This is a genomic window from Streptomyces sp. NPDC041784, assembly GCF_055591025.1.
The window spans coordinates 92,626-148,403 of sequence record NZ_JBVJAB010000005.1; the positions used below are offsets into that span (position 1 = coordinate 92,626).

Annotated in this window: 51 protein-coding genes, 1 tRNA gene and 1 riboswitch (1 of these 53 running past the window's edge); of the genes, 21 read left to right on the forward strand and 31 right to left on the reverse strand. The window is 70.8% G+C overall.

The features are described 5' to 3' along the window. Positions 1-204 precede the first annotated feature (204 nt). The 10 genes from ACZ6D7_RS12665 to ACZ6D7_RS12710 form a co-directional block, all read right to left on the reverse strand. Entirely contained in the window at positions 205-1,146 is a 942-nt protein-coding gene (locus ACZ6D7_RS12665; RefSeq protein ID WP_469488274.1) for a Ppx/GppA phosphatase family protein, read from the reverse strand. Further along, entirely contained in the window at positions 1,143-1,682 is a 540-nt protein-coding gene (locus tag ACZ6D7_RS12670) for a DUF501 domain-containing protein (protein ID WP_469488277.1), read from the reverse strand. Before ACZ6D7_RS12670 ends, ACZ6D7_RS12665 begins: the two co-directional genes overlap by 4 nt. 26 nt (positions 1,683-1,708) lie before the next feature. Then, positions 1,709-2,185, reverse strand: a complete 477-nt coding sequence (locus tag ACZ6D7_RS12675) for an FtsB family cell division protein (protein WP_469488280.1) — start codon at positions 2,183-2,185, stop codon at positions 1,709-1,711. 110 nt (positions 2,186-2,295) lie between these two features. Continuing rightward, positions 2,296-3,582, reverse strand: a complete 1,287-nt coding sequence (gene eno, locus ACZ6D7_RS12680) for a phosphopyruvate hydratase (protein ID WP_469488285.1) — start codon at positions 3,580-3,582, stop codon at positions 2,296-2,298. A gap of 340 nt (positions 3,583-3,922) precedes the next feature. Then, positions 3,923-4,636, reverse strand: a complete 714-nt coding sequence (locus ACZ6D7_RS12685; RefSeq protein ID WP_469488290.1) for a transglycosylase family protein — start codon at positions 4,634-4,636, stop codon at positions 3,923-3,925. Between the two features lie 3 nt (positions 4,637-4,639). Next, positions 4,640-4,808: riboswitch (cyclic di-AMP (ydaO/yuaA leader) on the reverse strand. Between the two features lie 205 nt (positions 4,809-5,013). Next, positions 5,014-6,021, reverse strand: a complete 1,008-nt coding sequence (locus tag ACZ6D7_RS12690; RefSeq protein WP_469488294.1) for a transglycosylase family protein — start codon at positions 6,019-6,021, stop codon at positions 5,014-5,016. Between the two features lie 202 nt (positions 6,022-6,223). Further along, on the reverse strand, positions 6,224-7,516 hold the full coding sequence (locus tag ACZ6D7_RS12695; protein ID WP_469488297.1) for a cytochrome P450 family protein: 1,293 nt from the start codon (positions 7,514-7,516) through the stop codon (positions 6,224-6,226). A gap of 239 nt (positions 7,517-7,755) precedes the next feature. Then, complete coding sequence (locus tag ACZ6D7_RS12700) at positions 7,756-8,739, reverse strand: nucleoside triphosphate pyrophosphohydrolase (protein ID WP_469488300.1); 984 nt, start codon at positions 8,737-8,739, stop codon at positions 7,756-7,758. A gap of 145 nt (positions 8,740-8,884) precedes the next feature. Next, positions 8,885-9,532, reverse strand: coding sequence for a SurA N-terminal domain-containing protein (locus ACZ6D7_RS12705; protein WP_469488303.1), 648 nt, complete (start codon positions 9,530-9,532; stop codon positions 8,885-8,887). A 199-nt stretch (positions 9,533-9,731) separates the two neighbouring features. Further along, entirely contained in the window at positions 9,732-10,562 is an 831-nt protein-coding gene (locus ACZ6D7_RS12710; protein ID WP_469488306.1) for a glycoside hydrolase domain-containing protein, read from the reverse strand. A 202-nt stretch (positions 10,563-10,764) separates the two neighbouring features. Between ACZ6D7_RS12710 and ACZ6D7_RS12715 the strand changes: the two genes are divergently transcribed. Next, positions 10,765-11,148, forward strand: coding sequence for a hypothetical protein (locus tag ACZ6D7_RS12715; protein WP_469488309.1), 384 nt, complete (start codon positions 10,765-10,767; stop codon positions 11,146-11,148). 45 nt (positions 11,149-11,193) lie between these two features. Here ACZ6D7_RS12715 and ACZ6D7_RS12720 read toward each other — a convergent pair whose 3' ends face one another. Both ACZ6D7_RS12720 and ACZ6D7_RS12725 read right to left on the reverse strand, forming a co-directional pair. Beyond that, complete coding sequence (locus tag ACZ6D7_RS12720) at positions 11,194-11,622, reverse strand: DUF6086 family protein (protein ID WP_469488312.1); 429 nt, start codon at positions 11,620-11,622, stop codon at positions 11,194-11,196. A 76-nt stretch (positions 11,623-11,698) separates the two neighbouring features. Next, positions 11,699-12,439, reverse strand: coding sequence for an HNH endonuclease family protein (locus tag ACZ6D7_RS12725; RefSeq protein WP_469488316.1), 741 nt, complete (start codon positions 12,437-12,439; stop codon positions 11,699-11,701). Positions 12,440-12,630: 191 nt separating this feature from the next. Between ACZ6D7_RS12725 and ACZ6D7_RS12730 the strand changes: the two genes are divergently transcribed. Beyond that, entirely contained in the window at positions 12,631-12,819 is a 189-nt protein-coding gene (locus tag ACZ6D7_RS12730) for an antitoxin (protein ID WP_469488322.1), read from the forward strand. Positions 12,820-13,027: 208 nt separating this feature from the next. On the opposite strand, the gene ACZ6D7_RS12735 is transcribed toward ACZ6D7_RS12730, so the two are convergent. After that, positions 13,028-13,942: an SCO6745 family protein gene (locus ACZ6D7_RS12735; protein ID WP_469488330.1), complete on the reverse strand. Its 915-nt coding sequence runs from the start codon at positions 13,940-13,942 to the stop codon at positions 13,028-13,030. Between the two features lie 115 nt (positions 13,943-14,057). Here ACZ6D7_RS12735 and ACZ6D7_RS12740 point away from each other — a divergent pair, with 115 nt between their 5' ends. After that, entirely contained in the window at positions 14,058-14,666 is a 609-nt protein-coding gene (locus ACZ6D7_RS12740; protein WP_469488333.1) for a TetR/AcrR family transcriptional regulator, read from the forward strand. A 102-nt stretch (positions 14,667-14,768) separates the two neighbouring features. On the opposite strand, the gene mfd is transcribed toward ACZ6D7_RS12740, so the two are convergent. The 3 genes from mfd to ACZ6D7_RS12755 form a co-directional block, all read right to left on the reverse strand. After that, complete coding sequence (gene mfd, locus ACZ6D7_RS12745) at positions 14,769-18,320, reverse strand: transcription-repair coupling factor (RefSeq protein WP_469488336.1); 3,552 nt, start codon at positions 18,318-18,320, stop codon at positions 14,769-14,771. Between the two features lie 270 nt (positions 18,321-18,590). After that, positions 18,591-21,170, reverse strand: a complete 2,580-nt coding sequence (locus tag ACZ6D7_RS12750) for an ABC transporter permease (protein WP_469488341.1) — start codon at positions 21,168-21,170, stop codon at positions 18,591-18,593. Then, the gene (locus tag ACZ6D7_RS12755; protein ID WP_469488344.1) at positions 21,167-21,955 is read right to left on the reverse strand and encodes an ABC transporter ATP-binding protein; all 789 of its coding nucleotides are present in this window, start codon (positions 21,953-21,955) and stop codon (positions 21,167-21,169) included. The genes ACZ6D7_RS12750 and ACZ6D7_RS12755 overlap by 4 nt, the downstream gene beginning before the upstream one ends. Before the next feature lie 442 nt (positions 21,956-22,397). On the opposite strand from ACZ6D7_RS12755, the gene ACZ6D7_RS12760 reads away from it, so the two are divergent. The 3 genes from ACZ6D7_RS12760 (at position 22,398) to ACZ6D7_RS12770 (ending at position 26,228) form a co-directional block, all read left to right on the forward strand. Continuing rightward, positions 22,398-23,975, forward strand: coding sequence for an MFS transporter (locus ACZ6D7_RS12760; protein ID WP_469488347.1), 1,578 nt, complete (start codon positions 22,398-22,400; stop codon positions 23,973-23,975). A 196-nt stretch (positions 23,976-24,171) separates the two neighbouring features. Continuing rightward, positions 24,172-24,576, forward strand: coding sequence for a DUF485 domain-containing protein (locus ACZ6D7_RS12765; RefSeq protein WP_469488350.1), 405 nt, complete (start codon positions 24,172-24,174; stop codon positions 24,574-24,576). Next, complete coding sequence (locus tag ACZ6D7_RS12770; RefSeq protein ID WP_469488353.1) at positions 24,573-26,228, forward strand: sodium/solute symporter; 1,656 nt, start codon at positions 24,573-24,575, stop codon at positions 26,226-26,228. Before ACZ6D7_RS12765 ends, ACZ6D7_RS12770 begins: the two co-directional genes overlap by 4 nt. A 243-nt stretch (positions 26,229-26,471) precedes the next feature. Here the strand turns inward: ACZ6D7_RS12770 and ACZ6D7_RS12775 are convergent, their stop codons facing one another. The 3 genes from ACZ6D7_RS12775 to ACZ6D7_RS12785 all read right to left on the reverse strand — a co-directional run bounded on the left by ACZ6D7_RS12775 (position 26,472) and on the right by ACZ6D7_RS12785 (position 31,582). Then, positions 26,472-27,356 carry a cellulose-binding protein gene (locus ACZ6D7_RS12775; protein ID WP_469488358.1) on the reverse strand — a complete coding sequence of 295 codons (885 nt, stop codon included), beginning with the start codon at positions 27,354-27,356 and terminating at the stop codon, positions 26,472-26,474. A 189-nt stretch (positions 27,357-27,545) separates the two neighbouring features. Continuing rightward, positions 27,546-30,578 (reverse strand): SUKH-4 family immunity protein, encoded by a 3,033-nt coding sequence (locus ACZ6D7_RS12780; protein WP_469488364.1) that lies wholly within the window; start codon positions 30,576-30,578, stop codon positions 27,546-27,548. A gap of 8 nt (positions 30,579-30,586) precedes the next feature. Further along, positions 30,587-31,582, reverse strand: a complete 996-nt coding sequence (locus ACZ6D7_RS12785) for an SMI1/KNR4 family protein (protein ID WP_469488369.1) — start codon at positions 31,580-31,582, stop codon at positions 30,587-30,589. A gap of 301 nt (positions 31,583-31,883) precedes the next feature. On the opposite strand from ACZ6D7_RS12785, the gene ACZ6D7_RS12790 reads away from it, so the two are divergent. Continuing rightward, positions 31,884-32,429: a YwqJ-related putative deaminase gene (locus ACZ6D7_RS12790; RefSeq protein WP_469488374.1), complete on the forward strand. Its 546-nt coding sequence runs from the start codon at positions 31,884-31,886 to the stop codon at positions 32,427-32,429. 53 nt (positions 32,430-32,482) lie between these two features. Next, positions 32,483-32,980: an SUKH-3 domain-containing protein gene (locus tag ACZ6D7_RS12795; protein WP_469488379.1), complete on the forward strand. Its 498-nt coding sequence runs from the start codon at positions 32,483-32,485 to the stop codon at positions 32,978-32,980. Between the two features lie 60 nt (positions 32,981-33,040). Here the strand turns inward: ACZ6D7_RS12795 and ACZ6D7_RS12800 are convergent, their stop codons facing one another. Then, positions 33,041-34,339, reverse strand: coding sequence for a sensor histidine kinase (locus tag ACZ6D7_RS12800; RefSeq protein WP_469488386.1), 1,299 nt, complete (start codon positions 34,337-34,339; stop codon positions 33,041-33,043). A gap of 166 nt (positions 34,340-34,505) precedes the next feature. Here ACZ6D7_RS12800 and ACZ6D7_RS12805 point away from each other — a divergent pair, with 166 nt between their 5' ends. The 7 genes from ACZ6D7_RS12805 to ACZ6D7_RS12835 all read left to right on the forward strand — a co-directional run bounded on the left by ACZ6D7_RS12805 (position 34,506) and on the right by ACZ6D7_RS12835 (position 40,270). After that, positions 34,506-35,366: a hypothetical protein gene (locus tag ACZ6D7_RS12805; protein WP_469488389.1), complete on the forward strand. Its 861-nt coding sequence runs from the start codon at positions 34,506-34,508 to the stop codon at positions 35,364-35,366. Positions 35,367-35,380: 14 nt separating this feature from the next. Beyond that, positions 35,381-35,455, forward strand: a tRNA-Gln gene (locus tag ACZ6D7_RS12810). Positions 35,456-35,566: 111 nt separating this feature from the next. Then, entirely contained in the window at positions 35,567-37,015 is a 1,449-nt protein-coding gene (gene glmU, locus ACZ6D7_RS12815; protein WP_469488392.1) for a bifunctional UDP-N-acetylglucosamine diphosphorylase/glucosamine-1-phosphate N-acetyltransferase GlmU, read from the forward strand. 134 nt (positions 37,016-37,149) lie between these two features. Beyond that, positions 37,150-38,124, forward strand: a complete 975-nt coding sequence (locus tag ACZ6D7_RS12820) for a ribose-phosphate diphosphokinase (RefSeq protein ID WP_469488395.1) — start codon at positions 37,150-37,152, stop codon at positions 38,122-38,124. A gap of 206 nt (positions 38,125-38,330) precedes the next feature. Next, positions 38,331-38,930: a 50S ribosomal protein L25/general stress protein Ctc gene (locus ACZ6D7_RS12825; protein WP_469488400.1), complete on the forward strand. Its 600-nt coding sequence runs from the start codon at positions 38,331-38,333 to the stop codon at positions 38,928-38,930. A gap of 99 nt (positions 38,931-39,029) precedes the next feature. Further along, positions 39,030-39,632: an aminoacyl-tRNA hydrolase gene (pth, locus tag ACZ6D7_RS12830; protein ID WP_469488403.1), complete on the forward strand. Its 603-nt coding sequence runs from the start codon at positions 39,030-39,032 to the stop codon at positions 39,630-39,632. Between the two features lie 53 nt (positions 39,633-39,685). Then, on the forward strand, positions 39,686-40,270 hold the full coding sequence (locus tag ACZ6D7_RS12835; RefSeq protein ID WP_469488406.1) for a hypothetical protein: 585 nt from the start codon (positions 39,686-39,688) through the stop codon (positions 40,268-40,270). Between the two features lie 134 nt (positions 40,271-40,404). Here ACZ6D7_RS12835 and ppc read toward each other — a convergent pair whose 3' ends face one another. Next, on the reverse strand, positions 40,405-43,134 hold the full coding sequence (gene ppc, locus ACZ6D7_RS12840; RefSeq protein WP_469488409.1) for a phosphoenolpyruvate carboxylase: 2,730 nt from the start codon (positions 43,132-43,134) through the stop codon (positions 40,405-40,407). Positions 43,135-43,436: 302 nt separating this feature from the next. Here ppc and ACZ6D7_RS12845 point away from each other — a divergent pair, with 302 nt between their 5' ends. Both ACZ6D7_RS12845 and ACZ6D7_RS12850 read left to right on the forward strand, forming a co-directional pair. Beyond that, complete coding sequence (locus ACZ6D7_RS12845; protein ID WP_469488412.1) at positions 43,437-44,444, forward strand: acyl-CoA desaturase; 1,008 nt, start codon at positions 43,437-43,439, stop codon at positions 44,442-44,444. Continuing rightward, positions 44,441-45,121: a TetR family transcriptional regulator gene (locus ACZ6D7_RS12850; protein ID WP_469488416.1), complete on the forward strand. Its 681-nt coding sequence runs from the start codon at positions 44,441-44,443 to the stop codon at positions 45,119-45,121. Before ACZ6D7_RS12845 ends, ACZ6D7_RS12850 begins: the two co-directional genes overlap by 4 nt. A 113-nt stretch (positions 45,122-45,234) precedes the next feature. Here the strand turns inward: ACZ6D7_RS12850 and ACZ6D7_RS12855 are convergent, their stop codons facing one another. From ACZ6D7_RS12855 to ACZ6D7_RS12865, 3 genes are all read right to left on the reverse strand, one after another. Next, positions 45,235-45,408, reverse strand: coding sequence for a CsbD family protein (locus ACZ6D7_RS12855; RefSeq protein WP_469488418.1), 174 nt, complete (start codon positions 45,406-45,408; stop codon positions 45,235-45,237). 68 nt (positions 45,409-45,476) lie between these two features. Further along, the gene (locus ACZ6D7_RS12860) at positions 45,477-45,839 is read right to left on the reverse strand and encodes a VOC family protein (protein WP_469488421.1); all 363 of its coding nucleotides are present in this window, start codon (positions 45,837-45,839) and stop codon (positions 45,477-45,479) included. Then, a complete protein-coding gene (locus ACZ6D7_RS12865) occupies positions 45,836-46,639 on the reverse strand; it encodes a trans-aconitate 2-methyltransferase (protein WP_469488424.1) in 804 nt (267 codons plus the stop codon). Before ACZ6D7_RS12865 ends, ACZ6D7_RS12860 begins: the two co-directional genes overlap by 4 nt. A gap of 134 nt (positions 46,640-46,773) precedes the next feature. On the opposite strand from ACZ6D7_RS12865, the gene tamR reads away from it, so the two are divergent. Beyond that, positions 46,774-47,271 carry a MarR family transcriptional regulator TamR gene (tamR, locus tag ACZ6D7_RS12870; RefSeq protein ID WP_469488427.1) on the forward strand — a complete coding sequence of 166 codons (498 nt, stop codon included), beginning with the start codon at positions 46,774-46,776 and terminating at the stop codon, positions 47,269-47,271. 39 nt (positions 47,272-47,310) lie between these two features. On the opposite strand, the gene ACZ6D7_RS12875 is transcribed toward tamR, so the two are convergent. Beyond that, positions 47,311-48,081 carry a LuxR C-terminal-related transcriptional regulator gene (locus tag ACZ6D7_RS12875; protein WP_469488429.1) on the reverse strand — a complete coding sequence of 257 codons (771 nt, stop codon included), beginning with the start codon at positions 48,079-48,081 and terminating at the stop codon, positions 47,311-47,313. Between the two features lie 269 nt (positions 48,082-48,350). Between ACZ6D7_RS12875 and ACZ6D7_RS12880 the strand changes: the two genes are divergently transcribed. Next, entirely contained in the window at positions 48,351-48,806 is a 456-nt protein-coding gene (locus ACZ6D7_RS12880) for a GNAT family N-acetyltransferase (protein ID WP_469489396.1), read from the forward strand. A 10-nt stretch (positions 48,807-48,816) separates the two neighbouring features. On the opposite strand, the gene ACZ6D7_RS12885 is transcribed toward ACZ6D7_RS12880, so the two are convergent. The 5 genes from ACZ6D7_RS12885 to galT all read right to left on the reverse strand — a co-directional run bounded on the left by ACZ6D7_RS12885 (position 48,817) and on the right by galT (position 53,266). Continuing rightward, complete coding sequence (locus ACZ6D7_RS12885; RefSeq protein WP_469488432.1) at positions 48,817-49,437, reverse strand: hypothetical protein; 621 nt, start codon at positions 49,435-49,437, stop codon at positions 48,817-48,819. A gap of 60 nt (positions 49,438-49,497) precedes the next feature. Further along, complete coding sequence (locus tag ACZ6D7_RS12890; RefSeq protein WP_469488437.1) at positions 49,498-49,950, reverse strand: hypothetical protein; 453 nt, start codon at positions 49,948-49,950, stop codon at positions 49,498-49,500. Between the two features lie 123 nt (positions 49,951-50,073). After that, positions 50,074-51,237: a galactokinase gene (gene galK, locus ACZ6D7_RS12895; protein ID WP_469488440.1), complete on the reverse strand. Its 1,164-nt coding sequence runs from the start codon at positions 51,235-51,237 to the stop codon at positions 50,074-50,076. After that, positions 51,237-52,208, reverse strand: a complete 972-nt coding sequence (galE, locus tag ACZ6D7_RS12900) for a UDP-glucose 4-epimerase GalE (RefSeq protein WP_469488443.1) — start codon at positions 52,206-52,208, stop codon at positions 51,237-51,239. Before galE ends, galK begins: the two co-directional genes overlap by 1 nt. Next, the gene (gene galT, locus ACZ6D7_RS12905; protein ID WP_469488446.1) at positions 52,208-53,266 is read right to left on the reverse strand and encodes a galactose-1-phosphate uridylyltransferase; all 1,059 of its coding nucleotides are present in this window, start codon (positions 53,264-53,266) and stop codon (positions 52,208-52,210) included. Before galT ends, galE begins: the two co-directional genes overlap by 1 nt. Before the next feature lie 139 nt (positions 53,267-53,405). Here galT and ACZ6D7_RS12910 point away from each other — a divergent pair, with 139 nt between their 5' ends. Continuing rightward, positions 53,406-55,106 carry a sodium:solute symporter family protein gene (locus ACZ6D7_RS12910; protein ID WP_469488449.1) on the forward strand — a complete coding sequence of 567 codons (1,701 nt, stop codon included), beginning with the start codon at positions 53,406-53,408 and terminating at the stop codon, positions 55,104-55,106. A 36-nt stretch (positions 55,107-55,142) separates the two neighbouring features. Then, entirely contained in the window at positions 55,143-55,529 is a 387-nt protein-coding gene (locus ACZ6D7_RS12915; protein ID WP_469488451.1) for a hypothetical protein, read from the forward strand. A 70-nt stretch (positions 55,530-55,599) separates the two neighbouring features. Here the strand turns inward: ACZ6D7_RS12915 and ACZ6D7_RS12920 are convergent, their stop codons facing one another. Further along, positions 55,600-55,778, reverse strand: the 3' portion of a protein-coding gene (locus ACZ6D7_RS12920) for a hypothetical protein (RefSeq protein ID WP_469488454.1). 136 nt of this gene lie beyond the right edge of the window; only the last 179 of its 315 coding nucleotides appear in the window; the start codon falls outside the window, past its right edge; its stop codon occupies positions 55,600-55,602.

The following is a 55,778-nucleotide window of genomic DNA, read 5'->3' on the forward strand; positions in this document are numbered from 1 at the left end:
TGCAGGGGGGGGGGGGTGCCAGGAAGGGCCCACCCTCCCCCCCTTCTCCCCCAGACGGAATCGGTTTCTTTGGGGGGACTCTCGGGGGGGTTTTGGGGGGGGGGGGGGGGGGCCCCCCCCCCCCCCCCCTCCACCGTGCTCAAACGCGCTTCCTGCCTGCTCAGCAGAGTGCAGGCAAGGACCCGCGGGCCTCTGCGCGGGCCCCTACGCGACCGACCAGGCGATGCCGTCGAGGATGTCGTGCTCGCTCACGACGACCTCCCGGGCGCCGATCCGTTCCATGATCGAGAGAAGGACGAGCGCGCCCGCCGCGATCACGTCGACGCGCCCCGGGTGCATCGAGCCGACCGCCGCGCGCTCGGCGTGCGTGGAGCGCAGCAGCCAGTCGGTGATCTCGCGGACCCGGTCGTAGGAGACGCGCGAGTGGTGGATGGCCGCCGAGTCGTACGCGGGGAGGTCCTGCGCGATCGCCGAGACGGTGGTGACCGAGCCGGCCAGGCCGACCAGGGTGTGCGCCTCGCGCAGCGGGACCGTCTTCTCGGCGAGGTCCAGGGCCGCCTCGATGTCGGCCCGTATCGCCGCGACCTGCTCCGGCGTCGGCGGGTCGGTCACGACGCCCTCGTGCGCCAGGTGACGCTCGGTCATCCGGACACAGCCGATGTCCACGGAACGGGCGGCGCGTACGTGGTCGTCGCCGACGACGAACTCCGTGGAGCCGCCGCCGATGTCCACCACCAGGTAGGGCCGGCCCAGGTCCTGGCGGCCGGTCAGTTCCCGGGTGGCGCCGGTGAAGGAGAACTCGGCCTCCTGGTCGCCGCTGATGACCTCGGGCTCGACGCCCAGGATGTCCAGCACCCCGCGCGCGAACTCGTCCCGGTTCTCGGCGTCCCGGGAGGCGGAGGTGGCGACGAAGCGCAGCCGCTGCGCGCCGTGCTCCTTGATGACGGCCGCGTACTCCCGGCAGGCGGCGAAGGTCCGCTCCAGGGCCTCGGGGGCCAGCCGGCCGGTGCGGTCGACACCCTGGCCGAGCCGGACGATCGTCATCCGGCGGTCCAGGTCGACCAGTTCGCCGGTCTGCGGATCGCAGTCGGCGACGAGGAGCCGGATGGAGTTCGTACCGCAGTCGATGGCGGCGACCCGGGTCACGGGGTGTCGTCCTTCGCGTCCTGGCCGAGCGTGACGCAGGCGCCCTTGCGCCACCACTCGGGGAGCATCGCGAGGGCCTCGTCGCCGAGCGGGTTCACACCCGGCCCCGCGGCCAGCGAGTGGGCGACCAGGACGTGCAGGCACTTCACCCGGTCCGGCATGCCGCCCGCGCTCGGGAAGCCCTTCAGCTCCTCGATCTCGTCCCGGCGCCGGATGTAGTCCTCGTGCGCGGCGCGGTAGGCGGCAGCCAGCTCCGGGTCGGTGCCCAGCCGGTCGGTCATCTCCTTCATCACGCCGTTCGCCTCGAGCGTGCCGATCGCCGAGTTGGCCTTCGGGCACGTCAGGTAGTACAGCGTCGGGAAGGGCGTGCCGTCGGGGAGGCGGGGGGCCGTCTCGACGACGTCCGGCTGTCCGCACGGGCACCGGTGCGCGATCGCGCGCAGTCCGCGCGGCGGCCGGCCGAGCTGCTGCTTGAAGGCCTCGACGTCGGCGTCGGTGGGCTCGGTGCGCGGAGTGGTCGGCGGGGCAGTTTCCATGCCTGTACGAAAATCTCTCTGTCGGTTCACTGGTCGGAGGCGTCGGACTTGTCGACCCCGTCCCAGACGTTCGAGTACCAGGGGCGGTCGGCCGCCCCGAGGTCGGCGCGGGACTGCTTGGCCGCGTCCGGGTCGATCACGATGTAACCGGTCTCCCCCGGCATCACATAGTGCAGCCGCTGCCGGATCTGCTGCTCGGCGTACGCGTCGTCCTGCCAGCGTGCCTTGAGGTCGCGCAGCTGTTCCACCCGCTCGCTGGCCTGCCGCTTCTCCCGCTCCAGATCGGCGATCTCGGCGCGCTGGGAGACGTACTGCCGCATCGGGTAGGCCAGGGCCACGATCAGGGTGCACAGCACCAGCGCCAGCAGGGCCGCGCGGCCGGTGAGGCGGGAGCGGCGGGCCTGGCGCTTGGTCTGGGAGCGGTAGACCCGGGCCGCGGTCTGCTCGCCGAGCAGCCGGATCCTGGTCGTGGTGGAGAAACGGTCCCGGTCCTTGACGGCCATCGGCTCTCCGCCTCCCCATTCACGTGCGTACGTCCCCGCACACGGTACGGGACCGGGTACGGGGACGTACGTACGACTGGCTAAGCCTTGACCCGGTTCGGGTCAGCCGGTCAGCCCTTGAAGCGGGGGAAGGCGCTGCGGCCGGCGTACACCGCGGCGTCGTCGAGGATCTCCTCGATGCGCAGCAGCTGGTTGTACTTGGCGACGCGCTCGGAGCGGGCCGGGGCGCCGGTCTTGATCTGGCCGCAGTTGGTGGCGACGGCCAGGTCGGCGATGGTGACGTCCTCGGTCTCGCCGGAGCGGTGGGACATCATGCACTTGAAGCCGTTGCGCTGGGCCAGCTCGACGGCGTCCAGGGTCTCGGTCAGCGAGCCGATCTGGTTGACCTTGACGAGCAGGGCGTTGGCGGCGCCGTCCTCGATGCCGCGGGCCAGGCGCTCCGGGTTGGTGACGAACAGGTCGTCGCCGACGATCTGCACCTTGTCGCCGAGCTTGTCCGTGAGGACCTTCCAGCCGGCCCAGTCGTCCTCGAACAGCGGGTCCTCGATGGAGACGAGCGGGTAGGCCGCGACGAGCTCCTCGTAGTACTCCGTCATCTCGGCGGCCGAGCGGTCCTTGCCCTCGAACTGGTACTTGCCGTCCTTGTAGAACTCGGACGCGGCGACGTCGAGCGCGAGGGCGATCTGCTCGCCCGGCGCGTAACCGGCTTCCTTGATGGCCTCGAGGATGAGGTCGAGGGCCTCACGGTTGGAGCCGAGGTTCGGGGCGAAGCCGCCCTCGTCGCCGAGGCCGGTGGACAGGCCCTTCGACTTCAGGACCTTCTTGAGGGTGTGGTAGACCTCGGTGCCCCAGCGCAGGGCCTCGGAGAAGGACTCCGCGCCGATCGGGGCGATCATGAACTCCTGGATGTCCACGTTGGAGTCGGCGTGCGAGCCGCCGTTCAGGATGTTCATCATCGGCACCGGCAGCAGGTGCGCGTTGGGGCCGCCCAGGTAGCGGAAGAGCGGGAGGTCGCTGGCCTCGGAGGCGGCGTGGGCGACGGCGAGGGAGACGCCGAGGATGGCGTTGGCGCCGAGCGAGCCCTTGTTGTCGGTGGCGTCCAGGTCGAACATGGCCTGGTCGATCAGGCGCTGCTCGGTGGCGTCGTAGCCGACCAGCTCCGGGCCGATCTGCTCGATGACGGCGAGGACGGCCTTCTCGACACCCTTGCCCTGGTAGCGGTTCGGGTCACCGTCGCGGAGCTCGATGGCCTCGAAGGCGCCCGTCGAGGCACCGGAGGGAACGGCGGCACGACCCGTGCTGCCGTCGTCGAGGCCGACCTCGACCTCGACGGTGGGGTTGCCTCGCGAGTCGAGGATTTCCCGGGCTACGACGACGTCGATGGACGGCACGAGCATCTCCTTCTTGGGATGTGACGCTGGTTGTGCGGGGCCGCGTGGGCCTTGCGACTAGAGCCTAACCGTCTTCGGGGCCTCGGCAGCCGACCGACCGCCCCGTGGACAGAGAGACCGTACCTATTGTTTCCGTCCGGAACAAAGGGCGGGTGGCGCGGAGGCGAAGTTACGGGGCAGAAAAAACCCCGCCCCGGTGCGTACGGGGGAACACGCACCGGAGCGGGGGCCCGTGGGGACGGGGGTGACCCTCACGAGGTCTTCAGTGTGCGGGACCCGCTTGTGGGGAAGCTGTGGTCCCGCTGGGGGCCGGGTGTCACTGGGGGACGACGACCCGGCCGGGGGGTCACTTCAGGTGCAGCTGCTGGCCCGGGTAGATCAGGTCGGCGTCCTGGACGACGTCCTTGTTCAGCTCGAACAGCTTCTGCCAGCCGCCCTTGACCTTGCGCTTCTCGGCGATGGTGCTGAGGGTGTCACCCTTGACGACCTTGTACTCGCCGTCGCCCTTCTTGACCTTCTTGCCGGTCGGGGTGGTGACGGTCTTGGTGCTCTGCTCGCTCTTGGTGGCGGCCGGGCGCTCGGCGGAGCGGGAGGCGGTCTGCTGCTCGGTGGAGCGGGAGGCGGCGCTGTCCGAGGAGGACGAGGAGGGGCTGCCGGAGCCGGTCGAGGCGCTGCCACCGCTGTACGGCGTGCTCGACAGGCTTACGCCGCAGACCGGCCAGGCACCCTTGCCCTGGCCCGCGAGGACCTTCTCGGCGACGGTGATCTGCTGCGCCTTGGAGGCCAGGTCGGCGCGGGAGGCGTAGGCGGTGCCGCCGTACGCGGCCCAGGTGGAGGCGGAGAACTGAAGGCCGCCGTAGTAGCCGTTGCCGGTGTTGATGGACCAGTTGCCGCCGGACTCGCACTGGGCGACCGCGTCCCACTCGGAGGCGGTGGCGGCGGAGGCGTTGCCGGCCGCCATCAGCGGGGCGGCGATGGCGACACCGGTGACGCCCGCCAGAGCGGCGACGCGGGTGGTCCTGGACGGACGGCGGTGCTTGCCCTTACCGGAAAACAGCATGGTGGATCCCCTCACCGACGCCTGCGAGGTGAGCTGTCGGGTTCGGGCCGGTTGAGTTGCCCGGCCGCGCACCTTGCGGCGCACGGCTTCACCCCAAGCCGGATCCAGCGTCAACCGCTGCGCCCGGCACTTACCTTGGGTCCCCCGCTCCTGCCTACGGCGCTTGACGCGACGACTGTTCCCGGACTGCCACTGGCAGGATTCGGCGTTGCGACGGCCGGGGCTCGGATTGCCGAGCGGTCCCGACCGTAGACACGCGATCGGCGGAATTCCAAAGACGATCAGGGCTTCTGAGACTCATCCCACACTTTCACCAAACCGGACATTCGGCGCGAAGTGTGACGTGAACTCCCGGTGTTTTTCTGGGCGTTCCCGCCCTATTGAACCCCTGTGTCCAGCGTCTGACCGGGGGTGATGTCGCTCGGGTCGGCACCGATGAGGTCCCGGTTCTCGGCGTAGAGGGCGCGCCATCCGCCGTCGAGGCCAAGGGAGTCGGCGATGGAGACGAGGGAGTCGCCCTCCAGGACCGTGTAGACGGAGGCGGCATGCCGGCCGGAGGACGCGGTCGTGGTGTTGTCGATCAGGGCCTCGTCGGCGGTGGTGCCGCGGTGGCGGCCGGAGCCGAGGGAGCCGGTGTCGACGAGGTCCCAAGAACCGACGTCCTGCACCGACTTGTCCGACTCGTCCGCTTCGGGGGTTGCCGTGGGCGAGCTGTCGTCCGCCTGTGCGTCCCCCGGCTTCGCGGAGCCGTCGGAGGCCGCCGAGTCGCCCTCGGCAGCGGAGGAGGAAGAGGACGAAGGGGACGAACTCGGCGAATCCTTCGAGGAATCAGCGGACGAGTCCGCATCGGAGTCACCGGTGTCACCGGTGTCACCGGACGTACCGGAGCTGTCGGACTTACCGGACTTGTCGGAGTTCGAGGAGTTGGACGACCCCTTGGACAGGTCGGACAAACCGGAGGAACCGGATGAGTCGTCAGCCACGCCGGTGTCCACGTCGAGCGCGCCCGACTCCTCGGTCAGCCCGGACGTCAGCCCGCAGGTGCCCCACGCGCCGACCCCCTCGGCCGCGAGGAGCTCCTGCGCGACGGCGATCTGCTGGTTACGGCTGGCCAGGTCGGGGCTGTCGGCGTAGTCGAGTCCGCCGTACGTCTCCCAGTCGTCCTGGGTGAGGCTCAGGCCGCCGTACTCGCCGTCGCCCTTGTCGGCGCTCCAGGAGCCGCCGGTCTCGCACTGCGCCACCTTGTCCCACACCGTGCCGTCGGCCGCGCTCGCTCCGGAGGCGCCGAGCAGCGGGATGGCGATGGCGGAGCCGGTCACGCCCGCGGCCACGAGGAGGGCCGGAGCCTGACGGGGGCGACGGTGACGACCGTTCCCGGAGAGCATGCGGGGGCCTTTCTCTGGACAGCACTGACCGGCGCGGCGGCGGTGCGGATGCAATCGCATGGGCCGCGCTGACGAGTGAACGTATCGGCAGACGATCACTTGTCACAAGTTAATGCCGCGCAGATCACGTGAAGATCACAGACGTGAGAGTCGGTCACCTTCGCTTCGCCGGACCGTCACACTCCGGTTGACGTGCGGTCAGTCACCGAGCGGACATCGCTCCGTCACGCACCGGCGTGAACTCGACCGGCAGGGTGCGCAGTCCGCGCATGATGAGCCCGCCGCGCCACCTCAAGTCGGACGGATCCACAGCGAGTCGGAGGTCCGGAAGCCGGGTGAGGAGGGTGGCCAGGGCGGTCTGGCCCTCCAGCCGGGCCAGCGGGGCGCCGAGGCAGTAGTGGATGCCGTGGCCGTAGCCGAGGTGCTGGTTGTCGCGGCGGGAGAGATCGAGTGTGTCGGGGTCGGTGAACCGGGCCGGATCGCGATCGGCGGCGGCGAGGACGACGAGGACGGGGTCGCCGGCGGCGATGTCCTCGCCGCCGAGGGTGAGGGGCTCGGTGGCGAAGCGCCAGGTGGCCAGTTCGACGGGGCCGTCGTAGCGCAGGAGTTCCTCGACGCCGGTCTCCAGAAGGGTGCGGTCGGGTGTGGCCAGGGAGTCCTGGAGGCGGCGGCGCTGCTCGGGGTGGGTGAGGAGGGCGTAGGTGCCGTTGCCGATGAGGTTGACGGTGGTCTCGAAGCCGGCGAACAGCAGGATGAAGGCCATCGCCGCGGCCTCGTTCTCGGTGAGGTGCTCGCCGTGGTCGGAGGCGCGGATGAGACCGGAGATGAGGTCCTCGCCGGTGCCCGGCTCGGCGGGCAGGGCCTCGCGCTTGCGGTGGATCAGCTCGGCGAGATAGCCGCGCATCTTCTTCACGGACCGTGCGACCCCGCCCCGGGGCCCGCCCCCGTGCCGGATCATCATGCCCGCCCAGTCCCGGAAGTCGTCCTGGTCCTCGCGGGGGACACCGAGCAGGTCGCAGATGGCGTAGATGGGGAGCGGGAAGGCGAAGTCGTGGATGAGGTCGGCGCCGCCCTCCCGGGCGAACCGGTCGATGAGCTGGTCGGTCAGCTCCTGCACCCGGGGCGCGAACTCGGCGACCCGGCGGGGTGTGAACGCCTTGCTGACCAGCCGCCGCAGCCGGGTGTGGTCCGGCGGGTCGATGTTCAGCAGATGCGTCATCAGCTCCGCCTTGCGCTCCCCGGGGATGCCGGTCTTCCCCTTGGCGTGCGCGGGCTCGTCGTGATGCGCCGGGTTCTTGGAGAGCCGCTGGTCCGCGAGGGCCTGCTTGGCGTCCGTGTACCGGGTGACCAGCCAGGCCTCCACCCCGCTCGGCAGCCGCGTCCGGTGCACGGGGGCGTGCTCGCGCAGCCAGGCGTAGGCCGGGTAGGGGTCGGTGGCGAACTCCCAGGTGAAGAGTTCCGGGGCGGGGGTGGCGGGGGTGGGCTTGCTGGTCACTCCTCGACGGTAGCGGGGTTCCTGGCGAGGGCCTTGCGGAGGGCGGTGGGGAGGACTGGGAGGGTGAGGGCTGGGGGGCTGGGGGGAGGGCTGGGGGGAGGGCGGTGCGCCGGGTGGCGGCGGCCGGGGAACGGCATTCGGCCGCCCTCGCGAGCCGAGCCGCGGTTCAGTCACCTCGGCCGCCAACTCCCGTTCGTACAGGCCTCCGCGCCTCGACGCCCGCTCAGAGGCCCGCCGTATTAACCCACCACCCCTTCGGTGGTCCGGATCGCGTCCCGGTAGGCCCGGGCCGCCGCGCGCAGGGCCGCCTCGGGGTCGACGCCCTCCGACTCGGCGCGGGCGGCCAGGGCCAGGAGGTCGTAGCCGATGCCCTCGACGGCCGGGAGGGGGACGTCCAGGTCGGCCGAGCGGACTCGCGAGGCCAGTTTGGAGGCCAGGGCCAGGGCCGGCTGGTGGAGGGGGACGCCGTCCGTCACCGACGCACGGCGCTTCTCGACCGCCTTGGTGCGGAGCCAGTGCTCCTTGACCTCCTCCGGGGTCGTGGCCGTGGCGTCGCCGAAGACATGGGGGTGGCGGTGGATGAGCTTGGTGACGATCGTGGCCGCCACGTCGTCGACGGAGAAGGGCGACTCCTCGTCCTCCTCGGCGATGCGGGCGTGGAAGACGACCTGGAGCAGGACATCGCCCAGTTCCTCGCGGAGTTCGTCGTGGTCGCCGTCCTCGATCGCCTCGACCAGTTCGTACGACTCCTCGACCGCGTACTTCGCCAGGCCCTTGTGGGTCTGCTGGGAGGACCAGGGGCACTCGGCGCGGATACGGTCCATGACCTGGACGAGGTCGAGGAGGCGGGCGCCGGGGAGGTCGTAGGAGGCGGGCAGGAGTTCCAGTTCGGGCATCGACACCCGGCCGGAGCCGGCCAGGCGGGCCAGGCCGTCGGTGAGGGCCGGTTCGCCCTCGCCCGTCGCGACGACCACGACCGTGCGGCCGTCCGCGCAGGCCGCGACCAGGGCCTCGGCAGTCGGGGAGGTCTCCTCGACCGCTATGCCCGCCTCCCTCAGATACGGCAGCTGCGGATGCGCGCCGTCCGCGCACAGCACGCGGTCCGCCGTGCGCAGGGCCTGCCAGGCGGGCCAGGAGAGCAGGCCGGGGGCGACGCGGTGGCTGGTGGTGAGCAGGACGACGCGGCCCGTCGAGGAGCCGGTGGGTGCGGTCACATCGTTCACACCTCGAACGTAACCCACGCCCGCCGGCCGCCTCGCCCGTTGTCCACAGACCGATCGGCCGGTCATATCGTCAGACGGGCCGGTCGGTCATATCGTCAGGCAGACCGGCTGGTCACGTCGTCAGGCAGACCCGCCGGTGATGTCGTCAGGTCGGCTGCTGGGTTCCCGCGGACGTGATCTCCCGTACCCACGGCGTCTGGGCGTCCACCCGGCTGACCTTCTTCGGGTCCCAGCTGCCGTAGCGCGGGTTGAGGTCGACGCCGAGTTCCTTGGACGCCTTGGAGAGGGTGTCCCAGAAGACCTGCTGGCTGGTGTCCGTGCCGAGCTTCGTGGCGAGCTTCTGGGCCTCCAGCTGGAGGCCCAGGTTGTCGTCGAGGCGCTGGGGCGGGATGCCGTACTGCTGGAGCCATGTCGTCTCCAGGCCCTTCGCGCCGCCCGCCTGCTGCTCCAGGCCGGCCCTCATCTGCTGGACCTCGTTGCGGCTGACGGTGATCCCCGCGTCCTCGGCGGCCCGGTGCAGCACCCGGTCGAGGACCATGCCGTGCAGGGTGTCGCGGGTGAGACTGCCGGTCTGGGCGACGACCTGTGCGTACTGGGTGTCGTCGGGGACCGCCGCGCGCTGGGCCGCGCGGACCTCGTTCACCCGGTTCTCCAGCTGGGAGACGGTGATCCGCTGGTCGCCCACGACGGCCGCCGCGCCGGGATGCGCGTCGTTCCCGCAGGCGGTGAGGAGGGGGGCGGCCGCGATCGCGGCGGACAGCAGAAGCGCGGTGCGACGGCGACGGCGGGGCAAGGAAACCTCCCGAGGAGATTGTGCGACGGTGCACAAAGTCTTGCGGTGATCGATGGTAGGCAGTGGGGCGCCTGGGGCCAACCCATTCGACCAACGATTCACCAGGACTTCGGGCACCGCCGCGCCCGCGGGCCGCCCGCTCGTCGGTACGAGGGGTCAGCCGCGTACCCGGGTCAGCCCCGCACCCGCGCGGTCCGGGTCAGCCGATCAGGGCGACCGGGGCGTCCCACGCGTCGCGGTCCACGGTGATGGTGTAACCGCCCCGCGTCTCCTTGCTGTTGACCATGTACTGGTGACCCCGGCTGTGGTTGGTGAACTGGGTCGCGCCCCACGGCCAGTCGGCGGTCGTGGTGTTCTGCTTGTCCCACAGCGCGTACCAGAGATTGCCCGGCAGGTCCGTCTTGTCCGTCGCGGTGGCGATCGCCTTGGCGCTGGAACTGCTGAAGCCGTAGTACCCGGCGCGGTACGTCTTGGCGCGCAGCGTCTTGGTGAACGAACGCACGTACGTCAGCACGGCGTCGTTGCACGACTTGTTCGTGATGTCGTACGGCTCCATGTCGAGGTAGATCGGGCTGCCTGCCTTCATTCCGAGCGCCGAGGCCTTGGCGACCGCGTCCGCCGCGTCCGTGGCGCCGAGGGAGGCGGCCGTGGCGGCGGTGAGCTTCTCGGGGTTGGCGCTGGTCTGGCAGGGCGGCTGGGCGCCGACGTAGAGCGGGATGAGCTTCCAGCCGGCGGTGTTGACCGACTTCACCCAGGACGCGGTGAGGTTGGGCTGGGCACAGCCGCGGTTCTTGCCGCCGATGTAGACGGCCGCGGCACCGTAGAAGCCGTCGGTCTTCCATGCCTTCATCGCGGACAGCGAGGGCGCGGTGCACGTGTCGAACGCCCGGCCGGTGTACGTCTTCTGCGCGGGCCAGGTGGTCGCGGCCATCGACGTCTGCGCCGCGATGCCGGCGCCCGCGAGCACGGCGGCGCCCGCCACGCCCCACGTGATGTATCTGCGCTTCCTGGACTGCCGGTGCTCGGCCATTCCCACCCCAATGTTCGTTCACGCGTTCGCATGTCATGTACGTACGAAGCGTTCGCACCGTAACCGGTGCCGTCCCCGCGATCGGGAAACACGGGTTCCCCATCGCCACAAGATTCGCTCATGTCACGGTAAAGGAGGGGCGGCCTGCCGCGGCACGTTCGTGGCCTACCCTGGCCCCCTGCCGACTTGGGGGGCGATGAGGATGACGACGACAGCCATGACGACGGGCGCGGAGAGACGGCTGCCGGGCGGCTGGATACAACGGGTGGCCTGGACGGCCCTGGCGTGGTGCTCGCTGGGCCTGCTGGTCTGGGTGCCCTTCCTCTACGTGGGGATCCGCCGCGGTCTCCCCTCGGACTGGGGCGCCTTCGCCGCGTTCGCCCTGTACGAGTGCGTGACCCTGCCGTGGGCCGTGACCACCGCCGAGGATGACGGCGACGCGTTCATGGGCATCGCGGTCATCGTGACCCTGCTGGTGGCGACCTGGCTGATCCTGTTCGCCGTGTTCGACAAGAAGGTCAACCCGATGCCGGCGGTGGCGTACGGGCAGCCCCCGTACCAGCAGGGGTATCCGTACGGACGCTAGGACCTGGCCCTGGACCTGGACCTGGCCCTGGGCCGCCCGTCCGCCTCATGGATGGATCACGCCGGTCTTCCATACCGTGACGGAGCCGTCATGGTTCTCCCACACGTGCCCGTGCAGCACGCGGTCCTCCTCCCTGGCCCACTCCAGATAGACGCGCTCGGCGTGGGTCGTCGGCGTGACGACCGCGCCGGCCTTGTCCGCAAGCATGATCATCACGGGCATCAGGCCGTCCAGCATGGTGATGAACTCGGAGTGGGTCGTACGGCCCCGTCTCTTCAGCGCCGCGTCGACGAACGCCGCGTAGGCCTCGGGGTCGACCATGACCCAGTCGCCCGAGATGTCGTCGAGCCCGCTCGGCACCTTGAGGATCCGCCTGCTGAGGGCCTCGACCCCGCCCATGAACAACTGACCCACGGCGAGCGCCGGTTCCCAGACGTCCTCGTCGGCCTCTCTGACGGTGAAGATGTAGCTCATGGGTGCCTCACAGAGGGTCTCTGTCTCACAAGGGGTGCCTCATCGGTGAACCCATTCGGTCAACCGTTCGTTTCACTCAGTCCGCGTGGAAGCGGTCCGGTGCATTCGTCGGGTTGCCGCCGGTGGGGAGCTTCTGGTCGGGGCAGGTCGAGAGGACCTTCTCCATCGCGGACTTCTCCGCCGCGCTGACCCACAGGCCGTACTTCTTCTTCACGGCGACCTGTGCCGCGACGTACGGGCAGCGGTAGGACTTGTTCGGCGGCAGCCAGGTCGCCGTGTCACCGTCACCCTTGGAACGGTTGGTGCTCGCGTCGACCGCCAGGAGGTTGAGCGGGTCGTTGGCGAGCGCTATCCGCTTCCCGGCGTCCCAGTACTTCGCGCCCTTCTGCCAGGCGTCGGACAGCGCGACGACATGGTCGATGTCGACCTTGCTCGCACCGCGCCGGTAGGTCACGTCCTTGCCGGAGTACGGGTCCGACTCCAGCACGCCGTAGGACACCTTGCAGTCGCCGCCGGTGAACCTCACCTCCTCCAGGTCGCGTTTGAGTATGTCGTCCCGGGTGCCACAGCCGTTGGAGTCCGTGTCCGCCCAGGGGCTGCCGAACTTCCCCCGGTCGTAGCCGGTCTTCGGGGCACGCCCCTTCACCGTCAGCGACTCGGCGGCCGCGAGGGCCGCTCCCCCGCCGGCCGTCGACCCGGCTCCCCCGGAGCCGGAATCAGATCCGGTGGTCAGGTCGGTGCAGCCGGCCACGGCCACCGAGGCCATGGCGCACATCAGTGCGACGGCCGTCGCCGTCCCACCCCTCAGACGCCTCACGTGGGCCCCTCCCCTTGCCTGCCCCGCCGCCGCCCCGCACAGGGCGGTTTCCCTGGCGGACGCTGGTCCACACCGTAGCGAGGGGGCGTGCGAGGGCGGCCGGGAGGTCCAGACCACCACCATCTCAAGTGGGCATCTCTCGCATCTCGGGAATATCGTCGGTGGTGAGTCACCTCCGGAAGGAGCTCTGGATGGGCATCTTCGACAAGTTCCGCCACCACGGGCAGGGCAAGGCCAAGAACATGTCCGACACCGCGGAACAGAAGGTCAACGAGAAGACGGGCGGCACGTACGAGTCCCAGGTCGACGACGCGCAGCAGAAGGCAGAGGGTGCGCTCGACATGGACCGCGAACGGCCCGACCGGCCCGACCGGCCGTAGTCGCCGTCAAAGCCGTAGCCGCAGTCACAGCCGCAGTCACAGCCGTCGGAGACTCACGGAGGAACGCCGGGCCCGGGACAGCGGGCCCCTCGTACCGCCACGTGCCACCTCGAAGAGAAGCCGTCCGCGCAGCCCACCTCCCGCGGGCGGCTTCCCCATGTCCACCGCCGCCCCCGCCGCCGCCCTCCACCGTCGCCCCTCACGCGTCTCAGACCTTTCCGATGCCCAGCGTCGACTCCGACGGCAGCAGGCCGGAGCCGAGCACCGCGACCCAGTAGTCGCCGAGCAGCGCGGCGAGGCGCTCGGTGTCCTGCGCGCCGAGTGCCTGCCAGGGGCCGAGGGCGAGGCGGTCGGTGTCCTGTTCGACGCGGCGGCGCAGGTCACGGCCGGCCTCCGTCGCCGTACCGTCCGCCTCGACCAGTCCTCTGGCGACCAGGCGGTCACGTGCCGCCGCCCATTCCCCGGGGGTCCAGCCGCGGCTCTCGAAGCGCTCGACGGAGGCGGCGCCTATCGCGGCGAAGGACACCAGCGCCTCGGTCGGGTCGAGGCCGGCGGTGAGCAGGGCGGCGAGATGGCCGTCGCCGCGGTGCTCACGCAGGATCGTCGCCGCCTGCCAGAGTTGGAGGTGGGGAGCGCTCGGCCACTCCAGCGCGGCATTGGCCGCGGCGAGCGGGCGGCCGGCGGTCTCCGCCGCCTCGGCGGCCCGCCGGGCGAGGGCGGCCGCCTCCGCCAGCTCGGGACTGTCGACGCGGTCCCCGAACAGGGTGCGACAGGCCCGGTCCATGCCCCGCAGTCTCGCCTCCAGGGCGGCTTGCGGGGTGGTGGTCCCGCGGCCCGCGTCGACGTACCGGGCGACCATGGCGGGCGCGAAGCTGTAGAAGGCGGAGGTCACCGCCTTGGCGCCCACCGGACCCAACGGCGCGGCCCGGAACGGGAAGTAGCCCGACCAGCGGTCCTCGGCATCGAGGCCGAGCGCGCCGGCCTCCTCGAAGACCTCCGGCGCGTAGTACAGCACCGCGTGCAGCGGTTCCAGCAGGTGCCAGAGGCGTCGGGCCTGTGTGGGCTCGACCCGCGCGGGCCGGACCTGCTGTTGTTCGGTCCTGCTGACCTCGTTCTCCGACATGACGTCTCCCCCGGTCGCGTCCTCGCGCCGTTCGGCGCACAGCACAACTTGACACTGACAAGATGCCCGACGCCCGCAAACTTGTCAATGCCTAGATTCGACGTAGGCTGCTGCCATGAGCCCGTACCACCACGGCGATCTGCGCCGCGCCATCCTCACCGCCGCGCTGGACGTCATCGCCACCGACGGCCCCTCCGCGCTGAGCCTGCGCGACCTTGCCCGCCGCGCCGGCGTCTCGCACGCGGCACCGGCGCACCACTTCCGGGACCGCACCGGTCTGCTCACGGCCATCGCGGCGGAGGGTTTCGGCCTGCTCGCGGCTGCCACGAAGGAGGCGGCCAGCCTCAAGGAAGCGGGCGTGCGCTATGTCCGCTTCGCCCGCGAGCACCCCGCCCACTTCCAGGTGATGTTCACCCCCGGGCTGCTGCGGGCCGACGACCTCGAGCTGACCACGGCCCGCGCCCTGGCCACCGACGCCCTGCGCACCGTCGTCTCACAGGCCCGCCACGACGCCACAGATACCGATACCGAGAGCGAGAGCGAGAGCGGCGCCACCACCGCCGACGACGCCATCAACACCCGCCTCGCCGGCATCGCCGCCTGGTCCGTGGCCCACGGCTTCGCGACGCTCCTGCTCAGCCACAACCTGGACGACGTGGTGGGCGAGCGCGACCCCGAGGACGTGTTCGAGACGATGACAGGCCTGCTGTTCCGGCCGCTCTGACCCCGACCGGAACAGCCACCTCCGCCTCCGCCTCAACCACCGCCACCGGCCCGCCCCCGCCCCCGAATTCGTCCCCGGCGGGGCCGGTCCGTGGTCCCGTTCCTACGACCCCAGCACCGACGCCAGGAACTCCCCCACCCAGCCCAGCAGTTCGCGCCCGACCAGCGGCTTGCCGCCGACCTTCGCGGTCTTCGGGCGGGGTACGAGGACCTGGTGGACCGCCGGCTTGATGACGGTCCCGGGGTAGAGCCGCTTGAGGCGCAGCTCCTGCGACTCGCGCAACTCCACCGGTGCGAAGCGGATGTTGGTGCCCTGAAGGACGATCTCACCGACGCCGCACGCGCGTGCCAGCATGCGCAGGCCCGCCACGAGGAGCAGGTTCTCCACCGGCTCGGGCAGCTTGCCGTAGCGGTCGACGAGTTCCTCGCGTACGGCCTTGATGTCCTTCTCCGAGTTGGCGGAGGCGATCGCCCGGTACGCCTGGAGTCGCAGCCGCTCGCCGGGGGCGTAGTCGTGCGGGACGTGCGCGTCGACGGGCAGCTCGATCTTGACCTCGAGCGGCGGCTCCTCCTCGATCTCGCCGGTCTCCAGCTGGCGCCGGTAGTCCGCGACGGCCTCGCCGACCATCCGGATGTACAGGTCGAAGCCGACGCCCGCGATATGGCCGGACTGTTCGCCGCCGAGGAGGTTGCCCGCGCCGCGGATCTCCAGGTCCTTCATCGCCACGTACATGCCCGCGCCCATCTCGGTGTGCTGGGCGATGGTCGCGAGGCGCTCGTGGGCGGTCTCCGTCAGCGGCTTCTCCGGCGGGTAGAGGAAGTACGCGTAGCCCCGTTCCCGGCCACGGCCCACGCGGCCGCGCAGCTGGTGCAGCTGGGACAGACCGAAGGTGTCGCCGCGCTCCACGATCAGCGTGTTGGCGTTGGAGATGTCGATGCCGGACTCGACGATCGTCGTCGAGACGAGCACGTCGAACTTCTTCTCCCAGAAGTCGACGACGACCTGCTCCAGCGCCTGCTCCGACATCTGGCCGTGGGCGGTGGCGATCCGCGCCTCGGGCACGATGTCGCGCAGCCGGGCGGCCGCGCGGTCGATGGACTCGACCCGGTTGTGGATGTAGAAGACCTGGCCCTCGCGCAGCAGTTCGCGCCGGATGGCGGCGCCGATCTGCTTCTCCTCGTACGGCCCGACGAAGGTGAGCACCGGGTGGCGCTCCTCCGGGGGCGTGGTGATCGTGGACATCTCGCGGATGCCCGTCACCGCCATCTCCAGGGTGCGCGGGATGGGGGTCGCGGACATCGTGAGCACGTCGACGTTCGCGCGGAGCTTCTTCAGCTGCTCCTTGTGCTCGACGCCGAAGCGCTGCTCCTCGTCGACGATGACCAGGCCGAGGTCCTTGAACTTCGTCTCCGAGGAGAACAGGCGGTGGGTGCCGATGACGACGTCCACGCCACCCTCGCGCAGGCCCTCCAGGGTGCCCTTCGCCTCCGTGTCGGTCTGGAAGCGGGACAGCGCCCGCACGTTCACCGGGAACTGCGCGTACCGCTCGCTGAACGTGCCGAAGTGCTGCTGCACGAGCAGGGTCGTGGGGACCAGGACAGCCACCTGCTTGCCGTCCTGGACGGCCTTGAAGGCGGCGCGGACGGCGATCTCCGTCTTGCCGTAGCCGACGTCGCCGCAGATCAGGCGGTCCATCGGGACCGTCTTCTCCATGTCGTCCTTGACCTCGGCGATCGTGGTCAGCTGGTCCGGGGTCTCCGCGTACGGGAACGCGTCCTCCAGCTCGCGCTGCCAGGGCGTGTCCGTGCCGAACGCGTGACCGGGGGCGGCCATGCGGGCGCTGTAGAGCTTGATGAGGTCGGCGGCGATCTCCTTGACGGCCTTCTTCGCGCGGGCCTTCGTCTTCGTCCAGTCGGCGCCGCCCAGCCGGTGCAGCGTGGGCGCCTCGCCGCCGACGTACTTGGTGATCTGCTCCAGCTGGTCGGTGGGGATGTAGAGGCGGTCGCCGGGCTGGCCGCGCTTGGCGGGGGCGTACTCGACGACCAGGTACTCGCGGGTGGCGCCCTGGACGGTGCGCTGCACCATCTCGATGTAGCGGCCCACGCCGTGCTGTTCGTGGACGATGTAGTCGCCCGTCTCCAGGGTGAGCGGGTCGATGGTCTTGCGGCGGCGCGCGGGCATACGGGCGCCGTCCTTGCCGGCCGCCTTCTGGCCCGACAGGTCGGTCTCGGTGAGGACGGCGAGGCGCAGCGCCGGGTCGACGAAGCCGTGGTCGATCGAGCCGCACGCCACGTGCACGATCGAGGGGGAGATCTCCGCGAGCTCGCCCGTCCGCGCGTCGGACGAGGTCAGGCGGGCGGCGATGCCCTCGCCGCCGAGCACCTCGACCGTGCGGGCGGCCGGGCCGTGGGCCTCGGTGACGAACACGACCCGCCAGCCGTCGGCGAGCCAACCCTTGGTGTCGGCGAGGGCCTTCGCGCTGTCGCCGCGGTAGGCCTCGGGGGCGTGCATGCCGAGCTGGAGGGTGTCCGCCTCCAGCTCCAGGTCGGCCGCGAACGGCGACACCGACCACCACATCATGTCCAGCTCGCGCGCGCGGTCGCGGACGTCCGCGATGGACCACAGCGAGGCCGCGCCGACGTCGATGGGTGCCTCGCCGCCGCCCGCGGTGGCCGCCCAGGACGCCTGGAGGAACTCCTGGGAGGTCGCCACGAGGTCGGCGGCACGCGTGCGTACCCGCTCCGGGTCGCAGACGACGGCCATCGCACCCTTCGGGAGGACGTCGATCAGCAGCTCCATGTCGTCGACCAGGACGGGCGCGAGGGACTCCATGCCCTCGACGGCGATCCCCTCGGCGATCCTGCCGAGCAGCTCGCCCAGCTCGGGGTGGAGCTCGGCGAGGGCACGCGCACGCGTGCGGACGTCTTCCGTCAACAGAAGTTCACGGCAGGGCGGCGCCCACAGGCCGTGGTCGGCGACCTCCAGGGAGCGCTGGTCGGCGACCTTGAAGTAGCGGATCTCCTCGACGTCGTCGCCCCAGAACTCGACGCGCAGGGGGTGTTCCTCGGTGGGCGGGAACACGTCCAGGATGCCGCCGCGGACGGCGAACTCGCCGCGCTTCTCCACCAGCTCCACGCGCGCGTACGCCGCCGCCGCGAGCGCCTCGACCGTCGCGTTCAGGTCGGCCCGGTCGCCGGTGCGCAGCGCGACCGGCTCCAGGTCGCCCAGGCCCTTGACCTGTGGCTGGAGCACGGACCGTACCGGCACCACGACGACCGAGACCGGGCCCGTCTCGGGGTCGTCGGGGCGGGGGTGGGCGAGCCGGCGGAGCACGGCGAGGCGGCGGCCGACGGTGTCGCTGCGGGGGCTCAGGCGCTCGTGCGGGAGCGTCTCCCAGGACGGGTACTCGACGACGCCGTCCGCCGGGAGGAGGGAGCGCAGGGCGGCGGCCAGGTCCTCCGCCTCACGGCCGGTCGCCGTCACCGCGAGGACCGTGCGGCCGGTCTCCCGCGCCAGGGCGGCGATCGCGAAGGGGCGGGCCGCCGGGGGGCCGACGAGGTCGACGTGCATGCGGTTGCCGTCCGCGGCCGCGGGGATCGCTTCCGCGAGGGCGGTGTCCTTGACGACGGCGTCGAGCAGACCGTGCAGGCTCATGAAGGGCTTTCCGTCCGAGGGCCCGGGGTACGTCCGTCCGCCAGGGGGCGGGCGTACCGGGGGCCGGGGTGGGCAACGCGAAGGGCCCGACGCGTGTCACGGGCCGGGGGGTGTCCAGCGTACGACGGGGCGGTCCGGTTCGCCGGGGGCTGTGGACAACGCCGGGGCGGGTGAGGTGGCCGAAGGGGGAAACAGAACCGGCCCGGCGCCGAGAAGTCCCCCGTGACTTCTCGGTGCCGGGCCGGTTCCCCGTATCCCCTCGCCGCGCGGCTAGTCCGTCGCGATGGCGTTGAGGACGTTCATGCGGCCCGCGCGGAACGCCGGGATCAGGGCCGCGAACAGGCCCACGAAGGCCGAGGCGACGAAGACGCCGGTGATCGTCGGCCAGGGGATCTCGAGGACGTTGAGACCCTCCAGGGCGAGGAGCTGCTGGGCGGTGGCGCCCCAGCCGATGCCCAGGCCGAGGCCGAGGAGGGCGCCGAAGAGGGCGATGACGACCGACTCCATGCGGATCATGCGGCGCAGCTGGCGGCGGGAGAGACCGATGGCCCGCATCAGGCCGATCTCACGGGTGCGCTCCACCACCGACAGGGCCAGGGTGTTCACCACACCGAGGACCGCGACGACGATCGCCAGGGCCAGGAGGCCGTAGATCAGGTTCAGCAGCTGGCCGATCTGGTCCTTCAGGGCTTCCTTGTAGTCGGTCTGGTCGCGCACGGTGTACTGCGGGTAGTCGTGCAGCGCCGACTTCAGGGACGTGTACGCGGCGTCCTGCTGCCCGTCCTTGGCCGAGGCGAAGACCAGCTGGTCGAGCGGCATCTTGTCGGCGGGCACGTACTTGGCGGCCGTGGAGATGGCGGCGTACATCGCCCCCTTGTCGATGACGACGTCGTCGCTGGTGATCGCGCGGACGGTGAGCGAGGCGGTGGTGCCGTCCTTGAAGGCGACGTCGACCTTCGAGCCGAGGCGGATGCCGTGCTCCTTGGCGAAGCCCTCGAAGACGGACATCGAGTCGGGGCGGTAGGCGTCCGCGAGCTTGCCGGCCACCGTCTCGGTGCGCAGATCCGTCGCGTACGTCGGGTCGGCCGCGTTGATGGTCTCCCCCTTCGACGTCTTGCCGTCGGGGGTGGTCAGGTCGGCGTCCAGGATCTTGTACTCGGTGACCCGCTCCAGCCCCGGCGAGGCCTTCACGGCCTGCACGGCCTCCGGGGTGATCAGGTCGCCCTTGTCGCTCTGGATGATGAAGTCGGTGCCGACGGATTTGTCGAGCTGCTCGGTCGCGGAGGCGACCATGGAGGAGCCGACCACGGAGAGGCAGGCGACGAGCGCGAGGCCGATCATCAGGGCGGCGCCGGTGGCGCCGGTGCGACGCGGGTTGCGCAGGGCGTTGCGTTCGGCCATGCGGCCGACGGGGCCGAAGGCCCGCAGGAGGACCGCGCCCAGGACCCGGACCACGCCGCCCGCGAGCAGCGGGCCGATGACGACGAAGCCGATCAGGCTCAGCACCACGCCCAGGCCCAGCCACAGCGAGCCCTCGCTCGCCTTGTCCGCGGCGGAGGCGAGGTAGAGGCCGTAGCCGCCGGCGCCGGTGAGGAGCAGGCCGAGCACGGCCCGTACGACGCTCGCCTTGGCGTCGGCCGGGGCTCCGGCGTCGCGCAGGGCGGCCATCGGGGAGACCTTGCCGGCGCGGCGGGCGGGCAGGTAGGCGGCGAGGACGGTGACGACGACGCCCAGGACCAGTCCGATCACCGGGGTCGTCCAGGCCACTGTCAGGTCGTCGGTGGACAGGTTCATGCCGGTCATGCCCATGAGCTTCATCAGGCCGACCGCGAGGCCGATGCCCGCGCCGACGCCGAGGACCGAGCCGACGACGCCCAGGAGCAGCGCCTCGACCAGGACCGAGCGGTTGACCTGCCGTCGGCTGGAGCCGATGGCGCGCATCAGGCCGATCTCCCGCGTGCGCTGGGCGACCAGCATCGAGAAGGTGTTGATGATCAGGAAGATGCCGACGAGGAAGGCGATCCCGGCGAAGCCGAGCATCGCGTACTTCATGACGTTGAGGAAGTCGCCCACGTCCTGGCGGTTGGCGTCGGCGGTCTCCTTGGCGGTCTGCACCTTGTAGTCGGCGCCGATCGCGGTCGCGACGTTCTTCTTCAGCTGGGCGTCGCTGACCCCGGCCGCGGCGGTGACGTTGACGTTCGTGTAGACGTCCTTCTCGCCGACCAGTGTCTGCTGGGCGGTCGGGGTGTCCAGGTAGAAGATCGCGGCGCCGGGGTTGGTGACGGTGAAGGTGGCGATGCCGGAGATCTTCGCGGTGTGCGTGCCGACCGCGGAGATCACGCCGATCTCGTCGCCGAGCTTCAGGTGGTGCTTGTCGGCGGTGTCCGCGTCGACCATGACCTGGTCGGAGCCCTTGGGCGCCGTACCGGAGGTGACCTTCATGGTGCGGGCTTCGTTGGCGTTCCAGCTGCCGACGATGGTGGGCGCGCCGCTGGACGGCGACAGGTTGTCCTTGTCGGCGTCGACGACGGTCACCGCGCTGGAGAAGACGGTGCCCTCCGCCGACTTCACGCCCTGCGCCCCGCGGACCTCGCCGAGGACGGAGGCCGGCATGACCGGCGGCTTGCCGTTGCCGGAGGTCGTCTCACCGGTGTCGGAGGCGCCCTTGGCGCTGACCGTGACGTCGGAGGAGGTGGCGGCGAACAGCTTGTCGAAGGTGGTGTTCATCGTGTCGGTGAACACCAGCGTCCCGCACACGAAGCCCACCGACAGCAGGACGGCGACGGCCGAGAGGGCCATGCGTCCCTTGTGCGCGACGAAGTTGCGCATCGAGGTCTTCATGACGGTCATGACGTACGCCCCCGGGCGTCGAAGTCCTTCATGCGGTCCAGGACGGTGTCCGCGGTGGGCTTGAACATCTCGTCGACGATCCGGCCGTCGGCGAGGTACAGCACCCGGTCCGCGTACGAGGCCGCCACCGGGTCGTGCGTGACCATGACGATGGTCTGGCCCAGCTCGTCGACGGAGCGGCGCAGGAAGCCCAGCACCTCGGCGCCCGCGCGCGAGTCGAGGTTTCCGGTGGGCTCGTCGCCGAAGATGATCTCGGGGCGGGCCGCCAGGGCGCGGGCCACGGCCACGCGCTGCTGCTGGCCGCCGGAGAGCTGGGTGGGGCGGTGCTTGAGCCGGCCGGCGAGCCCGACGGTCTCCACGACCTGGTCCAGCCACGCCTTGTCGGGCTTGCGGCCGGCGATGTCCATGGGCAGCGTGATGTTCTCGAGCGCGTTCAGCGTCGGCAGCAGGTTGAACGCCTGGAAGATGAACCCGATCCGGTCCCGGCGCAGTTGTGTGAGCTTCTTGTCCTTCAGCCCGGTGATCTCGGTCTCGTCGAGATAGATCTCCCCGGACGTGACGGTGTCGAGTCCGGCGAGGCAGTGCATCAGCGTGGACTTGCCGGACCCGGAGGGGCCCATGATCGCGGTGAACTGTCCCCGCGCGATGTCCACGTCGACGTGGTCGAGGGCGACGACGCGCGTCTCCCCGGCCCCGTACGCCTTGACGACCTGCCGCGCCCGCGCGGCGACGGCCGTACGCCCTCCAGTGCCCCCGTGCCTGGGAATGGTCACAGCCGAAGTCACGGTAAGTCTCCTCTGTCGGAAGCGGATGCGTAGCGAGGAGCGCTACGTCGAAGAGTCTGTCGGCGGGAGGGGGTCCGGCGCGCTGGTGCCCGGACCCCTCTTCTCGGGGGGTTAACCCCACCCTCCGCCGGAGGGGTTGGCCGCCCCCCAGCGGCCTGAAGCCAGGTTAAGGACGGGTCCGGGGCCTTCTCCTCCTCCGGCGGTACGAACCCTCCCCGAGCCGTAGTACGGAGGTACCCCTAGGGGCAGTCCACCGCCGGGTGGAGTGCCTCTCGGGGTGACTCCACCCTCCGGCCCACTCAGGCTCCACCCTCCCGTCGCGTGAAGGTCAAGCCTCCCCGGCGCCGGCGGTGAGTGGGAAGCTGTCCTCCGGGAGATAGATGCAAGGGGCACTGGAGACACGGGCGACACGGGAGACACGGGCGACACGGGGGGGCATCCGGTGGGAGACGCGAGACCCGCGACACGCGAGGCCGCACAGCGGTCCGCCGGACCGCACCGGCGGGGCGCGGTCGTCGCCGCGCTGATGCTCTCCATGGCGCTGGCCGCCCTGGACTCCACGATCGTCTCCACGGCCGTCCCGCAGATCGTGGGCGACCTCGGCGGGTTCTCCGTCTTCTCGTGGCTGTTCTCCGGCTATCTGCTCGCCGTGACGGTCACCCTGCCGGTCTACGGCAAGCTCTCCGACACCTTCGGCCGCAAGCCGGTGCTGGTCGTGGGCGCCGCGCTCTTCCTGCTCGGCTCCCTGCTGTGCGCGCTCGCCTGGAACATGGGGGCGCTGATCGCGTTCCGTGTCGTGCAGGGCCTGGGCGGCGGGGCGTTGCAGGGCACGGTGCAGACGCTCGCCGCCGATCTGTACCCGCTGCGGGAGCGGCCGAAGATCCAGTCGAAGCTGTCCACGGTGTGGGCGGTCTCGGCGGTCGCGGGGCCGGGCGTGGGCGGGGTGCTCGCCGCGTACGCGGACTGGCGCTGGATCTTCCTGGTCAACCTGCCCATCGGCGCGGTGGCGCTGTGGCTGATCGTCCGTCATCTGCACGAGCCGCAGCGGGAGTCCGTGCCGAAGGGGGCGCCACGCGCGCGTGACCACGGAAAACCGCACCCCCACGCGCGTGCAGACGAAAAGCCTCGCCCACGCGCGCGGGTTGACTGGGCCGGCGCGCTGGCGGTGTTCGCGTGCGGCGGGGTGCTGCTGACGGCGCTGGTGCAGGGCGGGGTGGCGTGGCCGTGGCTGTCGGGGCCGTCGCTGGCCTTGTTCGGGGCGGGGTCGGCGCTGGCCGGGCTGGTCGTCGTCATCGAGCGCCGGGCCGCGGAGCCGATCATCCCGGGCTGGGTGTGGCGGCGCCGTACGATCGCGGCGGTCAACCTGGCGCTGGGCGCGCTGGGTCTGCTGATGGTGGCGCCAACGGTGTTCCTGCCGACGTACGCCCAGTCGGTGCTGGGCCTGGGCCCGGTGGCGGCCGGGTTCGTGCTCTCCGTGTGGACGCTGAGCTGGCCGGTGTCGGCCGCCCTCAGCCAGCACGTCTACCGGCGCATCGGCTTCCGGGACACCGCGCTGCTCGGCATCGGCGCGGGGGCGCTGATCCTGCTGGCGTTCCCGTTCCTGCCGTATCCGGGCGCGGCCTGGCAGCCGACGCTGCTGATGCTGCTCCTCGGGGCCGCGCTGGGCCTGTTCCAGCTGCCGCTGATCGTCGGGGTGCAGTCGACGGTGGGCTGGTCGGAGCGCGGGACGACGACCGCGTCGGTGCTGTTCTGCCGGCAGACCGGGCAGACGGTCGGCGCGGCCGTGTTCGGCGCGGTCGCCAACGGTGTGCTGGCGGCCCGACTGGGCGGCGCGGGCGACCTGGACTCCGTCACGCGCGCGCTGGACGCGGGTACGGCGCCCGAGACGACCCGGCACGCCATCGCGAGCGCCGTGCACGCCGTCTATCTGGGCGCCGCGTGCGCCGCCGCGCTGGCGTTCCTGGTGCTGCTGTGCGTGGCGCCGCGCCGGTTCCCGGTGCTGGGGGAGCAGGGCGACTGACGCACCCCGAAGACGGGGGGTTAACGCGGGTAACACCGCAGGTCAAGCCCCCATACCCACAGCAAGCGCATACCGACCGACCAGTTTGGTGAAAACCCTTCGCGATTCGGCTACTCCCGAGTAGCGTGCGTCACTCACACCCCCCAGCCTCCCTGCCGTCCACCGCCATGGACCCGAGCCCTGCAAGGAGTACGGGATGTCGTCCCACGACCCGTATCCGCACGAACTGACCTATCCCTGGCAGCCGCCCCCACCACCCCCGCCCGCCCCCCGACGGCCGGACCACCGCGCCCCGCTGGGGCACCACAGCGACCTTCGGATCCTTCGGAGCGCCTACCGCCGCCAGCGGCGCGTGGCCACGTTCACCGCGCTCGGCTACTTCGTGCTGTTCCTGGTGCTGTCCGCGTTCGCGCCGTCCCTGATGACGGCCACCGTCGCCACCGGACTGCCCGCCGGGCTGCTCCTCGCCCTGCTCCAGCTGCCCGTCACCTGGCTGGCGATCGCCGTCTACGAGCGCACCGCACGCCGCCATGTCGACCCGCTCGCGGACCGCATCCGCCGGCAGTCGGAGATCGACGTACGGCGGGGGGCGACCCGATGAGCACGGATCCGCTGTCATCTCATCAGTTCGCCGCCTCCGTCACGGAGTTCAGCGGCGACGCGCAGACCATGTCCCTCGTCGCCTTCACCGCCGTCGCCACCGTCACCCTGCTGCTGTGCGTGATGACCGGCCCCGACCGCGACGACCTCGACGAGTTCTACACCGGCTACCGCTCCCTGTCCCCGCTGCGCAACGGTCTGGCCGTCGCGGGCGACTACATCTCGGCCGCCACCGTTCTCGGCACCACCGGCGTGATCGCCCTGTGCGGCTACGACGGAGTGGTCCTCGCGCTGAGCACGGCCCTGTCGCTGATGCTGCTGATGTTCCTGCTGGCCGAACCCCTGCGCAACGCGGGCCGGTTCACCATGGGCGACGCGCTGGCCCGCCGGATGCCCGGCCGCGCCGTACGGATCACCGCCTGCGCCGTCACCCTCGCCGCGCTGCTGCCGATGATGCTGGTCCAGCTCGCCGGCACCGGACAGCTCCTCGCGTTCATGCTGGGGTTCTCCGGCGACGCGGTGAAGACCGGCTGCATCGTCTGCATGGGCGGTCTGATGATCAGCTACGCGGCGATCGGCGGCATGAAGGGCACCGCCCTCATCCAGATCCTGAAGATCGTGATGCTGCTCGGCTCCGGCATCGCGGTGGCCCTCCTGCTGCTCAGCCGCTTCGACTGGAACCCGGGCACCCTGTTCGACGCGGCGGCCCGCGGCAGCGGCGTCGGCGACTCCTTCCTGCGCTCCGGTCTGGAGTTCGCCGGCGGACCGTACCCCCGGATCGACATGATCACCTCCCAGCTGTCGGTCGTGCTGGGCGGCGCCTGTCTGCCGCACATCACCATGCGCATGTACACCGCCACCACCGCCCGCCAGGTACGCCGCTCACTGTCCTGGGCGGTGTCGGGCGTGGCGCTGTTCGTGCTGGTCATCACCGTCGTCGGGTTCGGCGCCACGGCCCTGATCGGCCGTGCGGTGATCGCCCAGGCCGACCCGCAGGGCAACACCGCCTATCTGCTGGGCTCCCGGGCCGCCTTCGGCACCGACGTGTCCACCGCGGAGACCCTGCTGTTCACGACCGTCACGACGGCGATCTTCCTGACCGTCCTCGCCTCGGTCGCCGGCATGATCCTGGCCTGCGCCAACTCCCTGGCCCACGACGTCTTCGCCGCCCGGGCCCAGGACACCTCCCCGCGCCGCGAGATGCTGCTGGCCCGCCTCTCCGCGCTCGCCGTCGGCATCCCCACCATCCTGCTGGCCACCCAGGTGCAGCACCGCAGCCTCCAGCCGCTGGTCACCCTCTCCTTCTGCATCGGCGCCTCGGCCCTCGCCCCCGCCCTCGTCTACAGCCTCTTCTGGCGCCGCTACACCCGCACCGGCCTGCTGAGCACCCTGATCGGCGGCACTCTCGCCGTGCTGATCCTCATGCCGGGCACCAACCTGGTCTCCGGCTCCCCCGTCTCCGCCTTCCCCGAGTCCGACTTCAACTGGTTCCCCTTCACCACCACCGGCCTCGTCACCGTCCCCCTCGGCTTCGCCCTCGGCTGGCTCGGCACCCTCGCCTCCGGCCGCGACGACGCCGAGCAACAGCGCCGCCGGTACGAGGCGGTGGAGGGCTGGATCCTGGCGGGAGCGGCGGTGCGCAAGGGGGACTGACGGCACGACAGGACAGGGACAGGACAGGGAGCAGCCGGACGGCACGGCAGGGAGGCGGGCGAACACGGCGGGCGGAGTGACCGTCGGCCCCTCCATCGCGCCGCGCGGAAGGGGGGCCGACAGCCCCTCCACCGTGCGGCACGCAAGAGGGGCCGACGGTCACTCCACCGTGTTCCCAGTGAGCCGTTTCGAGCTCGGCGGTCACCCCACCGTGTCTCCGGTGAGCCGTTTCAAGCTCGGCGGTCACTCCACCGTGTTCCCGGTGAGCACCTTCAGACTGTCGCGCATCTGGTCCATGTGCGCCTGCACCTCGTCCCAGCGTTCGCCGTGCTCCCGCAGCACCCGCTCCGTGTCCCGGGCAACACGTTCCTCCTTGAGCCGGGCCTCGGCGATGAGCTCGGTGGCACGCTTCTGGGCCTCCTCCTGGCGACGCCGGGACGATTCCTCGGCCTCGGCGAGCTCCCGCTCCGCCTCGGCCAGGGCCTCCTCGGCGCGGGCCATCGACCGGGCGTGCTGCGCGTCGAGCGCGGCGGCCCGTTCGGCGGTCTCGCGCTCCACCGCGGCCATCTTCTCGGCGTGCTCCCGCTTCGGTTCGACGAGCAGCCCCGCGGTGTTGTTCCGCACCCCGCGCAGCCTGTCGAGCTCCTCGCGGCGGAACTCCTTCACCTTTTCGCGGGCGTCGACCCGGATCGCGTGGGCCTCGGCGCGCGCGGCGAGCAGCCGCCGACGGTCGTTCTCCTTGGCCTCCTCGCGGAGCATGTCCGCCTGTTTCTGTGCCGACCGGCGCACGACGTCGGCGCGCTCCTCGGCCTGTGCGACCTGCTCCTCGGCCTCGCGCCGGGCGGTCGCGACCACCTGCGCCGCCTCTTCCTCGACGAGGTGGAAGAGGTGCCGTGCGCGCTCCCCCAGCTCGTCGTACGACTGCGGCCCGAGCCGTGTCAGGGCCCCGCGCAGCCGCTCGACCTCGACGACCATGTCCTTGGCGAGCACCGTGAGCCGGGCGACCCGCTCCCAGGCGGCGTCGCGTTCGGCGGAGAGCGCGGCCGTGTACACATCGACATCTTTGGGCCGGTAGCCGCGCCCGCGAACGGTCACGAACCCCGGCAATGAAACCCGTGCGCTGCTCATCGTGCAGCCCCTCTCCACCAGACGAACACGAAATAATGATTTCGCGCATATCTTGATGTATCGGGCTTAAGTGTTCATAACGCGACACTCCGCGCACCGGTTATGGGCAGCACGCGACACAAAAGGGCCGGGCCCGGTCACACGACCGGGCCCGGCCCTCGACCCACGCGGGTCGACACGACGGACGCCCTACAACAGCCCGTCCCACATCTGCTCCAGCAGCACCGACCACCAGCTGTCCGGCGAACCCAGCGCCGCCGGGTCCAGCGAGACCAACTGCGCCTGGAAGTCGACGGTCCAGCGGCCCGCCTGCTCCTGGTTCAGCCCGTACCGCAGCCGCCACATCCGCCCGAGCAGCGCCAGACAGCGCGCGAACTCCGGCAGCCCGGTGTTCACGAACTGCGGCGGTACGGGCGCCCCGCCCGGCCCCGCCTCCACGGGCACCGCGACGATGTTCGCCGTCCCGTACTGCACACAGATCGCCTTGCCGAAGTCACTGCCCATGACGAGGTACGAGCCCGCGTCCGAGGCCGGCTGCACGCCCCGCTCGGCCGCCAGCTCCGCCAGGGTCGGCACCGGCCGCCCCGGCTGGGCCTGCGCCCAGAAGAACGGACCCAGGTCCATCGGCAGCCCCGCCGCCACCAGCGTGTGCGCGACCACCGGCGGCACACCCTGCCGGGACACCGCGGCCTGCTCGAACCGGAAGACACCCGGCCCGAACGCCGCCCCGAGCTCCTGCGCGATCGCCTCCGGCGGGATCGGCGGTGCCGCCTGCACCGGCGGCAACGGCGCCCGCACCGGCGCGGGCCGCGCGGGACCGTCGGCCACCTGATGCAACTCGCCCTGGTGCGCCAGCAACTGCCGCATGCCCTGCTGTCGGCTCGCGTGATCCGTGCCGTACGGCGCGATGCTCGTGATCCGCGCCTGCGGCCACTGCTCCCGGATCATCCGCGCGCAGTACGCGCCCGGCAGCTCGCACGACTCCAGCTCGGTGTGCAGCTCCAGCACCTGGTCCGGCGGCACGTTCATGGCCCGCAGCTCGTGGAAGATCTGCCACTCCGGGTGCGGGGTGCCCGGCGCCGAACGCCGGATCAGCTGCTGCTCCGACCCGTCCTGCGCGCGGAAGCGCAGCACGGCCTGGTACCCAGGGCCGACCGTCGGCATGCCCTGCTGCTGCGGATACCCGTACGCCGGGGGCTGTCCCGGGGCGGGAGCCGGCGGGGGCGGCATCGCACCGGGAGGCGGCATCGCGCCCGGGGGCATGGGCTGAGGGGCGCCAGGGGGCATTCCAGGGGCGCCCGGGGTACCTGGTGCGCCGGGGACGCCGGGAGCACCCGGGGCGTGCGGAGCGTGTGGCGGCGGAGGCGTGCCAGGACCCCCCACGGGCGGCGCCATGACCGTCCGGGCGTGGTGAACGGCGCCCTGCGCGCCCCCCGCGGAGCCGGGCGCGCCAGGCGCACCAGGCCCGGCCGGGGCGCCAGGAACACCGGGAGCGCCCGGAGCCTGAGGTGCGCCGGGGGCGCCCGGAGCACCCGGCGCGCCAGGCGCGTGGGGGCCACCAGGGGCGCCCGGCGGCTGCGGCGCGCCCGGACCCATCCGGCTGGGGTCGGCGAGCATCGTGGCGGCGTGGTGGACCCCACCGGGAGGCGTACCTCCGGGCGCGCTCGGCCCACCGGGCGCGCTCGGCCCACCGGGCACACCCGGAGCACCAGGAGCACCAGGCGCCTGCGGCGCGCCACCCGGACCCGCCGGACCCCCCGGACCGTCCGGACCGAGGGCCGACACGAGCTGCGTCGGCACGTACCCACCCGCCGGAGCACCAGGCGCACCCGGAGCACCCGGAGCGGAAGGCGGCGGCGGAGGCGTACCGCCCGGCCGCGCACCCGGCGCACCCGGCGTCCCCGGCGCACCCGGCGGGGGCGGCGGCGTAGCCCCGCCACCCCGCGCCCGCCGCGGAGGCGGCGCGGCCTTGCTGGTCGCCGCGTCCGCGATGTCACCGGCGTTCGGCGCGAGCGGCCGCGAGGGCGTACCCGGACCGGACGGACCCGACGGCCCGGACGGACCCGACGGCGGCTGCGGCGCACCCGCACCCGCACCCGCACCCACCCCCGCACCCTGCGGATAGCCGTAGGACGACCCACCGGGCGGAGGCGTCGCCCCCTGCGAGGAGCCGTACGACGGCACGCTCGGCGAGGGCGGGGGCGGAGGCGTACCGCCGCCCTGCGGATAGCCGTACGACGCCCCGGCGGGCCCCTGCGGCGGAGCCGGAGGCGCGGGCGTGGGCGTACCGGCAGGCGCACCCGGCGCACCGCCCGTCCCCGGCGCACGCGCATCGTCGAACGCCGGCGCCACCGCCGTGGGCGGCAGCTGGCTGCCGCCCGACATCAGCGCGGTCTTGGCGTCCGGCGCGGTCGAGGGCGGCGGCAGTTCGTCGTCCGAACCGCTCAACGGCGGGGCGAAGACGGTCGCGGGCAGCGGTACGGAACGGTCGTCACCCGCGTCGCCGTTGGTGTCCGTACCCGTCCACGGCGTCGCCCCCGGCGGAACGGCAGCCGCCGGACCCCCAGGCACCCCGGGAGCCGGAGTCGGAGCCGGAGCCGGAGCCGGAGCGGCCGCCGGACCCCCAGGCACCCCACCCCGCGTCTCGGCCAGCCCGCTCCCCGGCACCCCGGCCTGCGTCTGCGGCAGCGCGGGATCGGACGACACCCGCCCGTCGACCCCAGCCGGCACACCGGAACCGGAACCGGAACCGGAACCGGAACCGGAACGCGACCCAGAGCCCGAAGCCGGACCGGAACCCGAACCGGCACCCGACGCGGAACCGGAACCGCCCTGCTCCCCGATCCCCAACCTGTCTGCCGCCTCCTGCAACCACTCCGGCGGCGTCAACAGGAACGACGTCTGATTCAGATCCACCCGAGCCACCGGCGCCGGCGCCGGCACCGCGTCCGCCGCCCCCTCCGGACGCCCGTACTCCTCCTCGTACCGGCGGATCACCTCACCCACCGGCAGCGCCGGCCACAGCGTGGCCTCCCCGCTGTCCCGGGCGATCACCAGCCGATGCGCGCCCCCGTCCGAACGTGGACCCTCCGCACGGTCCTCCGCCCACACCACGAACCCGAGCTCGAACTCCCGCACCCGCACCTCACGGTGCTGATACGCCGGCACGTCCCCGTTGATCCACTCTTCCGCGCGCTCCTGCGCCTGCGCGAACGTCACCATCGTCCCGCTCACTCCCCAGCAGCCACGGACGCCACGGACACCGCACGCGCGAACCCGCCGTCCACCATCAGATTCGCCACCGTCTCCAACTCCGGCGGATTACCGGCCAACCGCGACAGGAACACGTCGAAATCCTCACCGCACGGCAACAACAACCGCCCCACCCGCTCCGCCGGCGGCCACCCCGGATCCACGTCACGCACATCGTCGTACGCGCAGAACCACACCGACCCGATCCGGTCGCCCTTCACCTTCACGGCCACCAGACCACCCTGGACGAACCCGACCCCCAGATAGTCCTTCGTCAGATGATCCCGAAGACACTTGTTCACATAGACCAGATCATTGACCGCGGCCTCGTCCCGCACCGTGAAGAACGGCTGGTCCACCAACAACCCCAGCTCCGCGTCCAGCGCGGCCCCCACCGGAGCACACCCACCGGCCGCCTTCAGGAACGACCGGTACGCACCCGGCAACCGGTACCCCAGCTCCTCCTCCACCCCCTGCACCTGCTGCTCCGACACCGCCGCACCCGACTTCGGCAGCCCGAAATGCACCGGACGCGTCTCCTGCAACGGCCGCGTCCCCCGCTTCGACTGATCCACCACCGCCGTCGCCAGGCCACCGTGATGCCGCAGCAACGCCTTCACCTCGACCGGAACCAGCTCCAGCCGCCGCGACCCCACCACGTGATGCCACGTCCAGCCGTGCGGCGTCGCCACATTCGGCACCGTGTCCCACAACTCGTGCCCCGACGCCGCCAACGCCGCGTTCGCCGACACATAGTCCGTCAGCCGCAACTCATCGACGCCGAAACCCTCCGGCGGCTCCGCGATCTCCGCGGCCGCCCGGGCGTACACCGAGAAGTCCGGGTAGCCCCGCTCATCCACCCGCACCCCTCTCGGGTGCCGTGCCGCCCGGACCGGATCCGGAAAATGCACGACCTGCCCGGCATAGGCCGCGTTCGGCGGCACGGCTTGGTGCCCGAGCCGACTCGTCGTCATGGCGGTTGCCCCCTGCGGCACTCTGTACGGGCCCCAGCGGCCGGTTCCGCTTCCGGTCCCGAACCACCACGCCCCGTATTCGACTGTCTCCAACGGTTGCCAACGCGCGTCGACCGCGCGCCACACAGTGGCGACAGCCTATGCGGTACGACGAGACAGGTCACCGGGCCTCCACTTCCGTGACCAGCCGTCACCCTGCCGTGACAGCCCGCCCAAACCCGGGCGTGTCGCACCGCCCCAGCTTCCGCACCCGCCACGCCATTTGGCACCCTGTGACGTCCGGGGGGATGCTCGGGAGGGGATGACGATCATGAACACGACCCAAACAGGGCCACACAACGCCAGGTCAGAAGAACTGCACCACCAACACGCCGGCGACCCCCGCATCGGCTGGTCCGCCACCGACGCCCCCCACACCCCCACCCTCCGCCACCGACGCGACGGCATACTCCCCACCGTCGCCGCCGCCCTCTCCGTCCGCGGCGCCACCCTCACCGGCACCGCCGCCCGCGGCGACCAGCCCCCACCCCTGCACCACCTCGTCCAGGACTTCCTCGACACCCTCACCAGCGCCCAACGCGACCGCTTCACCGGCCGCTGCGCCGAAGCACTCCTCATCTCCCGCCACCTCACCACCGCCGACGCCACCCGCAGCAGACGCGCCGCCCGAAAACCCATGACCAACGGCGAAGCCCGCAAAGCCCTCAAAGCAGCCAAACTCACCGCCCGCCGCATCCGCGAGGACGGCGACCCCCTCCACGGCAGCTTCGCCGAACCCTGCCGCGCCTGCACCGCCCTCAGCGCCCACTTCGGCGTCCGCATCGTCGACCCGGAAGCGACCGACTGACCCCACGGCCGCCCACCCAGCACACCCAGCACCGTCTCGACGAACGAAGGCAGATGCACCCCGACCACCGCACCTCCACCACCCGCTTCCCCGTCCCCGTCGACGCCGCCCTGCGCGCCGCCGGCTGGCAACCCGGACGCTGGGACATCAAACAGGCCGAGATCTGGGCCGACACCCTCCGCGAACACACCTCACCCGCCGGCCACCGCCACGCCGTCTTCCCCGCCGCCGTCGAAGCCTGGGCCGAATTCGGCGGCCTCACCGTCACCCCCGGCGGAACCGGCCGCCAGATCGCCCCCACCACCCTCCACCTCGACCCCCTCCACGGCCTCCACATGGCCCGCACCCTCGCCGACCTCGGCCGCGCCCTCGACACCGACGTCGCCCCCCTCGGCACCGAACCCGACACCCAGGCCATCCTCGCCATCGACAACGAAGGCCGCGTCTACGCCCTCGACCACACCGGCGACTGGTACCTCGGCCCCGACATCGACCAAGCCCTCGGCGCCCTCATCTCCGGCATCGAACCGGTACGCCTCACCGCCGGCTGACCTGTACGGCACCCACAGGCCCTACACCGCCGACTGACCGCACCGCACCCACAGGCAGCCCTACGCCGCCGGAATCACCGCCGACACCCGGAAACCCCCCGCCTCCGTCGGCCCCGACACAAACACCCCACCCAGCCCCACCACCCGCTCCTTCATCCCCACCAACCCATTACCACCCGACGGCAACCCCGCCGACGACGCCGAACCCACCTCCGGCGGCGGACCGTTCTCCACCTGCATCGCGATCTCCGCCACCCGATGCGCCAACCGCACATACGTCTTCGCGCCCGCCGCATGCTTGTGCACGTTCGTCAACGCCTCCTGCACCACCCGATACGCCGTCTGCTCGATCTCCGGCGCATACGACCGCACCTCCCCCTCCACCGACAGATCCACCACCATCCCCGCAGCCGCCGACTGCCCGACCAACTCCTCCAACTCCTCCAGACACGGCCCCTCCGCCTCCTCCACCGCCCGCGACGCCGCAGCCGCAGCCGCCGCCCCCACCGCCGCCAACGGCACCGCCGCCCGCTCCTGCACACCACCGCTCCGCAGCACCCCGAGCATCTCCCGCAACTCCGTCAACGCCTGCCGCCCCATGTCCCCCACCAACGCGGCATTCCGAACGGCCTTCTCCGGATCCTTGCGCGCCACCGCCTGCAACGCCGCCGCATGCACCACCATCAGACTCACCCGATGCGCGACCACGTCATGCATCTCCCGAGCGATCCGCGTCCGCTCCTCACCCCGCGCCCACTCGGCCCGCTCCTCCGCCCGCTCCGCCAGCAGCTGCAACTCCCGCTCAAGGCTGTCCGCCCGCTCCCGCAGGCTCTCCATCAACCGCCGCCGCGCCCCCACGTACAACCCCAGCAGCACCGGCGGCGCCGTCAGCCCCAACGAGGTCGCCAGCGCGGCGAACGGAATGAACCAGTCCCCGATCGTCTGCTGCCCCCGGTCCATGCTCTGCCGCACCTGCACGAACGTCACGATCAACGTCCCCACCAGCTGCATCCCCGCCAGCGACGCGATGATCCGGCGCGGCAGCTCCGACGCGGCGAGCGTGTACAGCCCGACGATCCCCATCAGGAACCCCATCTGCGCCGGCGTGATCGCGATCGCCACCAGCACGACAGCGATCGGCCACTGCCGCCGCACCACCAGCACCGACCCCGCGAGCAACCCGAAGACCACCCCCACGGCCACCGGCACCCCCGCGTCCCGTGCGAACGGCACCCCCTCCACCGCGCACTCCACGGCCGACACCAGCGCCAGACTCCAGTCGAACGCCGCGCTGCGCCATCTGGTCCACCACAGCGGCCCTCCCCGGGCCGCCGTGCGCTCTTCCCCCGTCGTGGTCATGCCTCCAGCCTACGGGCGCGGACCCCGCCTTTTCCGGCGAGTTTCGTCGACCGGCCTACACCACACCCCGTAACCGAACAGCACCGAAACCCACCGGTATCCCTCGAACTGCTGAACCACGCCTGTTCGATCCCGGAACCCACCATTCCGCCCGGACGGTATGCACATGGCACATTCACATGGCAAGTACGCGGACTTCGAGGCGCTCAGGGAACGGGCGGTCGCGCTCCGGCAGGCGGGACTCAGCCGACGGCAGATCCGCGACCGGCTCCACGTCGACAACAACGACATCCTCAACCGCCTCCTGGAGGGCGAGCCGCCCCCAGAATGGACGAAGCGCCCCAAAGCGAAGGACGACCTCAGGAACAGGGCGCGGGAGCTACGGCTCCAGGGCTGGACGTACGACCAGATCCAGGTGGAGCTGGGGTGCTCGAAGAGTTCGATCTCGCTTTGGGTGCGGGATCTGCCGAGGCCGGAGCGACGCAACCCCAGCGAGCAGGCGAAGCTGGCGGCCCGGAAGCGCTGGGAGCACGAGGGAGCGATCCGCGACGCCGAGCGGACGCAAACGAAGGAGACGGCGGCACACGAGATCGGCACGATGACCGACCGCGAGTTGTTCATGGCCGGGGTGGCCCTGTATTGGGCCGAGGGAACCAAGGACAAGTCCTACGACCGACGCGAGAGCGTCATCTTCGTCAACAGCGATCCCGGGGTCATCGAGCTTTACCTGGCCTGGCTGGACCTGCTTGGCGTAGCTCGCGAGCGCCTTCGATTCGGCGTGATGATTCACGAGACCGCCGATGTCACCGGCGCTGAGCAGTACTGGGGAGACCTCGTCGGGGCCGATCGTTCTGCCTTCTACAAGACGACCCTGAAGAAACACAACCCCAAGACCGTACGGAAGAACGTCGGAGACGCCTACCGGGGTTGCTTGGTCGTCAGAGTCCTGAAGGGAGCCGACTTGTACCGTCGCATCGAAGGGTGGTGGTCTGGCATGGTGGTGGAGGCCCGGCGGCGGACCGCGTAGGCTGCACCCGGTAATCCCCCGTGGTGTAATCGGCAACACACGTCACTTTGGATGATGTATTTCAGGTTCGAGTCCTGGCGGGGGAGCCATGCTCGGTTCGGGCCCTGACAGCACTGTCAGGGCCCGCTCTCATGTCCCCCAAGAAACGCCCCGGTATCCTTCGGATGTCCCACCTCACTCCACAGCCGAAGGGCAACTCCGTGAGCGCCATTCGCCCGGCAGCCGTCGTCGTTCTCGCAGCGGGTGAGGGCACCCGTATGAAGTCGGCCACACCCAAGGTCCTGCACGAGATCTGCGGCCGCAGCCTCGTGGGCCATGTGCTGGCCGCCGCCCGTGAGTTGAACCCCGAGAACCTGGTCGTGGTCGTCGGGCACGCGCGCGAGAAGGTCACCGCGCATCTCGCCGAGGTCGACGCCGACGTACGTACCGCTGTCCAGGCGGAGCAGAACGGCACCGGGCACGCCGTCCGTATGGGCCTCGAGCAGCTCGGTGGCGGCGTGGACGGGACCGTGGTCGTCGTCTGTGGCGACACCCCGCTCCTGACCGGTGCGACGCTCGCCGCGCTCGCCGCCACCCACCAGGCCGACGGCAACGCGGTGACCGTGCTGACCGCCGAGGTGCCGGACGCGACCGGTTACGGCCGGATCGTCCGGGACGAGTCCACGGGTGCCGTCACGGCCATCGTCGAGCACAAGGACGCCTCCGCCGCCCAGCGGGCGATCCGTGAGATCAACTCCGGGGTCTTCGCGTTCGACGGTCAGTTGCTGGCGGACGCGCTGAAGAAGGTGCGGACGGACAACAGCCAGGGCGAGGAGTACCTGACGGACGTCCTCGGGATCCTCCGTGAGGCCGGTCACCGGGTCGGTGCGTCCGTCGCCGGGGATCACCGGGAGATCGCCGGGATCAACAACCGTGTCCAGCTGAGCGAGGCGCGCCGGATCCTCAACGACCGGCTGCTGACCGAGGCCATGCTGTCGGGTGTGACGGTGATCGACCCGGCGACGACCTGGGTGGACGTGACGGTCTCGTTCGAGCAGGACGCCGTGGTCCACCCGGGGACGCAGCTGCTGGGCGCCACGCGCCTGGGTGAGGGTGCCGAGGTGGGTCCGAACTGCCGGCTGAAGGACACGACGGTCGGTGCGGGTGCCCGGGTGGACAACACGGTCTCCGACACCGCGCACATCGGTGCGAACGCGACGGTGGGGCCGTTCGCCTATCTCCGTCCCGGTACCCGGCTGGGTGCGAAGGGCAAGATCGGGACGTATGTGGAGACGAAGAACGCCTCCATCGGGGAGGGCACCAAGGTGCCGCATCTCTCCTATGTCGGTGACGCGACGATCGGTGAGTACACCAACATCGGTGCGGCGAGCGTCTTCGTGAACTACGACGGTCAGGACAAGCACCACACGACGGTCGGGTCGCATTGCCGGACGGGTTCGGACAACATGTTTGTGGCTCCTGTCACGATCGGGGACGGCGCGTACACCGCGGCCGGGTCCGTGATCACGAAGGACGTGCCGCCCGGTTCGCTGGCCGTGGCCCGTGGTCAGCAGCGGAATATCGAGGGTTGGGTGGCTCGTAAGCGTCCGGGGAGCGCGGCGGCGAAGGCGGCCGAGGTGGCTTCCCGGCAGGGCGACGCCGAGGACTGACCGGAAACAGGTGCGTCAAACTCGGCGTACCGTGATAAGTGCACATCCGCACCCCACCAGCTGAGACGGCCCCGTCGCGCCCAGCGGCGAGGTCTCTCGACATCCAGCTGAGACACCTCTGAGGAGACAGTGCTGTGACCGGGATCAAGACGACCGGCGAGAAGAAGATGATGTTCTTCTCCGGCCGCGCCCACCCCGAGCTTGCCGAGGAGGTTGCCCACCAGCTGGGTGTCGGGGTCGTCCCGACGAAGGCCTTCGACTTCGCCAACGGTGAGATCTATGTCCGTTACCAGGAGTCGGCGCGTGGTGCGGACTGCTTCCTGATCCAGAGTCACACGGCTCCGATCAACAAGTGGATCATGGAGCAGCTGATCATGATCGACGCGCTGAAGCGCGCGTCGGCCCGTTCGATCACGGTGATCCTGCCGTTCTACGGTTACGCCCGTCAGGACAAGAAGCACCGTGGACGTGAGCCGATCTCGGCGCGTCTGATCGCGGACCTGATGAAGACGGCGGGTGCCGACCGCATCCTGACCGTGGATCTGCACACGGACCAGATCCAGGGCTTCTTCGACGGCCCGGTGGACCACCTCTTCGCGCTGCCGCTGCTCGCGGACTATGTCGGTCAGAAGGTCGACAAGGCGAAGCTGACGGTGGTGTCTCCGGACGCCGGCCGGGTGCGGGTGGCGGACCGCTGGTGCGACCGGCTGGGTGCGCCGCTGGCGATCGTGCACAAGCGGCGCGACAAGGACGTGGCGAACCAGGTGACGGTCCACGAGGTCGTGGGTGAGGTCAAGGGCCGGGTGTGTGTCCTGGTCGACGACATGATCGACACGGGTGGCACGATCTGTGCGGCGGCGGACGCGTTGTTCGCGCACGGTGCGGAGGACGTCATCGTGACGGCGACGCACGGTGTGCTGTCGGGTCCGGCGGCGGACCGTCTGAAGAACTCGAAGGTGAGTGAGTTCGTGTTCACCAACACGCTGCCGACTCCGGGTGAGCTGGAGGTGGACAAGATCACGGTGCTGTCGATCGCGCCGACGATCGCGAACGCGGTGCGTGAGGTGTTCGAGGACGGTTCGGTGACGAGCCTGTTCGACGAGCAGTAGTCCCTGTTCGTGGTTCCGGTTGATCGTTCAGGCTGATCGATTTTTCTGCGGCCTCCCTCGCCGAGTAGACTGCTTCAGTTGCTCGGCGAGGGAGGCCGTTCTCCGTTTTCGGACGGATGCGGTGGTCCGTTATCGACGCGCTCTTCGTAGCAGGCCGTTCGTGGCCGGGTGACCACGTCCGTTCCCAGTTTCTACGAGGAGTGATCATGTCTTCCGAGGTAAAGATCTCCGCCGAGACCCGTTCCGAGTTCGGCAAGGGTGCCGCCCGCCGTATCCGTCGTGACAGCAAGGTCCCCGGTGTGCTGTACGGCCACGGTTCGGACCCGCTGCACCTGACGCTCCCGGGCCACGAGCTGCTGCTGGCGCTGCGTACGCCGAACGTCCTGATCTCGCTGGACATCGACGGCAAGGTCAACGAGCTGGCGATCCCGAAGTCCGTGCAGCGTGACCCGATCAAGGGTTTCCTGGAGCACGTCGACCTGCAGCTGGTCAAGCGGGGCGAGAAGGTCACGGTCGAGATCCCGGTGCACGCCGAGGGTGAGCTGGCGGCCGGCGGCAACCTGCTGGAGCACGTCCTGAACGCGCTGCCGGTCGAGGCCGAGGCGACGCACATCCCCGAGGCCGTCACGGTGTCCGTGGAGGGCCTGGAGGCCGGTGCCTCGGTGCTCGCGAAGGACATCACCCTGCCGAAGGGCACCACGCTGGCCGTCGACGGCGACACGGTCGTCCTTCAGGTCCTGGCCGCGCAGGCGGAGGAGGCCCCGGAGGGCGAGGGCGCCGAGGGCGAAGAGGCCGCCGAGGCCTGATCCTCACCGTCGTAGTTCTTCGTCAGCCGCTGTTCCCGTCCTGTACGGGGCAGCGGCTGGCGTGTATCAAGGCGCCTCAAGGACGCGTATCAAGGAGACATGCACGTGACGACCGATGCGAGCGCCCCGTGGCTCGTGGTGGGCCTCGGTAATCCCGGGCCGGAGTACGCGATGAACCGGCACAACGTGGGGTTCATGGTGGCGGATCTGCTGGCCGAGCGGATCGGGGGGAGGTTCAAGCGGGCGGGGAAGGCGCAGGCGCAGGTCGTCGAGGGGCGGATCGGTCCGCCGGGGCCGGCGAACCGTCGGGTGATCCTGGCGAAGCCGATGTCGTTCATGAATCTGTCGGGGGGGCCGGTCAATGCCCTGCGGGACTTCTACAAGGTGCCGGTCGGGAACATCGTGGCGGTGCACGACGAGTTGGACATCGACTACGGGGTGCTGCGGCTGAAGCTCGGTGGTGGGGACAACGGTCACAACGGGCTGAAGTCGATGACGAAGGCGATGGGGGCGGACTATCACCGGGTGCGGTTCGGGATCGGTCGGCCGCCGGGGCGGATGCAGGTGGCGGACTTCGTGCTGAAGGACTTCTCGTCGGCGGAGCGCAAGGAGCTGGACTACTTCGTGGACCGGGCGACGGACGCGGTGGAGTGTCTGGTGATCGAGGGGTTGGAGCGGGCGCAAAGCACGTACAACTCGTGACTTGTCCGCCTGCGGAGTCCCGTCGAGGTTGACGGGCCGATCAGGCATGGCCAATGATCCCGGCCATGCCTGGCACAGCAGTCTCGTCCCACCGTCACAGGGCCGCCTCCCGCAGGAGGCGCAAGGGCGGTGGCAAGGGTGGCGGCAAGAGTGGCGCCCGGAGCCGTCAGGGCCGGTTGTCCGTGGCCGCGTTGCGGTTCGGGCGGCTCGGGGCGGCGGGTGTGGTCGCCGCGGTGATCCTGATCGCGGGGGTGTGGGGGTCCTGGGGTACCGCGCAGCAGGTGATGCTGACGAAGGGCCGGGAGCGGGGCACGATCGTGGTGACGCGGTGTGGTGCCGAGACGTGTTCGGGGCCGTACACGCCGTTGTCGGAGGGGTCGACGGCACGCGCGCGGGTGGTGATCGAGAAGTCCGTGGCGGTGCGGAAGGGGCAGACGTACACGGTTGTCGTGAAGCCGGACGGTGACGAGGTGGTGCGGTCGGGTCCTGCCGGGGTGCTGTACGCGTGGGTGCCCATGGGAGGCGCCTTGCTGCTGGCGTCGGTGGTGGTGGCGGGCGGTCTGGGGCGGACGCGGGCGGGGTGGGTGCTGGCGGGGTCGGGGGTGGCGCTGCTGACGGCGGCGTTCCTGACGGTCTGAGGCGGCTGTTCTTCTGTTTTTTCTTCTGTTTTTTCTTCCCTGGACTTTTTCTTCCCTGGACCCGTCTTCTGTGGACATGAGGGTGCCCCCGAGTGCTGTGCGCGCTCGGGGGCACCTTCGGTCGTGCTACGGGGTCAGCCGGTGTTGCGCAGGCCCGCGGCGACACCGTTGACGGTGAGGAGCAGGGCGCGGGCGAGCAGCGGGTCGGGTTCGGCGCCGGCGGCGGCCGCGTCGCGCTGGCGCTTGAGGAGTGCGACCTGGAGGTAGGAGATGGGGTCCAGGTAGGCGTCGCGGATGGTGAAGGTCTGCTTGAGGACGGGGGTGGCGTCCAGCAGTTCGTTCTCGCCGGTGACCTTGAGGACTTCGGCGACGGTGAGCGCGTGTTCGGCCTTGATGCGGTCGAAGACGTGCTTGAGGTCGTCGGGGACGAGGGTGTCGACGTAGTGCTGGGCGATCCGCAGGTCGGTCTTGGCGAGGGTCATCTCGACGTTGGAGACGAAGTTGCGGAAGAAGTGCCACTGTTCGTGCATCTCGTCGAGGACGGTGTCGAGGCCGGCCTCGCGCAGGGCCTTGAGGCCGGAGCCGACGCCGTACCAGCCGGGGACGATCTGGCGGGACTGGGTCCAGCCGAAGACCCACGGGATGGCGCGCAGTCCGTCGAGCGAGACGCCCGAGCCGGGGCGGCGGGAGGGCCGCGAGCCCAGGTGCAGGTCGGCGAGCTGGTCGACCGGCGTGGAGGCGAGGAAGTACGTCGGCAGGTCGGGGTCCTCGACCAGTTCGCGGTAGGCCGCGTGTGCCGCGTCGGAGACGACGTCCATGGCGGCGTCCCAGCGGGCGAGGGCCTCGTCGGACTGGCGGGGGGAGGTGTGCAGGGCGGAGGCCTGGAGGGTGGCGGCGACCGTCAGTTCCAGGTTCTCCCTGGCCAGGGAGGGGATGAGGTACTTGTCGGAGATGACCTCGCCCTGTTCGGTGACCTTGATCTCGCCTTCCAGGGTGCCCCAGGGCTGGGCGAGGATCGCGTCGTGGGAGGGGCCGCCGCCGCGGCCGACGGTGCCGCCGCGGCCGTGGAAGAGCCGGAGGCGGACGCCGTAGCGGTGGGCGACGTCGCGCAGGCGCCTCTGTGCGCGGTGGATCTCCCACTGGGAGGTGGTGATGCCGCCGAACTTGGAGGAGTCGGAGTAGCCGAGCATGACCTCCTGGACGTCGCCGCGCAGGGCGACGAGCCGTCGGTAGGAGGGGTCGGCGAGCATCTCCTCGAGGATGGTGTCGGCGGCCTTCAGCTCGTCGGTGGTCTCCAGGAGGGGCACGATGCCGATCTTGGCCCAGCCGGCGTGGAGGTCGATGAGGCCTGCCTCGCGGGCGAGGACGGCGGCGGCGAAGACGTCGTCGGCGCCCTGGCACATGGAGATGATGTACGACTCGATGACCTCGGGTCCGAAGACCTCCAGGGCGCGCTTGACGGTGAGGAAGACGCCGAGGGTCTTCTCGCCGGCGGCGTCGACGGGGGCCGGGGTGCCGGCCAGCGGGCGCCGGGACCGCAGTTCCTTGGCGAGGAGCTTGGTGCGGTAGTCGCGGGGCATGTCGGCGTAGCGCCAGGACTCCTCGCCGAGTCGGTCGAAGAGCTGGCCGAGGGCGTGGTGGTGGGCGTCGGCGTGTTCGCGGACGTCCATGGTGGCGAGCTGGAGGCCGAAGGCGGCGAGGGTGCGGAGGGTGCGGTTGAGGCGGCCGTCCGCGAAGAGTCCGCCGCGGTGTGCGCGCAGGGAGGTCTGGATGAGGGTGAGGTCCTGGAGCAGTTCGCTGGTGCCGAGGTAGTCGCGGCCGGGCTGGTGCGGGGTGCCCTTGGCGAGGCGCTGCTTGGTGTTCTCGAGCTTCTGCCGGATGCAGGTGGCCTTGAGCCGGTAGGGCTCCTCGGCGTTGAGGCGCTTGTAGCGGGGGCTGATCTCGGGGAGGCGTTCCAGGTCGGCCTGGAGGGACTCCAGGAGGTCCTCGGTGGCGCCGGTGTAGCGGATGGAGTTGGAGAGGAAGCCGCGGAGTTCGTCGACCATCTCCAGGGCGTCGTTGATGCCGTGTTCGTGCTGGAGGATGAGGACGTCCCAGGTCACCTGGGGGGTGACGTTGGGGTTGCCGTCGCGGTCGCCGCCGATCCAGGTGCCGAAGGTGAGGGGGCGGGTGTGCTCGGGGAGGTGGACGCCGACGCGTTCCAGTTCGGAGGTGAGGTCCTCCAGGACGTCGCCGACGGCGCCGGCGTGGAGTTCGTCGAGGTAGTAGATGGCGTTGCGGGCCTCGTCGGCGGGCTCGGGGCGGACGACGCGCAGTTCGTCGGTCTGCCAGACGAGGTCGATGTTCTCGGCGAGGCGGGTGTCGAGGCGCCGGCGGTCGGACTCGATGACCGGGGTCTCCAGCAGCGCGGCGATGCGCCGGAGCTTGTTCAGTACCGACCGGCGGGCGGCTTCGGTGGGGTGCGCGGTGAAGACCGGGCGGACGTTGAGGTGGCGGACCGTTTCGCGGACGTGGTCGGGGTCGGCGTCCTTGAGGCGGTCGGCGGTGCGGGCGAGGAGGCCGCCTTCGGCGGCGCGCTTGGCGCGCAGTTCGCGGCCGCGGTGCACCTGCTCGGTGACGTTGGCGAGGTGGAAGTAGGTGGAGAAGGCGCGGACCAGCTTGGCCGCGGTCTCGAGTTCGGTGCCGCGCAGCAGTTCGGCGGCGGCTTCGCCGTCCTCGCGGGTGAGGCGGCGGACCTTCTCGACCAGGTCGAGCAGCTCGGTGCCCTCCTGCCGGACGAGGGTCTCACCCAGGAGGTCACCCAGTCGGCGGATGTCGGCGCGCAGCTCGGGGCTGGTCGTCGTCTGGTCGTCGGCACTGCTCACAGGTGCGGCTCCTTGCAGTGTTGAAGCTCGTCCGGGAGGGAACCCGGGTGTGGTCCGCGCGGCGGTGTGCCGCATACGGGCCGGACATCCGGGAAGAAAACAGAGCGGACCGCGCTGTCCGACCGTCTCCAAGGATAGGTGCCGGGTCGGACGCGCAGACACGGGCTCTTGCCGCTGAGCAGCGCACTGCCATACTTACGATGCCGTAGGTTACGGAACCGTAGGAAGCTGTACATACCTGACTGCGACAGTGGCCGTGACCCGGCGACCCGCCACCACCCTCGACCCCACAGGGGACACGCATGACCACGAGTTCCGATGTGATCGACGACGCCCCGGGGGCGGACGGCTCTCCACTGCCCTCTGCCACGCTCGGTGGCGAGAAGAAGCGTTCGCTGGAGCAGATCACCCTTCTGCTCTTCATCGTTGTGCCGTTCCTCGCGCTGCTCGCGGCGGTGCCGCTGGCGTGGGGGTGGGGGGTGAGCTGGCTGGACCTCGGTCTGCTGGTCTTCATGTACTTCCTCGGCTGCCACGGCATCACGATCGGTTTCCACCGTTACTTCACGCATGGTTCCTTCAAGGCGAAGCGGCCGCTGCGGATCGCGCTGGCGGTCATGGGGTCGCTGGCGGTGGAGGGTCCGCTGGTCCGCTGGGTGGCGGACCACCGCAAGCACCACAAGTTCTCGGACGCGGAGGGTGACCCGCACTCGCCGTGGCGGTTCGGGGAGACGGTCCCGGCGCTGATGAAGGGCCTGTGGTGGGCGCACATCGGATGGATGTTCGACGAGGAGCAGACCCCGCAGGACAAGTACGCGCCGGATCTGATCAAGGACCGGGCGATCCGGGCGATCTCGCGTCAGTTCATCTTCTGGACGGTGCTGTCGCTGGCGATCCCGCCGCTGGTGGGCGGGCTGGTGACGATGTCCTGGTGGGGCGCGTTCACGGCGTTCTTCTGGGGTTCGCTGGTGCGGGTGGCGCTGTTGCATCACGTGACGTGGTCGATCAACTCGATCTGTCACGCGGTGGGGAAGCGGCCGTTCAAGTCGCGGGACCGTTCGGGGAACGTGTGGTGGCTGGCGGTGCTGTCCTGTGGCGAGTCCTGGCACAACCTGCACCACGCGGACCCGACGTCGGCGCGGCACGGGGTGGAGCGGGGGCAGGTGGACTCCTCGGCGCGGTTCATCCGCTGGTTCGAGATGCTGGGCTGGGCGTACGACGTGCGCTGGCCGTCACGCTCGCGTATCGATTCGCGTCGCAACGCGGGTGAGGACGGCTCCCGGCGCCGGAAGGTGACGGCCGACGCGGCATGATGGACGGCGTGGCGACCGATCCCAGCAGCACCCCGAGCAACGAAGCGAAGCCCAGACGCGCGCGTCGCACCCGGATGACGGGGGCGGAGCGTCGGCAGCAGTTGCTCGAGATCGGTCGCACGCTGTTCGCGGCGAAGGGTTTCGAGGGCACGTCGGTGGAGGAGATCGCGGCGAAGGCCGGGGTGTCCAAGCCGGTGGTGTACGAGCACTTCGGCGGCAAGGAGGGGCTGTACGCGGTGGTCGTGGACCGGGAGATGCGGCGGCTGCTGGACATGGTGACGGGCTCGCTGACGGCCGGCCATCCGCGTGAGCTGTTGGAGCAGGCGGCTTTCGCGTTGCTGGACTACATCGAGGAGTGCACGGACGGGTTCCGGATCCTGGTCCGTGACTCGCCCATCCCCCAGTCGACGGGTTCGTTCGCGTCGCTGATCTCGGACATCGCCACCCAGGTGGAGGACATCCTGGGCCGTGAGTTCAAGAGCCGCGGTTTCGATCCGAAGCTGGCTCCGCTGTACGCGCAGGCGCTGGTCGGGATGGTCGCGCTGACCGGTCAGTGGTGGCTGGACGTGCGCCGCCCGAAGAAGGCGGAGGTCGCGGCGCATCTGGTGAATCTGGCATGGCACGGGCTGGACGGCCTGGAGGCCAAGCCGCACCTCATAGGGCGCCGGAAGGCGTGACGTCCCGTGGGCCCCCTCGACGGTCGGGCCCACGGGACGTCGGCTCATCAGTGTGTGATGACGTCGGTGTTCTGAGGACGTCGGTGTGTTCTGAAGACGTCGGTGTGAAGACGTCAGGGCTTGAAGACGTCCTTCGTCTTCTCCTTGGCCTGGCGCGCGTCGCCCTTGGACTGCCCGGCGCGGCCCTTGACCTCCACCCCCACGTCGCCCGTGGCGCGGCCGGCGACTTCCTTGGCCTTGCCCTTGATCTGTTCCTTCTTGGCCTTGGCCTTCTGCTCCTTCGCCACAATGATCACTCCCGGCATCGCCCGATCTGGACGTCTGTTCGAGTGACCGCAGGCGCACAGTTCAAACGTCACCCACCGGGCTCCAGGAACTCCAGCCGGTTGCCGACGGGGTCCCAGGCGTAGAAGCGGTCGTGTCCCGGCAGGTCGTCGTCCCAGGCGATGTTCACCCCGTGGGACTCCAGCCGGCCGGCGTAGTCCACGATGCCGGCGACCCTGAGGCCCGGGTGGGCCTTCGCCGAGGGCCGGAAGCCGGTCTCGACGCCCACGTGCAGCTGGACCGTGCCCGCCTGGAACCAGCAGCCGCCGCGTGCGGCGAGCACGGGCGGCTTGGGGATCTCGGTCATGCCGAGGACATCGGTGTAGAAGAGGCGCAGGAGTTCCTCGGAGCCGGGCGGGGCGGCGAGCTGGACGTGGTCCACGGCGACGATCATCGCGCCACCTCCTTGGTTGCCACGGCGAACAGCCGGCGGAACGGCAGGACCGTGCCGTACTCGGCGCGGGGGTAGGCCTTGCGGAGCAGGTCGCGGTACTCGGTGAGGAAGGCGTCGCGGGCCTCGGGGTCGTCGGCGAGGGCGTCGAGGGCGGGGCGCAGTCCGGTGCCCTTGACCCAGTCGAGGACGGGGTCCTCGCCGGGCAGGACGTGATGGTAGGTGGTGGTCCAGACGTCGGTCGCGCAGCCGAGGCGGGCCAGCCGGTCGAGGTAGAGGCCGGGGGCGTGGACGGAGTCCTCGTGGCGCAGGACGTCGGCGAGGCGGGCGCGCCAGCGGGGGGTGCGGGCGAGTTCGCGCATGAGGGCGTGCAGGGGCGCGTCGCTGTTGTGGGGGACCTGGAAGGCGAAGGTGCCGCCGGGGGCGAGGCCGTCGAGCCAGGCGGGGAAGGCGTCGAGGTGGCCGGGGACCCAGTGGAGGGCGGCGTTCGAGACGATGAGGTCGTACGTCTCCGCCGGCGTCCAGGTGGCGAGGTCGGCGTACGCGAAGTCGAGGCGGGCGCCGGCGTGCGCCTGGGCGTCGGCGAGCATCTGCGCGGAGTTGTCGTAGCCGGTGATGCGGGCGGTGGGCCAGCGGTCGGCGAGGACGGTGGTGACGTTGCCGGGGCCGCAGCCGAGGTCGGCGATGCGGGGCGGGTCGCCGGGCAGGGCCGGGACGCGGGCGAGGAGGTCGGCGAAGGGGCGGGCGCGGTGGCCGGCGTGACGGAGGTACTGGGCGGGGTCCCAGGTGGGGTTGGTCGTCATGGATGTCACCTTCTCGCGATTTTTATCTCGACGTCAAGAGACTTGATATCAATAGGATCGCTATCAAGCGGCTCGATATCAAGAGACTCGATATCAAGAGACTTCATGTCGACACAACCACTACACTGATCGCCATGGAGGACGAGGTCGATCGGCTGGTCGCAGCGTGGCGCCGGGAGCGCCCGGACCTCGACGTGGAGCCGCTGGAAGTGCTGAGCCGGGTGAGCAGACTGGCCCGGCATCTGGACCGCGCGCGCCGCCTGGCGTTCTCCGAGCACCAGCTGGAGCCCTGGGAGTTCGACGTCCTGACGGCGCTCCGGCGCGCGGGCGGCCCCTACCAGCTCTCGCCGGGGCAGTTGCTGACGCAGACGCTGGTCACGTCGGGCACGATGACGAACCGTATCGACCGGCTGGCCAAGAAGGGCCTGGTGGAGCGGCTGCCGGATCCGAGCGACCGGCGCGGTGTGCTGGTCCGGCTCACGGACGACGGCAAGGACCGCGCCGACCAGGCGCTCGCCGGACTGCTCGCCCAGGAGCGGGCGATCCTGGCTGAGCTGTCGCACGCCCAGCGGGCCGAGCTGGCGGCGCTGCTCCGCCAGCTGACCGCGCCGTTCGACAACATCCCGGGCTGAGGCCGGGGCGGCGCCCCGCGCGCCGCCCCCGCACGCCGGTCAGGCGCTGCTCTCCTCCGACATGATCCGCCCGGCCGGCCCCAGGTCCACGGGCCCCACGCCGGCCCGGCGCGCGAGCGCGACCGCGGCGAGCGTGGAGTGGACGCCGAGCTTGCCGAGGACGTTCTGCATATGGGTGCGGACGGTGTGCGGGGAGAGGAACAGCCGTTCGGCGACGGCCTTACGGCCCAGCCCGGCGACCATGCACCGCAGGACTTCCCGCTCCCTCGGCGTGAGGGACTCCACCAGCCGCTCGCTCTCGGTGCGGTGTTTGCGGGCGGCCGTCAGCTCCCGCAGGACGCCCGTGAGCAGGGCCGGAGGCAGATGGGTCTCCTCGCGCAGCACCCCGCGGATGACGGTGAGCAGCCGGGACAGCGAGCAGTCCTTCGCCACCCAGCCGGAGGCGCCGGCCTGGAGGGCGAGGGCCGCGCGGCGCGGGTCGTCCTTCTCGGCGAGGACGACGATCCGGACGTGCGGCTGTGCGCCGCGTACCCCGGCGACGAGCGAGATCCCGTCGACCAGCCCGTCCTCACCGACCTCCTGCACGGGCACCGCCGGCCGTATGCCCGGCAGGCCGGTGCCGAGATCGGCGTCGACGAGCAGCACGTCGTAGCGGCGCCCCTCGGCGGCCGCGCGCTCCAGACTGCGCAGCGCCGCCGGGCCGCTGCCGGCCGCGGAGACGTCCACGTCCGGCTCGGCGGCGAGCGCCGCGGCGAGCGACTCGGCGAAGATACGGTGGTCGTCGACGACCAGGACTCGGATGCGAACCACGAAACCCCCTTCCCCAAGCTCCTTGTCAGAGCAGGGGATACCCCAAGGTCCGGAGACGGAGAACGACGACCTGCGCGGGTACGACGCCCGGAGAGGATGCCAACTGCCGCACGGCCGCCGCCGTGCAGAGACTGCTACCCCCACCGCGGGCGTCGTACCCGACTGTCTCGCCCCCTGATCAGCACCGGCCCCCACCGGCGCTGTTCACAGGGTAGGGCCGTGGGCGGGCAGCGGAAGCGAAATTGCAGAACTGGTTGGCCAGCGCGTTTATGGTGTGCCGCATGTTTCGTCTTGAGACAGAAGTCGACAGGGCTCGGCGCGATCTTCTCCGTTCCCGGCTCCTCGACACCAATACGGCCGCCTCCCCGGTCCTGCGCGCGCTGCGCGGCACGCCCGGCGAGCGCGAGGTGCCGCTGCACGTCTGGGCGTCGGACTGCGAGGGCGCCCTGGCCGGCGGGCTGGTCGGCCACACGTGGGCGACCTGGCTGCACGTCACCTACCTGTGGGTGGACGAGCGCCACCGCGGCACGGGTCTGGGCACCCGCCTCCTCGCGGAGGCGGAACGCATCGCCCTCGACGAGCGCGGCTGCCGCCATGTCCGCCTGGAGACCTGGGACTTCCAGGCCCCCGGCTTCTACCGGAAGCAGGGCTACGAGGTGGTGTGCGTGATCGAGGACTATCCGCCAGGGCTGACGGAGTACACGCTGACCAAGCGGATGGGATGAGCCCGGGGGTTCACAGGAGGGCGGCGCTCTCCAGTACGGCGTCGACCTCCCGCTCCTCCTGCGTCCCGCCTGGCTGGGCGACACCGAGCAGGAACGCGGAGCGGCTGTCGTCCACGGAGATGAGCGTCAGCCGCAGATGGCCGGTGCCGCCCTGCCCGTCCGCGACCTTCAGCGCGACGGTGTGGGCGGGCCGCCCGTCGACCTCGACCGCCCGCGACTCCTCGACGCTCGAACTGCCGTCCGGATAGAAGAACGCGGCGTTGGAACGCGCCGCGGACTCGGCCCGCGCCTTTAGCTGATCCTTCGGGACGGCCCCACCGCGCCCTGCCAGCACGACACAGCCGCCGTCCTCGTCCATCCTCCGCGCGACGGTGGAGGTGAACGCGTCGATCAGATCCTCCTCGCCTCCGGGCTTCCACCCCTCGGGGATCCCGTACGAGATCCCGGCGGCGTCGTCCGTCACCCGGGGCCGCCCGTCCAACGGGCCCCCGTCACCGGCGGTCGCCCGCCACGCGGCGAACCCGGCCCCGGCCAGCAGGACCAGCACCACCACGACGAGAACCGCAACCCTCGGGGAACGCCGGCCGGTCGGGGGCTGCTGCGGAGGGGCCGGGGGCATCGATGTCGTCATGCCCCCACCCTGACCGACCCGACCTGCGGTTTCCTGAGCGTTCGTACTCAGTTCCGGTACTCAGCCCGCCGGAGGGACGGCAGGCGGTGGCGGAGGGGGCGGCGGGTGGGCGGGCCGGGGCGGAACCCTCGGCCGCGGGGCCCCCACGACGGGCGGCGGCGGAGGCGGCCCGTCGGGCACCTGGAACCGCGCCCGGGGCGGAGCGGGCGGCCCGACCGGGGGCGGCGGGCCGGGCGGCGGAGGCGGTGCCTCCGTGAACTCCGGCAGCACGGGCCCGCCGCCCCGGAGCCGCTCGACGGTCTGCTCGGCGCGGCGGCGGGCGTGGGGGGCGTCGTCGCGTTCGCACCGCATCCGGATGCCCGCGGCGCCGAGGTTCTCGATGGACAGCAGCCGATAGCCGAGCTGATGGATCACGTCCTCGATCCGCCGCCGCCGCGCCGCACCGGGACGACCGGCGTGGAACACGACCTGCCCACGACCGTCGAGCTGTCTGACGATCTCCTGCTCGGTCATCGCGGTCCCGTCCCCCTGGGCGCCCTTAGATCGCCATGAACATTACCGGCCCCGCACGCGTCGGATCGCGTACGGGGCCGGGAAAGGGCCGGGAAGGGGCCGGGAACAGGTCCGCAGGAGGGGTCAGTTCACCCGTCGTGCACCCGCCGAAGGGACCGCCTCGAACACCCGGGGCGCCGTGTAGCCCGCCGCCGCGAACGCCTCGTGGACGGACTTCGTGATGGTGTCGACGTCGGTGGTCTCCGTGAGGACGATCGCCGAGCCGCCGAAGCCGCCGCCGGTCATGCGGGCGCCGAGGGCACCGGCGGTCGCGGCCGTGTCGACGACGAGGTCCAGCTCGGGGCAGGAGACGCGGAAGTCGTCGCGGAGGGAGGCGTGGCCCTCGTTCAGGATCGGGCCGATGGCACGCGTGTCGCCGGCTTCGAGGAGCGAGACGACGCGCTCGACGCGGGCGTCCTCCGTGACCACGTGGCGGACCAGGCGGCGGACCTCCTCCTCGTCCCCCAGGCGGGCCAGCGCCGAGTCCAGGTCGGCGTACGGGATGTCGCGCAGGGCGTCGACACCGAGGAGGGCGGCGCCCTTCTCGCAGCCTTCCCGGCGCTTGCCGTACTCGCCGCCGCTGTGGGCGTGCTTGACCTGGGTGTCGACGACCAGCAGGCGCAGGCCCTCGGCGGCGAGGTCGAAGGGGATCTGCTTCTGGGAGAGGTCCCGGGTGTCGAGGAACAGGGCGTGGCCGGCCTCGCAGCAGGCGGACGCGGTCTGGTCCATGATGCCGGTGGGGGCACCCACGTAGACGTTCTCGGCGCGCTGGCAGAGGCGGGCCAGCTGCCAGCGCTGGAGGCCGAGGTCGTACAGGTCGTTCAGCGCGAGGGCGACGACGACCTCCAGGGCCGCCGAGGAGGACAGGCCCGCGCCCGTCGGGACCGTCGAGGTGAGGTGGATGTCCGCGCCGGTGATCGCGTGGCCGGCCTCGCGCAGGGCCCAGACGACGCCCGCCGGGTACGCCGTCCAGTCGTCGTCCGACGCGGGGGCGAGCGCGTCCAGCTCCAGCTCGGCCACGCCGCCCTCGATGTCCGCCGAGTGCAGCCGCAGTCGGCCGTCGTCGCGGCGGGCGACGGCCGCGAGCGCGGTGTGCGGCAGCGCGAAGGGCATCACGAAGCCGTCGTTGTAGTCGGTGTGCTCGCCGATGAGGTTGACGCGGCCGGGGGCCGCCCAGACGCCGTCGGGTCCCGTGCCGAACAGCGCCTCGAACGCGTCCCGGACGTGCTGCACCTGCTGTGCCCCCACTACTGCTCCTTCGCGATGTGCTGCGCGAACTCCCACGCGTCCGCGACGATACCCGCGAGATCCGCGCGGGACGGGTTCCAGCCCAGCTGCTCGCGGGCGGTGGCCGCGGAGGCGACCAGGACGGCCGGGTCGCCGCCCCGGCGCGGGGCCACGACCTCGGGGATCGGGTGCCCGGTGACCTTGCGGACGGTCTCGACGACCTCGCGGACCGAGAAGCCGTTGCCGTTGCCCAGGTTGCAGATGAGGTGCTCGCCGGGCTTGGCGGCGGCGACGGCGAGCAGGTGGGCCTCGGCGAGGTCGGCGACGTGGATGTAGTCGCGGACGCAGGTGCCGTCCGGGGTCGGGTAGTCGTCGCCGAAGACGGAGATGGCCTCGCGGCGGCCCTGCGCGACCTGGAGGACGAGCGGGATGAGGTGGGACTCGGGGTCGTGGCGCTCGCCCTGGGCGCCGTACGCGCCGGCCACGTTGAAGTAGCGCAGCGAGACGGCGGCCAGCCCGTGGGCGGCGGCCTCGCCGGTGATCATGTGGTCGACGGCGAGCTTGGAGGCGCCGTAGGGGTTGGTGGGCTTGGTCGGGGCGGTCTCCACGATCGGGACCTGCTCCGGCTCGCCGTAGGTCGCGGCGGTGGAGGAGAAGACGAGCCGGCGCACGCCCGCCTCGCGCATGGCGCCGAGGAGGGCCATGGAACCGCCGACGTTGTTGTCCCAGTACTTCTCGGGCTTGACGACGGACTCGCCGACCTGCGAGGACGCGGCGAAGTGGAGCACGGCGTCGAAGGAGGCGTCGAGCCACTTCCCGGCGTCGCGGATGTCGCCCTCGATGAAGGAGGCTCCGGACGGGACGCCCTCGCGGAAGCCGGTGGAGAGGTTGTCGAGGACGACGACCTCGTGCCCCGCCTCCAGCAGGTGCTGGGCGACCACGCTGCCGACGTACCCCGCACCGCCCGTGACCAGATACTTTCCGCTGCTCATCAACTCGCTACCTCTCGCAGTCGCTCGGCCGCGCGCTCCGGCGGCACGTCGTTGATGAACACGTTCATGCCGGATTCGGAGCCCGCGAGGAACTTCAGCTTGCCGGACGTCCGGCGGATGGTGAAAAGCTCGAGATGCAGCCCGAAGTCGTCACGGTTGACACACTCGAACTCCTCCAGCTGACCGAACGGCGCCTGGTGCCATGCGGCGATGTACGGCGTCGGCGGCTCACCCTCACCGAAGATACGGTCGAAGCGCCTCAAGAGTTCCAGGTACACCTTGGGGAACTCTGTGCGCGCGGCCTCGTCCAGCGCCAGCAGGTCGGGCACGCGCCGCTTCGGGTACAGGTGCACCTCGTACGGCCAGTGCGCCGCGTACGGCACGAAGGCGACCCAGTGTTCACCCTCCAGGACGACCCGCTCGTCGGCGAGTTCACGCTCCAGGACGGCGTCGAAGAGGTTCTCGCCGCCGGTGGCGTCCTTGTGGGCCGCCAGTGAACGCAGCATCAGCGCCGTGCGCGGAGTGGTGAACGGGTAGGCGTAGATCTGCCCGTGCGGGTGACCCAGTGTCACACCGATCTCGGCACCCCGGTTCTCGAAGCAGAAGACCTGCTCGACGGAGGGCAGATGCGACAGCTCGGACGTCCGGTCCGTCCACGCGTCCAGGACGAGCCGTGCCTGCTCCTCGGTGAGGTCGGCGAAGGACGCGTCGTGGTCGGAGGTGAAGCAGACCACCTCGCACCGCCCGGAGTCGCCGGCCAGCGAGGGGAATCGGTTCTCGAACACGACGACGTCGTACGAGGAGTCCGGGATCTCGCTGAGCCGGTCGCCCTGGGACGGGCACAGGGGGCACTCGTCGGCCGGCGGGTGGTAGGTGCGCCCCTGCCGGTGGGAGGCGATCGCGACCGAGTCGCCGAGCAGCGGGTCCCGGCGTACCTCCGAAGTGGTGACCGTGCGGTCCAGCGGGCGTCGGTCCACCGCGTCGCGAACCGAGTCGTCCCGCAGGTCGTAGTAGATCAGCTCACGACCGTCGGCCAAGCGGGTCGAGGTCTTCTTCACCGCGACACTCCATCCGTACACCGAGCAATATCAACATTGCCAGTAAGTCATCAAACAGAACCGAACACATCAAACCACAAACCCCCACGGTAGTCACCATCACAACCGAACAAAGACCACCAGACAAGGTTGGCGCTGGATGCAGACCCCCACGTATGCCCCCACACACCCCATGGACCTGGCCGCCGAGCTGCGACTCCCCACGAACGCGCTCGACTACACGATCCTCGGCATCTACTTCGCCGTCGTCCTGGGCATCGGCTTCGCCGCCCGCCGGTCGGTGAAGACCACCCTCGACTTCTTCCTCTCCGGGCGCTCGCTGCCCGCGTGGATCACGGGCCTGGCCTTCATCTCGGCCAACCTGGCGGCCACCGAGATCCTCGGCATGGCGGCCAACAGCGCGCAGTACGGCGCGTACACCGTCCACTGGTACTGGATCGGCGCCATCCCGGCCATGGTCTTCCTCGGCCTGGTGATGATGCCGTTCTACTACGGCAGCAAGGTCCGCTCGGTCCCGGAGTTCCTGCTCCTGCGCTTCGACAAGTGGGCGCACCTGCTCAGCTCGCTGCTGTTCGCCTTCGCGGCGATCCTGATCGCGGGCGTCAACCTGTACGCGCTGGCGATCGTCGTCGAGGCGCTGCTGGGCTGGCCGCAGTGGGTGGCGATCGTGGTCGCCGGCTTCTTCGTGCTCGCGTACATCACGCTGGGCGGCCTCTCCTCGGCGATCTACAACGAGGTGCTCCAGTTCTTCGTGATCCTGGCGGCGCTGATCCCGCTGTCCGTGCTCGGCCTGAAGGCGGTCGACGGCTGGGACGGCCTGACGGACTCACTGAAGGCCTCGCACGGCGACGACTTCGTCACCGCCTGGGGCGGCACGGGCATCGGCAGCGACAACCCGCTGGGCGCGAACTGGCTGACGATCGTGCTGGGCCTCGGCTTCGTGCTGTCCTTCGGCTACTGGACGACGAACTTCGCGGAGGTCCAGCGCGCCCTGTCCGCGAAGAACCTCTCGGCGGCCCAGCGGACGCCGCTCATCGCCGCCTACCCGAAGATCTTCATCGTCTTCCTGGTGATGATCCCGGGGCTGGTGGCGGCGGTGCTGGTCCCGAACATCGGCACGGCGGACTCGGACCTCCAGTACAACGACGCGATCCCCTATCTCATGCAGGAGCTGCTGCCCAACGGCGTCCTCGGCATCGCCGTGACGGGCCTGCTGGCGGCGTTCATGGCGGGCATGGCGGCGAACATCTCGTCCTTCAACACCGTGTTCACGTCGGACATCTGGGCGAAGTACGTGGTGCTGGGGCGGGAGGACGCGTACTACGTCCGCTTCGGCCGGCTGATCACCGCCATCGGAGTGATGGCGTCGATCGGCACGGCGTTCCTGGCCTCGTCGTTCTCGAACATCATGAGCTACCTCCAGACGCTGTTCTCCTTCTTCAACGTGCCGATGTTCGTCGTGTTCATCGTCGGCATGTTCTGGAAGCGGGCGTCGATGAAGTCCGGCTTCTGGGGCCTGCTGGCCGGCACCACGACCGCGATGGTCAACTACTTCGTCCTCTACAAGCAGGACATCATCGGCATCCCCACCGACCAGGGCGCGAACTTCGTCTCCGCGATCGCCGGGTTCGTGGCGGGCGCGGTGGTGATGGTCGCGGTGTCGCTGTTCACCGCGCCGAAGCCGGACGAGGAGCTCGAGGGCCTGGTGTACGGCACCGTCTCCCCCGGCATGGCCGAGCCGCCGGCGGCGGGCGACGACGCCTGGTACCGCAAGCCGGCGCTGCTGGGGTGGGGTGCCGTGATCCTGGCCGCCGCCTGCTACATCCCGTTCTCGTTCTGATCCCGGGCGCGTACACCGAGGGAGACTGGAGAGACCATGTCCGAGCAATTCGAACCCGACGAGCGTGCCGAGGCCGCCGAGCGGCTGCGGCGAGCGGGGTACTCCGAGGCGGACCTCCAGCGCGAGGTCACCGAGCTGGAGGAGAAGTCCGCGACCGCGGCCCGCATCTTCGACCTGCGGCGCATCATCGGCGGCCTGTTCGTCCTGTACGGCGTCATCCTCACGATCACCGGCCTGACCGACAGCGACGCGGAGATCGACAAGGCCCAGGGGATCAACATCAACCTCTGGACGGGGCTGGGAATGCTGGCCCTCGGGATCTTCTTCCTGGTCTGGCTGTGGCTGAGGCCCGCGGCGCATCCGACGCCGACGCTGCCACCGGAGGCGGTGGAGGGGGAGCGTCCGCCCTCGCGGGGCGAGTAGCGGCGGGGACGACACGAAACAGCGCCGGGATCCGTGGCTTCGGATCCCGGCGCTTTCAGGTTTCAGGCGGTCAGCCGCCCAGGCCGCCCAGGAAGTCGAGGCCGATGCTCCCGCCCGGTGCCTGGTCCGCGTCCAGGTTTGAGAGGGTGAAGGCATCACTGCCGTCGCCGTTGACGCAGCTCTGCTCGATCGTCTGCTGCTTCGACAGAGCGCTGAGGATGGGGACGGTGCCGAGGTTGATGAGGCCCA

What these genes read in the sequence shown, in the direction of transcription:
- ACZ6D7_RS12795 (WP_469488379.1), top strand. Translation starts at nt 32,483, where the DNA reads ATGCACCCCGACCACCGCACCTCCACCACCCGCTTCCCCGTCCCCGTC.
- ACZ6D7_RS12685 (WP_469488290.1), bottom strand. Translation starts at nt 4,636, where the DNA reads ATGCTGTTTTCCGGTAAGGGCAAGCACCGCCGTCCGTCCAGGACCACC.
- eno (WP_469488285.1), bottom strand. Translation starts at nt 3,582, where the DNA reads ATGCTCGTGCCGTCCATCGACGTCGTCGTAGCCCGGGAAATCCTCGAC.
- ACZ6D7_RS12765 (WP_469488350.1), top strand. Translation starts at nt 24,172, where the DNA reads ATGTCGTCCCACGACCCGTATCCGCACGAACTGACCTATCCCTGGCAG.
- ACZ6D7_RS12805 (WP_469488389.1), top strand. Translation starts at nt 34,506, where the DNA reads ATGGCACATTCACATGGCAAGTACGCGGACTTCGAGGCGCTCAGGGAA.
- ACZ6D7_RS12825 (WP_469488400.1), top strand. Translation starts at nt 38,331, where the DNA reads ATGTCTTCCGAGGTAAAGATCTCCGCCGAGACCCGTTCCGAGTTCGGC.
- ACZ6D7_RS12800 (WP_469488386.1), bottom strand. Translation starts at nt 34,339, where the DNA reads ATGACCACGACGGGGGAAGAGCGCACGGCGGCCCGGGGAGGGCCGCTG.
- ACZ6D7_RS12775 (WP_469488358.1), bottom strand. Translation starts at nt 27,356, where the DNA reads ATGAGCAGCGCACGGGTTTCATTGCCGGGGTTCGTGACCGTTCGCGGG.
- ACZ6D7_RS12735 (WP_469488330.1), bottom strand. Translation starts at nt 13,942, where the DNA reads ATGTCGGAGAACGAGGTCAGCAGGACCGAACAACAGCAGGTCCGGCCC.
- ACZ6D7_RS12670 (WP_469488277.1), bottom strand. Translation starts at nt 1,682, where the DNA reads ATGGAAACTGCCCCGCCGACCACTCCGCGCACCGAGCCCACCGACGCC.
- galE (WP_469488443.1), bottom strand. Translation starts at nt 52,208, where the DNA reads ATGAGCAGCGGAAAGTATCTGGTCACGGGCGGTGCGGGGTACGTCGGC.
- ACZ6D7_RS12885 (WP_469488432.1), bottom strand. Translation starts at nt 49,437, where the DNA reads ATGACGACATCGATGCCCCCGGCCCCTCCGCAGCAGCCCCCGACCGGC.
- ACZ6D7_RS12770 (WP_469488353.1), top strand. Translation starts at nt 24,573, where the DNA reads ATGAGCACGGATCCGCTGTCATCTCATCAGTTCGCCGCCTCCGTCACG.
- ACZ6D7_RS12910 (WP_469488449.1), top strand. Translation starts at nt 53,406, where the DNA reads ATGCAGACCCCCACGTATGCCCCCACACACCCCATGGACCTGGCCGCC.
- ACZ6D7_RS12710 (WP_469488306.1), bottom strand. Translation starts at nt 10,562, where the DNA reads ATGGCCGAGCACCGGCAGTCCAGGAAGCGCAGATACATCACGTGGGGC.
- ACZ6D7_RS12690 (WP_469488294.1), bottom strand. Translation starts at nt 6,021, where the DNA reads ATGCTCTCCGGGAACGGTCGTCACCGTCGCCCCCGTCAGGCTCCGGCC.
- ACZ6D7_RS12715 (WP_469488309.1), top strand. Translation starts at nt 10,765, where the DNA reads ATGACGACGACAGCCATGACGACGGGCGCGGAGAGACGGCTGCCGGGC.
- ACZ6D7_RS12730 (WP_469488322.1), top strand. Translation starts at nt 12,631, where the DNA reads ATGGGCATCTTCGACAAGTTCCGCCACCACGGGCAGGGCAAGGCCAAG.
- ACZ6D7_RS12835 (WP_469488406.1), top strand. Translation starts at nt 39,686, where the DNA reads ATGATCCCGGCCATGCCTGGCACAGCAGTCTCGTCCCACCGTCACAGG.
- ACZ6D7_RS12890 (WP_469488437.1), bottom strand. Translation starts at nt 49,950, where the DNA reads ATGACCGAGCAGGAGATCGTCAGACAGCTCGACGGTCGTGGGCAGGTC.
- ACZ6D7_RS12750 (WP_469488341.1), bottom strand. Translation starts at nt 21,170, where the DNA reads ATGACCGTCATGAAGACCTCGATGCGCAACTTCGTCGCGCACAAGGGA.
- ACZ6D7_RS12915 (WP_469488451.1), top strand. Translation starts at nt 55,143, where the DNA reads ATGTCCGAGCAATTCGAACCCGACGAGCGTGCCGAGGCCGCCGAGCGG.
- ACZ6D7_RS12860 (WP_469488421.1), bottom strand. Translation starts at nt 45,839, where the DNA reads ATGATCGTCGCCGTGGACCACGTCCAGCTCGCCGCCCCGCCCGGCTCC.
- tamR (WP_469488427.1), top strand. Translation starts at nt 46,774, where the DNA reads ATGGAGGACGAGGTCGATCGGCTGGTCGCAGCGTGGCGCCGGGAGCGC.
- ACZ6D7_RS12720 (WP_469488312.1), bottom strand. Translation starts at nt 11,622, where the DNA reads ATGAGCTACATCTTCACCGTCAGAGAGGCCGACGAGGACGTCTGGGAA.
- ACZ6D7_RS12880 (WP_469489396.1), top strand. Translation starts at nt 48,351, where the DNA reads ATGGTGTGCCGCATGTTTCGTCTTGAGACAGAAGTCGACAGGGCTCGG.
- ACZ6D7_RS12740 (WP_469488333.1), top strand. Translation starts at nt 14,058, where the DNA reads ATGAGCCCGTACCACCACGGCGATCTGCGCCGCGCCATCCTCACCGCC.
- ACZ6D7_RS12865 (WP_469488424.1), bottom strand. Translation starts at nt 46,639, where the DNA reads ATGACGACCAACCCCACCTGGGACCCCGCCCAGTACCTCCGTCACGCC.
- ACZ6D7_RS12675 (WP_469488280.1), bottom strand. Translation starts at nt 2,185, where the DNA reads ATGGCCGTCAAGGACCGGGACCGTTTCTCCACCACGACCAGGATCCGG.
- ACZ6D7_RS12780 (WP_469488364.1), bottom strand. Translation starts at nt 30,578, where the DNA reads ATGGTGACGTTCGCGCAGGCGCAGGAGCGCGCGGAAGAGTGGATCAAC.
- ACZ6D7_RS12790 (WP_469488374.1), top strand. Translation starts at nt 31,884, where the DNA reads ATGACGATCATGAACACGACCCAAACAGGGCCACACAACGCCAGGTCA.
- mfd (WP_469488336.1), bottom strand. Translation starts at nt 18,320, where the DNA reads ATGAGCCTGCACGGTCTGCTCGACGCCGTCGTCAAGGACACCGCCCTC.
- ACZ6D7_RS12845 (WP_469488412.1), top strand. Translation starts at nt 43,437, where the DNA reads ATGACCACGAGTTCCGATGTGATCGACGACGCCCCGGGGGCGGACGGC.
- ACZ6D7_RS12850 (WP_469488416.1), top strand. Translation starts at nt 44,441, where the DNA reads ATGATGGACGGCGTGGCGACCGATCCCAGCAGCACCCCGAGCAACGAA.
- ACZ6D7_RS12785 (WP_469488369.1), bottom strand. Translation starts at nt 31,582, where the DNA reads ATGACGACGAGTCGGCTCGGGCACCAAGCCGTGCCGCCGAACGCGGCC.
- pth (WP_469488403.1), top strand. Translation starts at nt 39,030, where the DNA reads ATGCACGTGACGACCGATGCGAGCGCCCCGTGGCTCGTGGTGGGCCTC.